Genomic DNA, 57,288 nt, shown 5'->3' with positions numbered 1-57,288 from the left:
ATGATGAGCTGACGCAGTTTTTCGGCCACCACGGCCGGCAGCGTCGGGTGATGGATGGCCAGATCGGGGACGGATTGATCCAGGACTTCAGGGTTAGCCATGAGTTGTACGTGCTCGCTGATTCGATTATTTTTGTATCTGGTATACCAGACACCACCGGAATACCAACCTGACCCCATCATAGAGCAAGCAACACGCGGGCAGGTATCCCCCCACCAAGGAGACCTTCATGAACAAGCATGCTCGCGCCTGGGCCGGCGCACTGGCGCTAGGCGCCGGCCTGGCCGCCGCCGGCCCCGCCCTGGCCCAGGACGCATCCGCCTGGCCGCAACGGCCGCTGCGCCTGATCGTCGGCTTCGTGCCCGGCGGCGGCACGGACGTATCGGCCCGTATTCTTTCCGCCCGCCTGTCCACGGTGCTGGGCCAGCAGGTGGTGGTCGAAAACAAGCCCGGCGCCTCGGGACTGATCGCGGCCGACTACGTGGCCAAGGCCGACGCCGACGGCTACACCCTGCTGCTGGCCAATATGCAGTCCACCGTCGCCGCGCCGTATGTGGTGCAGTCCAACCTGGATCCGATCAAGGACTTCACCGCGGTGCGCTACATCGGCTCGGTGCCCAACGTGCTGGTGGTCAATCCCGCCAAGCACCCTTACACCAGCGTGCAGAACCTGGTCGACGACGCCCGCGCCAAGCCCAAGCAGCTGCTGTACGCCTCCTCCGGCATGGGCAGCCCGCAGCACCTGAGCGCGGCGCGCTTCTCGCAGATCGCCGGCGTCACCATGGAGCACGTGCCCTACAAGGGCAGCGGCCAGGCCATGACCGACCTGCTGGGCGGCAGCGTGGACCTGAACTTCGACACCCTGCCGGGCGCCATCAACCAGATCCAGGCCGGCAAGCTGCGGCCCCTGGCCGTGACCAGCGCCGAGCGCAGCAAGCGGCTGCCCGACGTGCCCACGCTGGCCGAGTCCGGCATCAAGGGCCTGGACGTGGTGCAGTGGTACGCGGTGCTGGCCCCGGCCAGGCTGCCCCAGCCGGTGCTGGACAAGCTCGACCGCGCGCTGGCCCAGACCCTGGCCGATCCCGAGATCCAGTCCAAGCTGGCCGAACAGGGCATGGACCTGGGCGGCGGCCCGCAGACCCCGGCGGCCTTCGCCAGCTATGTGCGCGACGAATGGAGCAAGTACGGCAAGCTCACCGCCAGCCTGGGCCTGAGCAAACAGTAACCCCGCGGGGGCCGCGCCCCCGCCCATGCAAAGGAACGCCATGAGCGCATCCCCCTCTTCCGACGCCTCCCTCATCCTGCGCCAGCGCGACGGCGACATCGTGACGGTGGTGCTGAACCGTCCCGACAAGCTCAATGCCTTCACCATCGACAGCTGGCGGCTGCTGGGCGACGCCTTCCTGGAACTGGACGCCGACGACAGCGTGCGCTGCGTGCTGCTGCGCGGCGCCGGGGAAAAGGCCTTTTCGCCGGGCAACGACATCGGCGAATTCGAAACCGCGCGCAGCAACAAGCGCCAGGCGATCGAGTACGGTGCCGTCATGCGCCGCACCATCGAAGCCATCGGCGGGTGCCGCCATCCGGTGGTCGCGCAGATCCACGGCATCTGCGTGGGCGGCGGGCTGGAGATCGCCAGCCTGGCCGACATCCGCATCTGCGGCGAAAGCTCGCGCTTCGGCGTGCCGATCAAGAACCTGGGCCTGGTGATGTCGTATTCGGAGCTGGCGCCGCTGGTGCGGCTGGTCGGCCCGTCGGCGGCGCTGCAGGTGCTGCTCGAAGGCAGCATCTTCGACGCCCGGGAGGCCTTGCGGCTGGGCGTGGTCACGCGCGTGGAGCCCGACGACCAGGTGGCCGCGCAGGCCCAGGCCACCGCCCGGCGCATCGCCGACGGCGCGCCGCTGGTGGCGCGCTGGCACAAGAAATTCGTCCGCAACCTGGTCGGCGGCAAGGCCCTGACCGACGCCGACCGCGACGAGGCGTTCGACTGTTTCGACACCGAAGACTTCCGCGCGGGCTACCGCGCCTTCCTGGCCAAGGCCAAGCCGCAATTCAACGGCCGCTGAACGCGGCGCTAGGAGTCCACATGCATAACGACGATACCCGGCGTCCGGCCGGCGCGCTGGCCGGCATGCGCGTGATCGAGCTGTCGCAGATCATGGCCGGCCCGACCTGCGGCATGATGCTGGCCGATCTGGGCGCCGACGTCATCAAGGTCGAGAAGCTCGACGGCGGCGACGATTCGCGCCAGTACCGCGACCCGCAGATCAACGGCATCTCGGCGCCCTATCTCATGCTCAACCGCAACAAGCGCGCCATCGCGCTGGACCTCAAGCATCCCGAGGGCAAGAAAATCCTGCTGCGCATGATCCGCGACGCCGACGTGGTGACCGAGAACTTCCGCAAGGGCACGATGGAAAAGCTGGGCCTGGGCTACGACACCCTGCGCCGCGAAAACTCCGGCCTCATCTATTGCGCGGTGTCGGGCTACGGCACCACCGGCCCCTACGCCGACAAGGGCGGCTTCGACCTCGTGGCGCAGGGTTTCTCCGGCCTGATGGCGATCACCGGCGAGCCTGGCGGCCCGCCGCTGCGCACCGGCAACTCCGTGGCCGACATCAACGCCGGCCTGCTGGCGGCCTTCGGAGTGCTGGCGGCCTACCAGCACAAGCAGCGCACCGGCGAAGGCCAGATCGTCGAGACCTCGCTGCTCGAAGCCAGCCTGCAGCAGCTCTACTGGCATGCCGCCATCTACTTCGGCAGCGGCGTCTCGCCCGGCCCCACCGGCTCGGCGCACGTGCTGAGCGCGCCCTACCAGGCATTCCCCACCGCCACCGACTGGATCATCATCGGCGGGGCCAACGAAAAGAACTGGCAGCGCATCGCGCAGGCGCTGGGCCAGCCGCAATGGGCCGAGGACCCGCGCTACGCGCGCAACCGCGACCGCATGCAGAACCGCGAGCAGTTGGTGGAGGAAATGTCGGCGATCCTGAAAACCCGCCCCGCGCAGGCGTGGCTGGACATCTTCGACGCGGCCGGCGTGCCGGCCGGCCCGGTGCACTCGATCGCGCAGGCGCTGTCGCATCCGCAGACGCTGGCGCGCGGCATGGTGGTGGAACAGGACCATCCGGTGGCGGGCAAGGTCCGCACCGTCGGCATGCCCGTCAAGCTGTCGGCCACGCCCGCGCAGTACCATCGCGCCGCGCCCCGCCTGGGCGAGGACACGATCGCGATTCTGGGGGAGTTCGGCTACGGCGAGGACGAGATCGGCGCGCTGATCGAAGCCGGCGTGGTCGCGGCGGTGGGCCGGGAGCCGGCCACCGCCTAGCGTCGCGCCCTACTCCGTCTCGCCCAGATAAGCCGCACGGACCTTGGGATCGTGCAGCATCTGGCCTGCCGGACCGGACAGGATGATCTCGCCCGACTCCATCACGTAGCCGCGATGGCTGTTCTCCAGCGCCAGGCGCGCGTTCTGCTCGATCAGCAGGATGGTGACGCCTTCGCTGGCGATGGTGCGCACCACCTCGAAGACTTTCTCGACCATCAGCGGCGCCAGTCCCATCGAGGGCTCGTCCAGCAGCAGCAGCCTGGGGCGCGCGATCATGGCGCGGCCCATGGCCACCATCTGCTGTTCGCCGCCGGACAGGGTGCCGGCCGCCTGCCTGCGGCGCTCGGCCAGGCGCGGGAACAGGGTGAAGACCCGGTCCGTGTCCTGGCGCACCTGCGCCGCGTCGCGCCGCACGTAGCCGCCCATGGCGAGGTTTTCCTCGATGGTGAGCTGGCCGAAGATGCCGCGTCCCTCGGGCACCATGACCAGGCCGCGGCGCACCAGTTCGTGCGATTTCTGGCCGCCGATGGATTGCCCGGCGTAGACCACTTCGCCGCCGGCCAGCGGCACCAGGCCGCAGATGGCGCGCAGGGTGGTGCTCTTGCCGGCGCCATTGGCGCCGATCAGGCACACCAGCTCGCCTTCGTCGACCCGCAGGTCGATTCCGCGCACCGCGCGGATGCCGCCGTAGGCGACCTGCAGGCCGCGCAATTCGAGCAAGGGTTGGGATGCTGCTGCCGTCATGCCGGGCGCTCCTGGTGAATCAGCGGGTCCTGGGCGGCGCCCGCGCCCAGATACGCTTCGATGACCTTGGGGTCGCGCTGGACCTGGGCGGGCTTGCCCATGGCCAGCACCTTGCCGTATTCCAGCACCAGCACGCGGTCGCACAGCCCCATGACGAGTTTCATGTCGTGTTCGATCAGCAGCACCGTGATGCCGTCGGCGCGGATTTTCTCGATGAGCTTGCGCAGCACCACCGTCTCAGAGGCGTTCATGCCGGCCGCCGGCTCGTCCAGCGCCAGCAGCTTGGGATCGGTGGCCAGCGCGCGCGCGATCTCCAGGCGGCGCTGGTCGCCGTAGGGCAGCGAACGCGCCACGTCGTTGGCGCGATGGCCGATGCCGACGTATTCCAGCAGTTCGTGCGCGCGCGCCTCGGTGGCCGCCTCTTCGGCGCGCGTGGCGCGCGTGCGCAGCACCGCGCCGAACACGCCCGAGCGGGTGCGCATGTGGCGCCCGATCATGACGTTCTCGATGGCGCTGAGGTTGGCGAACAGGCGGATGTTCTGAAAGGTGCGCGCCAGGCCGGCGTAGGCGACCTCGTGCGGCTTCTTGCCCGACAGCGACACGCCGTTGAAGGTGCAGGAGCCCTCCTCCGGGATGTACAGGCCGGTCAGCACGTTGAACAGCGTGGTCTTGCCCGCGCCGTTGGGCCCGATCAAACCGTAGATCTCGCCTTCCTCGATGTCGAAACTCACTTCGGACAAGGCCTGCAGGCCGCCGAAGCGCTTGCCCAGCCCCTGGGCTTGCAGCAGTTTATTGCTCATGCCGCGCCTCCCTGGGTCTTGCTGGCCAGTTCGCGGCGGCGCACCGCCGACGGCCACAGGCCGGCGGGCCGGAACAGCATCACGCACACCATGGCCAGGCCGAACAGCAGCATGCGTATGCCTTCGGGGTCCAGCACCACGGCGCCGAACAGCATGTGCTGCACCGGCTCGACCACCGCGCGCAGGAATTCGGGCAAGGCGGCCAGGATCAGCGCGCCCAGGATCACGCCCGGGATATGGCCCATGCCGCCCAGCACCACCATGCACAGGATCGAGATGGATTCCATCAGCGAGAAGCTCTCGGGACTGACGAAGCCCTGCATCGAGGCGAACAGCGCGCCGGCCACGCCGCCGAAGGACGCGCCCATCGCGAACGCCAGCAGCTTGATGTTGCGGGTGTTGATGCCCATCGCCTTGGCGGCGATCTCGTCTTCGCGGATGGCTTCCCAGGCCCGCCCGATGCGCGAGTTCTGCAGGCGCACGCACACCACCACGATGATGAGCGTCAGCGCCAGCAGCAGGTAGTAGTACTTCTCGGGCCCGGTCACCCGGATGCCGAGCAGGCTCTCGGTGCGGCCGAAGGCGAATTCGCCCACCTTGAACGTGTCGACGCGGTTGATGCCCTGCGGGCCGTTGGTGATGTTGACCGGCGCGTTCAGGTTGTTCAGGAAGATCCGGATGATCTCGCCGAAGCCCAGCGTCACAATGGCCAGGTAGTCGCCGCGCAGCTTGAGCGTGGGCGCGCCCAGCAGTACGCCGAACAGGCAGGCCACGGCCAGCGCGATCGGCAGGATCGCCCAGAACGGCAGGTGCAGGCCGAAGTGCGGCGAGGCCAGCAGCGCCCAGGCGTAGGCGCCCACCGCGTAGAACGCGATATAGCCCAGGTCCAGCAGCCCGGCGAAGCCCACCACGATGTTCAGGCCCAGCGACAGCATCACGTACAGCAGCGCGAAATTGAGGATGCGCACCCAGCTCTGGCCGGCCATGCCCAGCACGAAGGGCAGCACCGCCAGCACGATGCCGATCAGCGCGATGCCGATCAGGTTGCGGGTCGAGAACCCGCTGCGGTTGGCTTGCGCGCTCATGCCCGGTCCCCCACGCGTTCGCCCAGCAGGCCCGACGGACGGAAGATCAGCACCAGCACCAGCACGAAGAACGCGAACACGTCCTGGTAGTGGCTGCCGAGGAATCCGCCGGTCAGGTCGCCGATGTAGCCGGCGCCCAGCGATTCGATGATGCCCAGCAGCAGGCCGCCGGCCATGGCGCCCACCAGGTTGCCGATGCCGCCCAGCACCGCGGCGGTGAACGCCTTCAGGCCGAGCATGAAGCCCATGGTGTATTGCGACACGCCGTAGTAGGTCGCGACCATCATGCCGGCCACCGCGGCCAGCGCCGAGCCGATCAGGAAGGCGGCCGAGATCACGGTATTGATGTTCACGCCCATCAGCCCCGCGACTTCGCGGTTCTGGGCCGTGGCGCGCATGGCCGTGCCCAGGCGGGTCTTGTGCACCACCGCCAGCAGCCCGCCCATGATGAGCGCCGCGATCACCACGATGGCGATCTGCAGCGTGCTCATGCGGGCCCCGCCGATCTCGAAGACCTGCGGCGACAGCACTTGCGGAAAGTTGAGGTAGTTGCGGCCCCAGCTCATCATCGCCACGTTCTGCAGGATGATGGAAACGCCGATGGCGGTGATCAGCGCCGCCAGCCGCGGCGCCCGGCGCAGCGGCCGGTAGGCCACGCGCTCGGCGGTCCAGCCCACCGCCATGCACAACGGCACCGAGACCAGCAGGCCCACGCCCAGCACCACGAAGGCCGAGGTGCCCGGGTCGCCGCCGACCAGCGCGATGGCGGCCGTGGTGGCGGCCATCGCCCCGATCATGACGACGTCGCCATGCGCGAAGTTGATCAGCCCGATGATGCCGTACACCATGGTGTAGCCAAGGGCGACCAGGGCGTACACGCTGCCTAGCGTGACGCCGTTAATCAGTTGTTGAATGAAGATGTCCATAGGGGCCGCGCTTTGAGCCTGGAAGAATCGCGCCGGGCGGGCCGTCGGGCCCGCCGCGTCGCCGCGCAGCGCGCGCCGCGGGGCGCGCGCTTATGAAGAGGCGGTCGCGGCCCGGCCGCGTCCGCCCCGGTCAGCAGCCGTCAGTTGGCCTGGCTGACCATGGTCTCGACCATCTCCCACTTGCCGTTCTTGACTTCGTAGATGGTGACCGAGATTTCCTTGAGGTCGCCGTTGGCGTCGTAGGAAATGTGCTCGCTGGTCGCGCCCTTGCGGTTGAGCTTGGCCAGCGCCGGCAGGTACTTCTCGGGTTTGGCCGAGCCGGCCTGCTCGATGGCGGTGATCATGTTCCATGCGCCGTCGTAGGCGTACGGGGCGTAGACGCCGGGCGCCTTCTTGAAGCGCGCTTCGTAGCGCTGCGCGAAGTCCTTGCCCGCGGCCATCTTGTCCAGCGGCACGCCGGCCAGCGAGGCGTAGGTGCCGTCGGCGGCGTCGCCGGCCAGCTTGATGAAGGTGTCGCTGCGGGTCATTTCGCCCGAGACCAGCGGCGCCTTCAGGCCCAGCGTCGCGAGCTGGCGCTTCATGGGGCCGGACTGCGCGTCCAGGCCGCCGTAGAAGATCGCGTCGGGCGCGGCGCCCTTGATGTTGGTCAGGATGGCGGTGAAGTCGTTGGCCTTGTCGGTGGTGTACTCGCGGCGCACGACCTGGCCGCCGGCGGCCTTGACGGCCTTCTCGACCTCGTCGGCCAGGCCCTGGCCGTAGGCGGTGCGGTCGTCGATGATGGCGATCTTCTTGGCCTTGAGCTTCTCGACCATGAACTTGCCGACCGCGGCGCCCTGCTGGGTGTCGCTGGTCATCATGCGGAAGGTGGTCTCGTAGCCCTGCTTGGTGTATTCGGGCGAGGTGGCCATGGCGATCTGCGGCAGGCCGGCGTCATGATAGACGCGCGAAGCCGGGATCGTCGTGCCGGAGTTGAAGTGCCCCAGGATGCCGACCACGTCCTGGTCGACCAGCTGCTGGGCGACCTGCACGCCGACGCGCGGATCGGCCTGGTCGTCGCGCGACACCAGCACGAAGGTGGCCGGCTTGCCGTCGACCTTGATGCCCTTCTTGTTGGCCTCTTCCAGGGCCAGGTTCAGGCCGTTCTGCATGTCCTCGCCGTAATGCGATTGCGGGCCGGTCAGCGGCGCGGCAAAGCCGAACTTGATGTCGGCGGCCTGCGCGGCGGCGACCATGCCGGCGGCGGCGAGGCTGGCGGCGACGAGCTTCAAAGTGGTGCGGAACTTCATGGGTATCCTCCGGTGTGTCGGACGTTAGACCTTGTTATACCTGAGCTTTTAGCCAGGTTTCTGGTTTTTTACGAGGCAGGTCCCGAGGGTGGCGGGACGCTGCGCCTGCCTGGCTTGTTGCGTCCGGATGCCGGGTTGCGACATCCGGATTTGCGGTGCGACCGGATTTTGCTTCCAGTGCAACCTTGCCCGATATTGGAGATAACCCTTGGATGTCCAAAGGCCCTCTCCCGGCCGTCAACCTATGGTCATGAGGCTGGCGTTGCCGCCGGCCGCGGCCGTGTTGACGCTGACGGAACGCTCGGCCAGGAGGCGTTCCGGCACGTAGGCCGCGCCCGCCGCGATCGCGTCCGGCGTCAGGCCCTGCACCGACAGAATGGCGCCGGGGCGCTGCGCGATGCGCCGGTTCAGCGCCTGCAGCGCGTCGCCGTCGCCTTCGAACAGCACGGCCTGGTAGTCGGCCTGGTCCACGTCTTCGTCGGCCAGGATGCCCGCGCGTTCGCGCTGCTCGGCGTCCAGGCTCTGCAGCAGCGCCTGCGCGGCCGGCGTATCGGCGAACCAGGCATGGTTGCCGGTGAGCCGGGCCACCGACCATTGGGCGCGCGCGCCGGCCTCGGTGGCGGCCACGCAATACACGGCGCCGCGCGGCTCGACCACGTAGGTATTGGTCTCGCCGGTCGGGCCGGGCAGCGCCAGCCGCTGCGGCAGCGGCGCCGAGGCGTCCAGCGCCGGCGGCAGGCCGGACGGACGGGTGGCCAGCAGGCGGTACATATACAGCGGGCCGCCGGCCTTGGGGCCGGTGCCGGACAGGCACTCGCCGCCGAAGGGCTGCACGCCCACCACGGCACCGACGATGTTGCGGTTGACGTAGACGTTGCCCGCCATGACCTGGCCGGTCACGTGCGCGATGGTCTCGTCGATGCGGGTATGCACGCCGAAAGTCAGGCCGTAGCCGGTGCCGTTGATGGCCTCGAGCAAGCCGTCCAGCTCGTCGCGCTTGTAGCGCACCACATGCAGCACCGGGCCGAACACTTCGCGCGTGAGTTCGCCGATGTCGTCGATCTCGATCAGCGTGGGCGGCACGAAGGTGCCGTGGCGGCATTCGCCGTTCAGCTCCACCTGGTCCACGCGGTGGCCGGCGGTGCGCAGGGTTTCGATGTGGCGCTGGATACCGTTGCGGGCCTCGGCGTCGATCACCGGCCCCACGTCCACCGACAGGCGGTCGGGATTGCCCACGCTGAGTTCGCGCATGGCGCCGCGCAGCATGGTCAGCACGTGGTCGGCGCTGTCTTCCTGCACGCACAGCACGCGCAGCGCCGAACAGCGCTGGCCGGCCGAGTCGAAGGCCGAGGTCAGCACGTCGTACACCACCTGTTCGGCCAGCGCGGAGGAATCGACCACCATGGCGTTCTGGCCGCCCGTCTCGGCGATCAGCGGAATGGTGTGGCCGGCGTCGTCCAGGCGCTCGGCCAGCGTGCGCGAGATGATGCGCGCCACGTCGGTGGAGCCGGTGAACATCACGCCGCGCACGCCGGGGCTGGCCACCAGCTGGGCGCCCACGGTTTCGCCGCGGCCGGGCAGCAGCTGCACGGCGCCGGGCGGCACGCCGGCGGCGCGCAGGATGGCCACCGCCTGGGCCGCGATCAGCGGGGTCTGCTCGGCCGGCTTGGCCAGCACCGTGTTGCCGGCGGCCAGCGCGGCCGCGACCTGGCCGGTGAAAATGGCCAGCGGGAAGTTCCACGGGCTGATGCACAGCACGGTGCCCAGCGGGCGGTGCGTGTCGTTGTCGAATTCGCTTTCGGCCTGGTCGGCGTAATAGCGCAGGAAGTCCACGGCCTCGCGCACCTCGGCGATGGCGTTGGGCAGCGACTTGCCGGCTTCGCGCACGATCAGGCCCAGCAGGGTCTGCATCTGCTCTTCCAGCAATTGCGCCGCGCGGCGCAGGCACTGGGCGCGCTCGGCCACCGGCGTGGATTGCCAGATGGGCGCGGCGTTGGCGGCGTCGCGCAGCGCGGTCTCGGCCTCTTCGGGGCTGGCCTCGATGACGTGGCCCACCAGGTCGCGCAGATTGGCGGGGTTGCGGACCTCGACGGCGCGGGCCGCGTCCCAGGTCTCGCCGCCCTCGCCCAGCATGGGCGCGGCGCGCCACGGCATCGAGGCGCTGGCCAGCAGCGCCGCCGACAGCGAGCCCAGGCGGTGCTCGTTGCTGAGGTCCAGGCCGGCGGAGTTGGCGCGCGCGCCGGCCTGAGGATCGCCGTAGAGTTCGCGCGGCAGCGGGATCTTCTCGTGCGGCGCGCCCAGCGGCGCGATGCGCGAGGCGGCCTCGACCGGATCGGCCACCAGCTGCTCCACCGGAATGCTGTCGTCGCCGATCAGGTTCACGAACGAGGTGTTGGCGCCGTTTTCCAGCAGGCGGCGCACCAGGTAGGCCAGCAGGGTTTCATGCGTGCCCACCGGCGCGTAGATGCGGCACGGGCGGTTCAGCTTGCCCTGCGCCAGCGGCCCCACCACTTCGTCGTAGAGCGGCTCGCCCATGCCGTGCAAGCACTGGAACTCGTACTGGCCGGGATAGTAGTTCTGGCCGGCCAGGTGGTAGACGGCCGCCAGCGTGTAGGCGTTGTGCGTGGCGAACTGCGGGTACACCGCCTCGGGCGCGCCCAGCAGCTTGCGGGCGCAGGCCAGGTAGGCCACGTCGGTGTAGACCTTGCGCGTGTACACCGGATAGCCTTCCAGGCCGTCGACCTGGGCGCGCTTGATTTCGGTGTCCCAGTACGCGCCCTTGACCAGCCGCACCATCACGCGGTGGCGGCTGCGGCGGGCCAGGTCGATCACGTAGTCGATCACGAAGGGCGCGCGCTTCTGGTAGGCCTGGATCACGAAGCCGATGCCGTTCCAGCCGTCCAGCTCCGGCTCGAAGCACAGCGCTTCCAGCAGGTCGAGCGAGATTTCCAGGCGGTCCGCTTCCTCGGCGTCGATGTTCAGGCCGATGTCGTAGCTGCGCGCCAGCAGGGTCAGCGCCTTGACGCGCGGCAGCAGCTCGGCCATGACGCGCTCGCGCTGGGCGCGCGAATAGCGCGGATGCAGCGCCGACAGCTTGATCGAGATGCCCGGGCCTTCATAGATGCCCCGGCCGGCGGCGGCCTTGCCGATCGCGTGGATGGCCTGCTCGTACGAGGCGTAGTAGCGCTCGGCGTCCTCGGCCGTGGTGGCGGCCTCGCCCAGCATGTCGTACGAGTAGCGGAAACCGCGCGATTCCATCTTGCGGTTGTTGGCCAGCGCCTCGGAAATCGTCTGGCCCGACACGAACTGCTCGCCCATCATGCGCATGGCCATGTTCACGCCCTTGCGCACCAGCGGCTCGCCGCCCTTGCCGATCAGGCGGGTCAGCGCGCGCGACAGCGACTGCTCGCTGCTGACCGCGACCAGCTTGCCGGTGATCATCAGGCCCCAGGTGGCGGCGTTGACGAACAGCGACTGCGAGCCGCCCATGTGCGACTTCCAGTCGCCGCGCGCCACCTTGTCGCGGATCAGCGCGTCGCGCGTGGCGCGGTCGGGGATGCGCAAAAGCGCCTCGGCCAGGCACATCAGAGCCACGCCCTCCTGGCTGGACAGCGAGAATTCCTGGATCAGCCCCTCCACGCCGCCGCCGCTGCGCTTGCCGCGCAGCTTCCTGACCAGGTCGGCGGCCATCGCGTGGATTTTTTCCAGGTTGGGCATGCGCGCCTGGCCCAGCAGCAGCGGCACGCATTCCGGTTCGGGACGGCGGTAGGCCGCCGTGATGGCCGCGCGCAGCACCGATTGCGGCTGCACGTCCTGGCCGAACTCGTAGAACGGCGGCGTGGGCGCGGCGTGCCCGTCGCCCGACTCGTCCTCGCCGTCGCCGTCGGCGCCCAGGTGCGACATCTCGGCCGGCAGCTGGCCGCGCTCGATGCGGTCCAGGTACGCGAGTATCGCCTGCTTGTGCAGCCAGTGCGGGGTGCAGTTGAGCTTTTGCGCGGCGGCCTTGAGCCGGTCGCGCAGCGCGTCGTCGACTTTGACGCCTAGGGTCGTGCTGGCCATGAGAGATTGCTTCCTGTCACAGGGCAGAGTTCGTTCGGGCCCGACCGGGCCCTGGGAGTGGAACCGGACTGGAGCCGGATTCGAACCGTATGCTAGACAGGTTGCAACCGCGCATATATTGCGGTTAACCCTAGGTTAACCGCTTGAGAACTACCGGGTTTCGGAAAAATCCGGGAGTCAGTCCTTGAGCGCCGAACAGCCGTACATCTGGACCGCGCCCGATCCCGCCGGGGCCTGCCCGCGGATGGCCGTCGCGATGGCCCCGCCCAGGGCGGCCACGGCGCGCTGCTGCGCGGCGATCAGCGCCGGCACGCCGGCGTCGGCCACGGTTTCGGTCACCACGCTGCGGCACAGCAGCCCCGTGCCCTTCATGTTGACCGGCCGCACCCGCCAGGTGACGTCGAGCTGCGCCATGCGGCCCGAGACCAGTTCGAAGCGCTGCACGTCGGTCTGCACCCGCCAGGTGGCGGCGCCCGGCCCGGGCTTGACCATCTGCACGTCCAGCGCGCCCAACTCGCGCTTGAGCGCGTCCGACAGCGCGCCACGCAGCTCGTCGCCCAGCGGCGCGCTCCAGCGCTCGGAATACAGCGCCGACAGGCTGCCGTCGCCGGTGCGCACCATCAGCTGGGGCTGATCGGCCTGGGTCGGCACGTTGACCGGCTGCACGTCGATCAGGTAGGGAGCGGAAGCGCCGGCGCCGGCGCCGCCCGGCGCGGCCGGGCCTTGCAGCGTGTAGTAGTTCACCGGCGCCGAGGCGCCGCAGCCCGCCAGCGCGGCCGACAGGAGCAGCGAGGACAGGGCCGCGCGCGGGCGGGTACAGCGGAATGGGCGTCTATTCATGGGTATCAGTTCCTGACAGGACCGGCGCCTGGAATCGGGTCTGGACCGCGGCCGCGCAGCAGGGCCTCGGGGTTGGCTTGCAGGAAATCGGCCAGCGCGCGCAGCGAACGCGCGGCGCGGCCCAGCTCCTGCATGGCGCGCTCCGTGTTCACCGGCAGCGAGGAGTCGGAGGCCAGCAGCGAGTTGATCTGCGCCATCGAATCCCTAGCCTGTTTCAGCATCTTCTGCGCCTCGGGCGCCACCTGCTTGTCGAGCCGGCCCATCAGCTTGGAGGTGCTGGCCAGCGTGGCGCGCAGGTCTTCGCCGATCTTGTCGAACGGAATCTTCTCGACCTTGGCGATGATGTTGCTGACTTGCTGCTGCAGCTGGTCGAGGTTGCCCGGCACGGTCGGTATCTGCGCCGGCTCGGAATCGACGAACTCGACCGGCTTGGCGTTCGGGAAGAAGTCCATCGCCACGTAAAGCTGGCCGGTCAGCAGGTTGGCGGTGCGCAGCTGGGCGCGCAGGCCGTGCTTGATCATGCTGCCCAGCAGGCGGTTGCCGGCCACGTCGCCGTTCTGGACGGCGCGCTCGCGCACCTCGTCGAACACGCGGCCCAGGCGTTCCGGATACAGCGTGGCGTCCACCAGCGAGTAGAAGCGCTTGGCCTGCGGATCGAAATCGAGGTTGATCTGCGTGACGTTGCCCAGCGTGATGCCGCTGAAATCGATGGGCGCGCCCACCGTCAGGCCGCGGATCGACTGGTCGAAGCGCAGGCGGATCGGGAAGGCCTCGCCGTCCGGGTTGGCCTTGGCCGCGGTCTCGGTGGGATAGAGTTCGAATTCGGTATCGTCGGCGGCCGGCGTGCCGGAATCGCGCGTGTTCAGCACCGGCTCGAACGCCACGCCGCCCATCGCCATCGACACCAGCGACTGGGTGCGCACCTTCAGGCCGTCGGCGTTGACGCTGAAATCCACGCCGCTGGCGTTCCAGAAGCGCGTGGCGTTGGTGACGAACTTGTCGTTGGGCGCGTCCACGAACACCTCGACGTTGACGGCCTTGCCGGTCTGGTCCAGAGCATAGCCGATGACACGGCCGACGTTGATGCGGCGGAAATACACCGGCGAGCCGATGTCCAGCGACCCCAGGTCGGCCGCCTTGAGCTTGAAGCGCTTGCCGGCGCGGTCGTGGGTGACCGCGGGCGGCACTTCCAGCCCTTCGAATTCCAGCTTGGTGGCCTTGTTGCCGTTCTTGCCTTCCTCGGCGTCCACGCCGATGTAGGCGCCCGACAGCAAGGTGCCCAGGCCGGATACGCCGCTGACGTCCAGGCGCGGGCGCACCACCCAGAAATTGGTGCCTTCCCGCGCCAGGTCCGAGACTTCCTTGGCCAGTTCGGCGCGCACCACCACCTTGCTGCGGTCTTCGTTGAAGCCGATGGCGCGCACGGTGCCGATGGTCACGTCCTTGTAGCGCAGCTGGGTCTTGCCGACTTCCAGCCCTTCGGCGGTGTTGAACGAAATGGAGATGTCCGGTCCGGCCTGCATCCAGGTCCGCACGACCAGCGACAGGCCCATCAGCGCGGCCACGATGGGCACCAGCCAGATCCACGAGACCCGGCTTTTCTGCTTGCGCGAGATCGAGGGCGAAGCGAACGGTTCCTCGCCCGATCCGGGTGCTTGCTCGGACATCTATTCTTCCTTTTTAGTGGGGGGAGCCGAGGGTCGGCCCCCGTCCCCGCCCAATTTCCTAGCCCGTTTCCTGGCCCGCGCCAGTCGTCGGGCGGCGCCGGCTTTCGACCGGTGCCGATTCTATTTCACTTTGCGTTTCCAGGTCCCAGCTGCGGCGCAGGTCGAAGCTCATGGCCGACAGCATGGTCAGGATCACCACCACGCCGAAGGCCGCCGCGCCCGCCCCCGCGCTGATTTCCATCAGGCCCTGGAAATCCGCCAGCGCCGCCAGCAATATAACGACAAACACGTCCAGCATGGACCACTGGCCGATGAATTCCACCATCTGGTAGAGCCGGGTGCGCGGACGCAGGTTGGTGGTGCTGCGCCATTGCTCGGTGAGCAGCAGCAGGATGATCGCGAGCAGCTTGGTCAGCGGCACCGCCACGCTGGCGATGAAGACGATGAGCGCGATGTCCCAGGAGCCCATCTCCCACAGTTCGACCACGCCGCCCAGAATGGTGTGGGCGCTGTCGCCCAGCACCGAGCTGACCTTCATGACGGGCAGCACGTTGGCGGGAATGTAGAACACGATGGCCGCCAGCAGCAGCGCCCAGGTGCGCGCCAGGTGGTCGGGCTTGCGGTGGTGCACCAGCGCGTCGCAGCGCACGCAATGATGCAGCGCCTCGGGGTCGGCCTCGCGCGGCAGCGCCTGCACCTGGCCGCAGACGTGGCAGCCGGTCAGCACCCGGTCGGGGCCGGCCTGCGGCACGTGCACCGGCACCACGCCGGTGTCTTCGGCGTAGCGCCACAGCGCATGCGGCGACAACCGCCCCAGCATGGTCAGCAGGATGGTGAGTATGCCGAAAGCGCCCAGCCCGATCCCGGGGGACACGGCCGCCATGCCCGCCAGCTTGACCACCGCCACCAGCACGCCGAGCAGGAACACCGGCACCATGCACCAGGGACGCAAGATACCCAGCAAGCGCATGGCAGGACGGAAAGCCAGCGGCTCGCGGCCCCGCGAGAGCGGGCCCAGCACCCACAGCAGCACTCCCAGCTGCAAGAGCGGCAACGCGAAGCCGGCCAGACCGGTCATGACGGCCACCACCCAGTGCCCCTGGCGCCAGGTGATGGAAATGGCGTCCAGCAGCGAGGCCTGCTGCGTCATGCCCTGCACGGACATGGACGCGACGGGATAGGCGTTGGCCACCCCGAACACGATCAGGGCGGCGATGGCGAGAGCCAGCCAATTGGACAAACTAAGCCCGCTGTAGCGCCACAGGGTGGCGCCGCAGCGGGCGCAATTGGCAGTCTCGTCAGGTTCGAGCTGATGCCGGCGATAGATGCTCGCGCAGTGTTCGCACTCGATCAGCGGCTGGCGGTCCGCGGTCATAGAGGGGGTTGCGTTGCCCTAGTCGACGAGCTCGACTTCCTGCTTGTCCGGCGCGTCCGAGGACGGCGGCTTGCCGTTGTCGTCGAAGCTCAGCGTGACCTTGCCTTCGTCGTCCAGGTCCACCGTGACCGTGCCGCCCTCGACCAGCTTGCCGAACAGCAGCTCGTCGGCCAGCGCGCGGCGGATGGTGTCCTGGATGAGGCGCTGCATGGGACGCGCGCCCATCAGCGGGTCGAAACCCTCCTTGGCCAGATGATCGCGCAGGCGCGTGGTGAACACGGCCTCCACGCGGCGCTCGTGCAGCTGGTCTTCGAGCTGCATCAGGAACTTGTCCACCACGCGCAGGATGATCTCGCGGTCCAGGGCCGCGAACGGGATGATCGCGTCCAGGCGGTTGCGGAACTCGGGCGTGAACATGCGGCGGATCTCGGCCATTTCGTCGCCGACCACGCGCGAGTTGGCGAAGCCGATGGACGGACGGTTCAGCGTCTCGGCGCCCGCGTTCGTGGTCATGATGAGGATCACGTTGCGGAAATCCGCCTTGCGGCCGTTGTTGTCGGTCAGCGTGCCGTGGTCCATGACCTGCAGCAGGATGTTGAACACGTCCGGATGCGCTTTCTCGATTTCATCGAGCAGCAGCACGCAGTGCGGCTGCTTGGTGATGGCCTCGGTCAGCAACCCGCCCTGGTCGAACCCGACATAGCCGGGAGGCGCGCCGATCAGGCGCGACACGGCGTGGCGTTCCATGTATTCCGACATGTCGAAGCGCAGCAGCTCCACGCCCAGCGTGAACGCGAGCTGGCGGGCCACTTCGGTCTTGCCCACGCCGGTGGGGCCGGAGAACAGGAAGGCGCCGATGGGCTTTTCCGGCTTGCCCAGGCCCGAACGCGCCATCTTGATGGCGGCCGACAGGGCCTCGATGGCGTTGTCCTGGCCGAACACCACGGTCTTGAGGTCGCGCTCCAGCGTGGCGAGCTTGCTGCGGTCGTCGTTGGAGACGGACTGCGGCGGGATGCGCGCGATCTTGGAGACGATGTTTTCGATGTCGACCTTGCCGATCACCTTTTTCTGGCGCGAGCGCGGCAGCAGACGCTGCGCGGCGCCGGCCTCGTCGATCACGTCGATGGCCTTGTCGGGCAGGTGGCGGTCGTTGATGAAGCGCGCCGACAGTTCGGCGGCGGCCGACAGCGCCGCGGCCGAATAGCGCACGCTGTGATGTTCCTCGAAGCGGCTCTTCAGGCCGCGCAGGATCTGCACGGTCTGTTCGACGCTGGGCTCGGGCACGTCGATCTTCTGGAAGCGGCGCGACAGCGCGTGGTCTTTCTCGAAGACGCCGCGGTATTCGGTATAGGTGGTCGCGCCGATGCACTTGAGCTGCCCGGACGACAGGGCCGGCTTCAACAGGTTGGACGCGTCCAGCGTGCCGCCCGAGGCCGAACCGGCCCCGATCAGCGTGTGGATTTCGTCGATGAACAGGATGGCGTCGGGATTGCCGCGGATCTGCTTGAGCACGCCCTTCAGGCGCTGTTCGAAATCGCCGCGGTACTTGGTGCCGGCCAGCAGCGCGCCCATGTCCAGCGAATAGACCTGGGCGGCCTGCAGGACCTCGGGCACTTCGCCGCGCGTGATGCGCCAGGCCAGGCCCTCGGCGATGGCGGTCTTGCCCACGCCGGCCTCGCCGACCAACAGCGGATTGTTCTTGCGGCGGCGGCACAGCACCTGGATCACGCGCTCGACTTCGTGCTCGCGCCCGATCAGGGGGTCGATGCGCCCGGCCAGCGCGGCCGCGTTCAGGTCGGTCGCGTACTGGTCCAGCGGCGACTGGCGCGAGTCGCCCTGGTCTTCACCATTGGTCTGCTGCTCTTTCTGCACGGCGGCGGACTCCACCTGGGGCTGTTTGGTAATGCCATGCGAGAGGAAGTTGACGACGTCGAGCCGGGTGACGCCCTGCTGCTGCAGGTAGTACACGGCGTGCGAATCCTTTTCGCCGAAAATGGCCACGAGCACGTTGGCGCCGGTTACCGGCTTCTTGCCGGTGCCGCCGGCCGACACGTGCATGATCGCGCGCTGGATCACGCGCTGAAAACCCAGCGTGGGCTGGGTGTCTACTTCGGCGCCGCTCGGAATCACGGGCGTGTTTTCCGAGACGAACTGGCGCAGGTTGCGGCGCAGCTCGTCCAGGTTCGCGGCGCAGGCGCGCAGAACCTCGACAGCCGAAGCGTTGTCGAGCAGCGACAACAGCAGGTGCTCGACGGTAATAAATTCGTGCCGGGCCGAACGGGCCTCGACAAAAGCCATATGCAGGCTGACTTCAAGCTCTTGGGAAATCACGCTTCCTCCGTGACGCATCGAAGCGGTCAAATACACGATTCATATTCTATGCCGATCAGGGCGTAACGCCAGCGATTTCAAAAACCACGCTGTCGTGGCGGCCGTGCGCATCCATGACAGTAAGCGTATACCGGCCGTCTCTGGCCAGCACTAACTTGAATGGATGACCCGACGCGCCCTCGCTCACCACGCGCCCGTCGAGCATCCACCATACAACGCCCTCGGCTCCTTGCACATCCACATCTACCGCCACCTCGCGCCCGCCGGGCACGGGCCGCAGCACCGAACCGGTCGCCACGCCCTGCAGGCGCACGGGCGCCTGCGAGGTGTCGGCGTAGCCCGCGAACGACGGCGGCGCGGTTTCGTTCAGTATCCACGCCGCCCGCTGTTCCGGACATTCGCCGGACGGCACGCTGCCCAGTCTGTAACCCAGCGGCCAGCAGATCACGGCGGACTGCACCGTCGCCGGCCGGACGCGGGCCTGGGGCGCGCCTTCCGGCAATGCCGCCACGATGTCCTGCAGCAGCGGCGCGGCCACGTTGGCGCCGAAAAACCCCGGGTTGGGCGTGCCGTCGGGACGGCCGACCCAGACGCCCAGCGTCCACCTGTCGGTCACTCCGACGGCCCAGGCGTCCCGGAATCCGAAACTCGTCCCGGTTTTCCAGGCCAGTTGCCGGGCCGGGCTGCCGGCGTTGTAGAACGGCCGGTCGGGGTGGCCGCCGCCTTCCAGAATATCGCGGACGATCCAGGCGGCCCCAGGGCTCATCATACGGGACTCGACCCGCGGCTGCTCCGGCCGCAGGCGGGGACGGCCCGAAATGCCGCCCCGTGCCAGGGCGCGATATGCGCCCACCAGTTCTTCCAATGTGGTGCCGCCCCCGCCCAAAATCAAGCTCAGATTGGGCTCGGCGCCGACCGGCAATCGTAACCGCACCCCGCCCGACAGCATGGACGCGGCGAAACGGGTCGGGCCGACCCGGTCCAGCAGGTCCACCGCCGGCACGTTCAGCGAGCGCTGCAAGGCCTGCGCCACGCTGATCGGCCCGGCGAAGGCCGCCTGGAAATTGCCCGGCGCGTAACCGCCGAAGGACATCGGGGCGTCGATCAGCAGGCTTTCGGAATGGATCAGGCCCTCGTCCAGCGCCTGGGCGTACAAAAAGGGCTTGAGCGTCGAGCCCGGCGAACGCACGCCGCGCACCATGTCCACGTGGGAATAGCGGGTGGCGTCCGAGAAGTCGGCGGAACCGGCGTAGGCCTTGACCTCCAGCGTGTCGTTGTCCATGACGAGCACCGCCAAGGACACCTTGGGCGGCAGGCTGTCGACCCGGTCCAGCAGCATGTGCTCCACCGAGGTCTGCATGTCGGCGTCCAGGGTGGAAGTCACCAGGGGCGGACGCGCGCCGGTCCGGCGGGCGCCGGCGCCCGCCTCCTGCAACAGGCGCTGCGCGGCCAGCGGCGCCAGCCAGCGGGCGCGCAGCGGCGGCGCCACCACGCGCTCGATCTTGGCGTCGGCCACTTCGGCCGGGGTCCAGCGGCCCAGCTCGACCATGCGGTCCAGGACCTTGTCGCGCGCGGCCTGCGCGGCCTCGGGATGGCGGTCGGGGCGCAGCCGCGACGGGGCCTGCGGCAAGGCGGTCAGCATCGCCGCCTCGGCCGGGCTCAGGTCGCGCGCCGGCTTGCCCAGCCACAGGCGCGAGCCCATCTCCACGCCCTCGACGATGCCGCCCATCGGCGCGTGGGTCAGGTACAGCGACAGGATCTCGTCCTTGCTGTAGTGCATTTCCAGCTGCACCGCGCGCCAGGCCTGGCGCAGCTTGGCCGACAGCGAACGCGAGGGCTTGCCGGCCAGCTCGGGGTCGATCAGGCGCGCGACCTGCATGGTCAGCGTCGAGCCGCCCGAGACGATGCGCCGGTTGGTGGCCCACTGCCAGCCGGCGCGCGCCAGCGCCACCGGATTGATGCCGGGGTGCCAGTAGAACCAGCGGTCCTCGTAGGTCAGCAGGGTTTCCAGATAGTGCCCGGACACCTGGTCCGGCCGCACCGGGTAGCGCCAGATGCCGTCGCGGCTGGGATAGTTGCGCAGCGGCGTGCCGTCGGCGGCCACCACCACGGCGGCGCCGCCCGAGTCCACGGCAGGCAGGGGATACAGGCGGTCGAACGCGAATAGCAACGCGGCCAGCGCAAACAACGCGCTGGCCGCGAAGATTCCGCGCCGCCGCCAGCGGCGGGCGCGCTGCGCGCCCGCCGCCGGGGTGGCGGCGGCGTTCAAGGACGCCTGGCGCCGCGGTCGCGGATCTCTACCGTGCTCCATTGCTCGCCTACGCCCCGGATTTCCGGCCGATACATGTCTTCGGCCACCGTCGACGGCACCGCGTAGCGGCCCGGCGTCACCACCCGCACCAGGTAGAACACGTCCACCTTGCCGCGGCCCAGCGCCACCGCGGCCACGTAGCGGTCATCGCGGAACTCGCGGTGCTTGATATTGGGATCGGCCATCGCGTCGGCCACGCGCCGCCCGCCGATGGTCCAGTCCTGCATCTCGGGGCTTTGCGACAGGTTCAGGTTTTCCACCTCGAAGCCGGCCGGCACGCGGTCGACCAGCAGCGCGTCCGGGATGTTCTGGTTGGCGCCGGCCTGCAGCCAGACCACCAGCATGTCGCCGGTCTGCAAGGTGCCGCCGTCCCACGGACGGCCGTCCGGACGGTACCAGCCGCGCTTGAGCTGGATGATGTCGTTGCGCGGCGCCGGCGCCGAGGTCGGGCTGCCCTGGATGTCGTACTCGACGAACAGGGACTGGCTGCCGGTGTTGGTCAGCTGCATGCCGGCCAGGTCGGCCACCGACAGCGCCACGGTCTGGTCGCTCTTGCCGCCGGCCAGCGGCTTGCGCACGCCGTTGAGCGTCAGCGCGGCCTCCCAGGGCGTGGACTTGTCGCCGCCGATGGCGCGCGCGGCCAGCAGCAGCGACATCTGCTCCTGGGTCGACAGGTACGAGCGGTTGCCCAGGCGGCTGGCCAGCTGGCCGACCAGGTTGTCCAGGCCGTCGTGGCGCAACTGGTACTGCTGCGCCAGCGCATAGCCCAGCGCGTAGTCACGCACGCTGCTGCCGTAGTCCCCCAGCCACTCGTCGTAATAGGCGCTGTTGCGGCGCTGGTGGATGCCGTAGTCGCGCGACACGGCCAGGTCGAGCGCGGACTTCATGCGCCCTTCGTCGCCCATCAGCTTGAAGGCGGCCGCCAGCTGGATCAGCGGCAGCGGCGACCGCGCGCGTTCCTGGTAGTTGTCGAACAGCTGGCGCACGGTCGACAGCGGCGCCTTGTTGTCGCGCGCCAGCGCCAGCACCGCGGTGGCCAGGCCGGCAAAGCGGCGGTGGTCTTCGCGCAGGATGTTGGCGTCGCTGGCGTCGAGACGCCCCGATTCGAGGTTGCGCTTGAGGTTGGCCGACCATGTGCCGAACGCGCCGGCGCTCTGCTGCACCTGTTCCAGCAGCCACTGGCGCGAACGCTCCAGCGAAGCCTCCGGCACTTCGAAGCCGTGGTCGCGGGCGTCCTGCAGGAAGCCCACGGCGTAGGCCGTCAGCCACACGTCGCGCGAGGACGAGCTGCTCCACAGGTTGTAGGAGCCGGCCGCGTTGCGCATGCCCGCCAGGCGGCCGATGGCGCCGGCCACCTTGGCCGCGCGTTCGGTCTGGCTGCGCGGCTTGAGGCCGAACTGCTTGGCCCCGTCCTCGTCGATCAGCACCCACGGCAGGGTCGCGCTGATGGTCTGCTCGGTGCATCCGTAGGGATAGTTGAGCAGGCCTTCGACCAGGCGGTTGACGTTGAACGGCGGACGGTTCGACACCGACATGCTGACGGTGGTGGAGTCCGGGTAATAGGAAGCCACCCACGAAGCCTGCGGCGTGTTCGATTCGCCCGGATTCAGGCGCAGGCGCCGCACCTGGCGCTCGGCCGCGTAGGCCGGCTGCACCTGCAGCACCGATTCGCGCACGATGTGCACGGGCTTGCCGCCGCCCTGCCCGTCGACGGTAAGGCGCATCAGGCCCAGGCCGTACGAGCCGGTGGTGCTGGCGGTAAAGCGCAGCGTGGCGCGCTGCTTGTCCTTCAGCGTGACGCTCTTGACGCCGTCGACGATGGCCAGCGGGTCCAGCGCCTCAAGCTTGACCGTCACCTTCTGCTCGGCGCCGCTCATGTTGGTGACGTCCAGCGCAATCGCGGCCTGGTCGCCCGGCGTGATGAAGCGCGGGGTGTTCAGTTCCGCCACAATGGGCGCGGCGACCACCATTTCGGCATCGGCGCTGCCGTAGTTGTCGGGCGTGAAGGCCACCGCCATCAGGCGCAGCGTGCCGTTGAAATCGGGCAGGTCCAGCGGGATGTCGGCCTCGCCCTGTTCGTTCAGCCTGACCGGGCCGGAGAACAGGTCGACCAGCTTGACCTTCTTGGGCAGGCTCTTGCTGTCGCCGCGCATGGCGGCGTCGCCGCCCCACTTCAGCTTGCCCTTGGTGCCGTCCATCTTCTCGATCAGCTTGCCGTACATGTCCAGCAGTTCGGGCGCGTAGCGGTGCTTGCCGAAGAAGTAGTCCAGCGGATCGGGCGTCTTGTACTGGTTGATATTGAGGATGCCCACGTCGACCGCGGACAGCGTGACCGTGGCCTGCTTGCCCTGGGCGCCGTCGACCTTGACGCGCACGGTGGTCTTGGTCTCGGGCACCGTCTTGGCGGCGGCCGTGAGCTTGACGTCGAGCTTGCGGTCGGCGCTGGCGATCGGCAGGAAGGTCAGGCCCAGCGCGCGCGCCGGGGTCACGCGGTCGCCCTCGCTGCCGGGCCGGAACACGGCCGCGGCGATGTACAGGTCATGCCGCTTCCAGGTCTTGTCCACGGGGATCTCGACCTGCGTGCCGGAGGCCTTCACGGCCACCCACGACGACCACAGCATGCGGTCGCCTTCCACCGTGATGAGGGCCTGGCCGTCATGCGGCGGGGTCAGGGTCAGCTTGACCGTGTCGCCCGGCTTGGCCGGCGCGCCTTCCAGTTTCATCTGCACGCGGTCCGGGCGGTTGCCCATGGCGTCGGCGTCCTGCGCGTTCCAGCCGGCGTAGAAGCGGTAACGCATGGTCTCGCCGGTTTCCGGGTCGGCGATTTCCAGGCGGTAGCGGCCCCACTTGACCGGCAGGGTCAGCTGGGCGCGGTCCTTCAGCGCGATCTCGCGCGAATCCACCAGTTCCTCGGTTTCGGTATAGCCGCTGTTCCAGCCGCGCTGGTCGTCGAAGCGCCAGTAGTACTGGCGGTCCTCGCGGAACAGGCGCACCTGGGCCTGCGCCAGCGGGGCGATCTTGCCCTGGGCGTCCACGCGCAGCACCTCGAAGCCGGCCGGCGCGCCCTCGCGCGCCACGTCGCTGTCGAACTGCGGACGCACGGCGATCAGGCGGTCGGCGGGCCAGACGCTGCGCTCGATGGAGCGCACCACCGGGCGGCCGCCCGATTCCAGCAGGCTGGCCGAGACCCGCACCTTCATCGGCGAATGCGTGCCGCCGGTGCGCGGATCGACTTCGAGCTGGCCACGGCCCTTGTCGTCCAGGGCCGCCTCGGGCAGCTCTTCGAAATGACGGCGGGCATCGTCGGCCACGTCGCCGAAGATGAACCCGGGCCACTGCTGCGGCAGCGCGTAGCGGTCGCGCTTGACCTGGAAGCTGGACAGCAGCCGGTTGCCGGCCGCGGGCGCGCCATACAGATAGTCGCCCTGCACATCCACCGTCAGCGACTCTTCCGGACGCAGCACCTCCTGTTTGGAGGTCAGCGTCATCTTCATGCGTTCGGGCAGGAATTCCTCGACCTGGAACTTCCAGGACGCGTCCGGCGCGCGCGAGGCGGGGTCCACACGCAGCTCGAGCAGCCAGGTGCCGGTCTGGGCGTCCTGCGGCAGCTCGACGCTGCGTTCGACGTAGCCCGGCAGGTCCTTGGCCGGATGCCACAGCGTGCTCAGCACGGTGCGGCCGTCGGGCCGCTTGAGCGTGGCGGTCAGCGGCGACGGGCTCAGCATGCGGCCGTCCAGGTCGCGCGGCAGCACCGAAACGTTGAAGGTTTCGCCGGGACGGTACAGATTGCGTCCGGCGTAGACGAACAGGTTGTTGGGACGCGAGGTGTGGCCGCCGGTATCGAACTCGGACAGGTCCAAGGCCGGTTCGCCCAGCGCCAGCACCGTCATTTCCTTGTCGCGCGAGGCGCGGATGACGCGCGCATTGGCGAAGCTGCCATCGAAGCGGACGTGGCCCTGCCCGTCCGCGGCGGCCTTGGCCAGCGTCTTGCCGGCGCCGTCGACCAGTTCGAACACGGCGCCGGAGATCGCGGTGCCGTTCTTGAGCGAAACCGAATAGGCCTCGATGCGGTCCAGATAGCGGCGCGCATGCAGGCCGATGTCGCTGACGTAGAAATACGTCACCTGGTATTCATAGCGGAAGCGGCCGGGCTGGCTCATCACCGCCACATAGATGCCCGGCTCCTGCAATTCCTTGATGCCTTCGACCGGCAGGAAGGTCACATGGCGCCGGTTCGGCTTGTCGTCGGTGAGGAAGCGGCCCTGGTAGACGCTGGTCGTCAGCGTATTCAGGCGGTCCAGATCCCAGTTGCTGACCGAGCCCTTCAGGCTGCGGTTGTCGGAATAGCGCCATTCGTCTTCATAGTCGCTGCCTTCGTCGTCGGACGAGGAAGCGGTGTTGCGGCCGATGCCGAGCACGGTGTCGAACAGCTCCGGCACGCGCTCGGGCGCAACGCGCAGGAACTGCACGTCGACCTCGGACACGTTGACCGTGGCCACCGGCAGACCGCCGTTCTGGCCGGCCGGCAGCACCACGCCGCGGCTGGCGAAATAGAACGACGGCGGCATGGCCTGGGTCTGCACCTCGCAATGCGCCACCTGGGCCAGCTTGCCCGAGGCGCCCGCGCCGGGCAGCCCGGCGCGCAGCGTCACGGCGTAGGAGCGCTGCGGCTGCACGTAAGGGAAATACACGACGCGCGGATTGTCGCCGACCACCCAGTTGCCCTTGACGATCTTGCCCTTGGGCGCCGGGTCTCCTGGGCGCACCGAGGCGGGCTGGTCGCCGGGCTGGGCGGCCGATTCGCTGTCTTCGTCGGCCTGGCCCGAAGCCGCGCCGGTATCGGTCACTTGCAGGAAAGCGTCCAGCTCGGCCTTGGCGTCAACGGGCTGGGTGAAGGTCACCGCCAGCGCCAGCGCGTCGTTGTACTGCCGCGGCTGGCAGGTCAGCGCCGCGAACGGATCGGCCTGGCCGACCTGCGCCGTGGCGGGCAAGGCCGGCTTGGCGTCGCTTACGCCCGGCGCCGGGGCCGGCTGCGATACCGCCGCCGGCGCGGGCGGGGCCGCCTGGCGTTCCTGGCCCATCCACCAGCCCAGGCCGATGGCGCCCGCCAATACCGCGACCCCGGCCGTCGCCAGCCAGGTCTTGCTGATCTTTCCACTCACGGCAAATCTCCCGCTTACTTTTAATATTGCGCAGCTTCTTTACGGCGAAGCTGCCGGCCGACTATCCCGCGCGCCTGGACGGCGCGCGGGCAACGCCGCCGGACACCTTAGTCCGGCAGAACAACGCCGCCATGACAGGCGGCGTGGTCGATTCGGGAGTTCAGACCGGCTCCATTACGCACTGCAGGGGGTGCTGGCGCGCCCGCGCGTACTGCGCGACCTGCGCGATGCGCGTGGCCGCCAGATCGCGCGGATAGACGCCGCACACGCCGCGTCCCTCGTGATGCACCTGCAGCATGATCCGCGTCGCTTCTTCGTGATTTTTATTGAAGAACTTCTGCAGTACTTTCACGACGAACTCCATCGGGGTGTAGTCGTCATTGAGCAGCAAAACCTGGTACATCGGAGGCGGCGCAACGCGCGCCGGCGCCTTCTCGACGGCCAAATCGTGCTGGGTATCCAAGGTAGAACTCATAGGGCCGCTATTCTATTTAAACTGGGGACGGCTAGCATGTAACTTACGGAAAATTACATGCAGAAATGCGTAGTTTCCATACTTGACGCCGCGAAGAAAAGCGGCGCATTATCCACGCATTCTGGGGTTTTCAACGCATCGAAAATCTGCCAGGAAGCCGGAGGGGGGACAGAGGTCTAGACCGCAATGCCCTTCTGTCAACATACGATTCAATGAGGCAGTCCGCATGTCTGATACGACCGCTACCGCCGTCCAAGGGGACAATCCCAAATCGACGGGCACCGTCAAATGGTTCAACGATGCAAAGGGGTTTGGCTTCATTACGCCCGACGACGGCGGTGAAGATCTGTTCGCCCATTTTTCGTCCATCCAGATGAATGGTTTTAAAACCCTGAAAGAAGGCCAGAAAGTGGCCTTCGAGATTATTCAGGGGCCCAAAGGAAAACAGGCGCTGAATATCACTGCCGCCTGATTTACCCTTAAAGCGCAACCACAGGTTGCGCCATTATCGGGCGGGGCTCACGGGCCCCGCCTTGTTATTTTCTTCCTCCGCCTGGCCCATGTTCAAGAACGCTGCTTTGTTTTCCCTAGGTCGTACGCTGTCCGCATCACCGTTCTTCAGGGCCGCCGCGCTCATGCTGGCCACCGCCGCCGCGCTGCCCGCGGCCGCCCAGACCGGCCCGCAGCCTCCGCTGCCCACTGTCCAGATCTCCGCCGGCATCCATATTATCCGCGCGGAAGTGGCCGATTCGGACCAAACCCGCCGCGACGGCCTGATGTTCCGCCGCGAACTGCCGGGCAACGACGGCATGCTGTTCGTCTTCGAGCAACCGGACGTGCAGTGCTTCTGGATGCGCAACACGCTCTTGCCGCTCTCGATTGCCTTTATCGCCGACGACGGCACGATCGTCAACATCGAGGACATGGCGCCCCAGACCGAAGACCCCCATTGCGCCAAGAAGCCGGTGCGCTACGCCCTCGAAATGGCGCAGGGCTGGTTCAAGGACCACGGCATCGCAGCCGGCAAGAAGCTCGACGGCCTGCCCTGACGCGCGCGCCGCGCCCGCCCATGAAAAAGGGAGCTCCGCGAGCTCCCTTTTTTGTTGGACCCGGCGAGGCGCGCGGGTCCGGTCCGCGCTGGCTTAGACGCGCTCGATGATCATCGCGATGCCCTGGCCCACGCCGATGCACATGGTGCACAGCGCGTAGCGTCCGCCGGTGCGGTGCAGCTGGTTGATCGCGGTGGTGGCCAGGCGCGCGCCGCTGGCGCCCAGCGGATGGCCCAGGGCGATGGCGCCGCCGTTGGGGTTCACGCGCGGATCGTTGTCGGCGATGCCCAGCTGGCGCAGCACGGCCAGGCCCTGGGCGGCGAACGCCTCGTTCAGCTCGATCACGTCCATCTGTTCCAGCTTCAGGCCGGTCTGGGCCAGCACCTTGAGCGTGGCCGGCGCCGGGCCGATGCCCATGATGCGCGGGGCCACGCCGGCCGTGGCCATGCCGATCACGCGGGCGCGCGGGGTCAGGCCGTGGCGCGCGGCCGCCTTTTCGTCGGCCAGCAGCAGCGCGGCCGCGCCGTCGTTCACGCCCGAGGCGTTGCCGGCGGTGACGCTGCCGCCTTCGCGGACCACGCCCTTGAGCTTGGCCAGCGCTTCCAGGCTGGTTTCACGCGGGTGCTCGTCCTTGCTGACGACCACCGGGTCGCCCTTTTTCTGGGCGATGGATACCGGCACGATCTCGGCGTCGAAGAAACCTTCCTTCTGGGCGCGCGCGGTCTTCTGCTGGCTGGCCAGCGCGAACAGGTCCTGGTCTTCGCGGCTGATCTTGAAATCGTCGGCCACGTTCTCGGCCGTCTCGGGCATGGAGTCCACGCCGTACTGGGCTTTCATCAGCTTGTTGATGAAGCGCCAGCCGATGGTGGTGTCGTAGATGGCGGCGCTGCGCGAGAACGCGCTGTCGGCCTTGCCCATCACGAACGGCGCGCGGCTCATGCTTTCCACGCCGCCGGCCAGCATCAGGCCGGCTTCGCCGGCGCGGATGGCGCGGGCCGCGGTGCCGATGGCGTCCAGGCCCGAACCGCACAGGCGGTTGACGGTGGCGCCGGGCACTTCGATCGGCAGGCCGGCCAGCAGGGTCGCCATGCGGGCGACGTTGCGGTTGTCTTCGCCGGCCTGGTTGGCGCAACCCATGATGGCGTCGTCCAGTTCTTCCCAGCGCACGCCGGGATTGCGCGCGACCAGCGCCTTGATGGCTACGGCAGCAAGATCGTCGGGGCGCACCGGCGCCAGCGCGCCGCCATAGCGGCCGAAGGGGGTGCGGATCGCATCACAGATATAAGCATGCACGGTCATGGGAAGCTCGAAGTAAGTGAGGAAAAACCGGATCGGACGATCTTAACGCAGGGGCCGCGCACCAAGTTGGCGCGCCCGCTGGATGTCCGCGGCACGGACAGTGTCCAGCGGATGTTCACCTTCCTACTTCGCCGGCTGGCGGGCCGCGCGCGCGGCGTCCACGATGGCCTGCCGGCGGAACCGCCCGGCGGACAGGTGATAGAACGGCAGCGGGCAGAACTGGCGCGACACCACCGAAGCCAGCAGCGAGGCCACCAGCAGCCAGAACAGCATGGGCTGGCTGCCGGTCATTTCCATCACCACCACGCTGGCCGTCAGCGGCGCCTGGGTGGCGGCGGCCAGGAAGGCGGCCATCGACAGCAGCACCAGCACGCGATGGTCCACGCCGTCGCCGGCCAATTGCCAGATGTGATGGCCGATGCCCGCGCCGGTGGTCAGGGCCGGCGTGAAGATGCCGCCCGGAATGCCCGCCCAGTACGACACCACCGTGGCCGCCAGCTTGGCCAGCCCGAAGCTGGCAGGCGCGGTGTCCTCGCCCGACAGCAGCCCGGCCGCCACGCCATAGCCGGTGCCGTACACCGTGCCGGCCGTGGCCAGCCCGATCGCGGCCAGCAGCAGGCCCATGGCGAAGGCCACCCAGATCGGATGCGCGCGCATCCAGGCGCGCCAGGATTGCGGCGAGCAGCCGGCCGCGCCCTTGCCCAGCAGGCGCCCGAACAGGCCGCCGGCCGCGCCGTTCAGCGCCGCGCAGATGAGCACCCAGGTGACCATGCCGTGGGCCAGCGGCGCGCCGCCGAAGACGCCGAAATACGGGTTGTTGCCCACCACCGCCACGACCAGGAAACCGGCGGCCAGCACGCCGATCAGCACCAGGCGCTGCCAGCGCAGCACGGTGCCGCGGCCCAGTTCCTCGATGGCGAAGATCACGCCTGCCAGTGGCGCGTTGAAGGCGGCGGCCAGGCCGCCGGCCGCGCCGGCGGCGATCAGCTCGTTGGCATGGAACCCGCGCAGCTGCACGCCGCGCCGTTTCCAGAAGTCGCCCCAGGCCAGCATCAGCGCGGCGCCGACCTGCACCGAAGGCCCTTCGCGGCCGATCGACGCGCCGGCCAGCATGCCGAAGAACGCCAGCGGGATTTTCCATAGCGTCTGCGCCAGCGACACCAGGCTGTTCTGGCCCGGACCGGGCGGCAGCGACAAGGCCCCGATCACCTGGGGAATGCCGCTGCCCGAGGCATTCGGCGCGTAGCGCAGCGTCAGCCAGCGCAAGGCCGCCATCGCCAGCGGCAGCACCACCAGCGCCAGCCAGCCGTTATGCGAGACCCAGGCGCGGTTCCATTCCAGCGCCAGATCGGCCAGCGACGCGAAGCCCAGCGACATCAGCGCCACCAGCCCGGCCCCGCCCAGCAGCAGCCCCAGCTGCACGCTCTTGCGCGACAGACGGTTGATCTGGCGCACCTTGCGGTGCATCCAGCGGCGCGGGGCGGCCAGTATCCGGCGCAGGAAATCGGAGTGGGTCATGGCATGGCTGGCGGGTTTGCAACGCCGCCAACCTTAACATTGCCGCAGCTTCGCCGGGTCAGAAAGCCGACCAGTCCTCGCCGGCGCCTTGCAGGGCCGGCCGCGCCACGGGCAGCGCCGGCTTGCGCGCGGCCGGCACCGCGTGCGCCAGCCGCGCCTGCGCCGCGCTGGCCGTGCCGCCGGCCTCGACCTTGAAGCGGCGCACTTCCTGCGCCAGGCGGCCGGCCTGTTCCTGCATGCTGGCCGCGGCCGCGGCGGCCTCTTCCACCAGCGCCGCGTTCTGCTGCGTCACGGTGTCCATCTGCGCCACGGCCTGGTTGACCTGGCCGATGCCGGCCGACTGCTCTTCCGAGGCGCTGGCGATTTCGCGCACCAGCGTGGCGACCTGGCGCACGCTGTCGACCACTTCGCGCATGGTGCGGCCGGCCTCGTCGACCTGGCGCGTGCCGCCTTCGACGCGCGCGGCCGATTCGTCGATCAGCGCCTTGATTTCCTTGGCCGCCACCGCCGAGCGCTGCGCCAGCGTGCGCACCTCGCCGGCCACCACCGCGAAGCCGCGGCCCTGCTCGCCCGCGCGCGCCGCCTCGACGGCGGCGTTGAGCGCCAGGATGTTGGTCTGGAACGCGATACCGTCGATCACGCCCGTGATATCTGCAATGCGGCGCGAACTGTCGGAGATCGCGCTCATGGTCTGGACCACGCCGTCGACCACTTCGCCGCCGCGCACCGCCACGCTGGAGGCCAGGTTGACCAGCCGGTCCGCCTCGCCGGCGTTGTTGGCGTTCTGCTGCACCGTGCTGGTCAGCTGCTCCATCGAGGCCGCGGTCTCCTCCAGCGAGGAGGCCTGCTCTTCGGTGCGCTGCGACAGGTCGGCGTTGCCCTGGGCGATCTGCGACGAAGCCGAGGCGATGCTTTCACAGCCGTCGCGCACGTCCTTGACGATGCGGGCCAGGCTTTCGTTCATGCTCTTCAAGGCGCTCATCAGTTCGCCGGTCTCGTCGCGCGAAACCACCTGGATGTCGGTGGTGAGGTCGCCCGCCGCCACCTGGCGCGCCGCCTTCACGGCCTGGTCCAGCGGACGCACGATGCCGCGCGTGACCAGCCAGCCCAGCAGCACGCCGAGCGCCACGCCGGCGACCGCCAGCGCGATCATGATGGCGCGCATCGTGCCGTACAGCTCCGTGCCCTGGCGCACCGTCTGCGCGGCGACGCCTTCCTTGCCCTGCGCCAGCGTGGTCATCAGGTCGTCGAGCTTCTGCGAGGCGGCGATCACGCGCGCCTTGATCTCGGCCGCGCCGGCCCCGCCCTGGACCGCGGCGAAGTAGGCGCTGGTCTCGCGCTTCCAGACCTGCTCGGTCTCGGCGAACTGCGCCAGCACGCGCCTGCCCTCTTCCGCATGGAAATTGGCGCTGGCCTTCTGCAGCAGCGCGTCCATGTTGGCGAGCGCGGTGTCGAACTGCTTGCGCTGCGCCTGGCGTTCCTGCTCGGTCGCGGCGGCCGGATAGCCGTTGAGCGCGCGGCCCGCGTAGATCAGGTTGATATTGGCTTCCTTGAGGTCCGAAAGCCCGCGCAGCTCGGTGTTGTAAAGCTGATCGTTCATGGCGTTGATGCGCGCCAGCCCCCAGACCCCGAAGGCCCCGATCGCGCCGCCTATGGCCGCGACCAGCAGAAACGCCCCCGACAGACGCGCGCCGATGCGCATGCCCGAAAATAACCGCAACATGTTTCCCTTCCCTGTAGTTCCCCCGGCTCATGGCGGGCATGCCGCAGTCCTGGACCCCGTGGTTCGGCCGCAGACCGGGCGCAACGATAGCGGCTCGCTCACTTGGGGATAACCCTGAGGAAGGGCATGTTTATTCTCGATATCCGGGCAATGAACCGGACGCGGAATAAAAAAACCCTTCGCCGGCAAGCGAAGGGTTTTTGCGGGGCGCGGCGCCAGCCGGCCCGTCAGCCTGAAGCCAGGGCTCAGGCGAAGTTCTTGGCCGCGAATTCCCAGTTCGCCAGGGCCCAGAAGTTCTCCAGGTACTTGGGACGGGCGTTGCGGTAGTCGATGTAGTAGGCGTGTTCCCACACATCACAGGTCAGCAGCGGCTTGTCGGCCGTGGTCAGCGGGGTGGCGGCGTTGCTGGTGTTGACGATGTCGACCGTGCCGTCGGCCTTCTTGACCAGCCAGGTCCAGCCCGAACCGAAGTTGCCGGCGGCCGACTTGTTGAACGCTTCCTTGAACGCGTCGAAGCTGCCCCACTTGGCGTTGATGGCATCGGCCAGCTTGCCGGTGGGCGCGCCGCCGGCCTTGGGAGCCAGGCTGTTCCAGTAGAACGTGTGGTTCCAGACCTGGGCCGCGTTGTTGAAGATGCCGCCCGAGGACTTCTTGACGATGTCTTCCAGCGACAGCGATTCGAATTCGGTGCCGGGGATCAGGTTGTTCAGGTTCGTGACGTAGGTCTGATGATGCTTGCCATAGTGGAACTCCAGCGTTTCCTTGGAGATGTGCGGAGCCAGCGCGTCCAGTTCGTAAGGCAGGGGGGGAAGAGTATGTGCCATGTGAAAGTTCCTTCTGTTGAATGCACGATCAAGCCGTTCAATTGTATCGGCAACTCCTGAGGATACCGCGTTAACCCCGTGCAGGCGCGGGGTTAACAAACGTGTCCGTCGCGCGGACTCAGGAAGCCTCGCGCGTGGCGCGCGTCTGCTTGACTTCGACGTTTGCGCCGCCCTGCGCGAAGCTGAGGTCCAGCGCCTGCCCCGCGGCCAGCGACGCCGCGTCGCGCACGATGCGGCCGTGCGCGTCGCGCGCGATGGCGTAGCCGCGCGCCAGCGTGTTGCCGGGATCGAGCGCGCGCAGTTGCGCCGTGGCCGCGGCCAGCCGGTCGCGGCGCTGCGCCAGCAGCCGCGCCTGCGCCTGGCCCAGCCTGCGCAGCGCGCCGCCCAGTCGGTCGGCGGCGCGGCCCGTGTCCGGCGCGCGATGCACCAGCCGCTGCTTCAGCAGGTCGACCCGCGCCGCGCGCCGCCCCTGCGGCCCGGCCCAGGCCGTGGCCAGCCTGAAGCGCAGGCTGTTGAGCCGTTCGCGCTGGTGCTCCAGCCGCTGGGCCGGCGACACCAGTTGCGCGGCCGCGCGGTCCAGCCGCTGGGCGGCGCGTTCGAGCCGGCGCTGCTGGCCCCGCGCCAGCGCCTGCGCCGCGTGCATGACGCGGCCCATGAGTTCGGAACGCGGCACGCAGGCCAGCTCGGCGGCCGCCGTCGGCGTGGGCGCGCGCACGTCGGCCACGAAGTCCGCGATGGTGAAATCGGTTTCGTGCCCGACCCCGCAGATCACCGGGATTTCGCTGGCGGCCACCAGCCGGGCCAGGGCTTCGTCGTTGAAGCTCCAGAGATCCTCGATGCTGCCGCCGCCGCGCACCAGCAGCAGCGTGTCCACTTCGGCGCGCTGGTTGGCCAGCCGCAGCTGGGCCGTCAGCCGGCCCGCGGCGTCGGCGCCCTGCACCGGCGCCGGATAAATGATCACGGGCACCTGCGGCGCGCGCCGCGCCAGCGCCGACAGCACGTCGCGCAGGGCCGCCGCGTGCAGCGAAGTGATCACGCCGATGGCGCGCGGCAGCCGGACGGGCTCGCGCTTGCGAGCGGGGTCGAACAGGCCCTCGCCGGCCAGTTGCTCTTTCAGGCGCAGAAAGGCTTCGTACAGATTGCCGACGCCGGCGCGGCGCATGGCGTCGGCCTGCAGCTGGTAGTCGCCGCGGGGCTCGTACAGCGAGACGCGAGCGCGGATCTCGACCTGGTCCCCGGCGCGCGGCACGAAACCCACCGCGCTGGCGCGGCTGCGGAACATCACGGCGCGCACCGCGGCCCGGTTGTCCTTCAAGGTGAAGTACCAGTGCCCGGAAGCCGCGGCCGTGAAGTTGGAAATCTCCCCGCGCACCCACAACGCCGGGATGCTGCGCTCCAACAACTGCCCCACGGCTTGGTTCAACTGGCCAACCGTCAGGATATCCCGCGTAAATACGTTGTTTGTGACTGCAAATTCAATTGTCATGGGGCTTTCCGATGCATAACCTGTCCACAGGGCACGCGTAGCGGGGCGCCATCATACCTTGTCCCCGCTTGTTTGCCGCAATCGGCCTGACAGCCAGCAAAATCGTAGCAACTAACTGATTTGTATATGCTTTTTTTGAAAAAACAGCTGCTCGCAATTGAAGCAAACAAGTGCAAACCCTGCGTGCGCAAGCCTTCCGGCGAAGTTTTACACAGAATTATCCACAAGATCTGTGGATAGCTTCGGGGTCGTTCCGACTTGCCACGCCCGGGCCGCCCCGTTACAGTTTCGGCTTGATCAGTTGCCGGCGCGCGGCCTGCGCGCGCATCCGGCGCTCCCCGGGAGTTGAACGCTTTGCTTTCCATCTTGCGCGAGGCCGGCTGGCCCATCTGGCCCCTGCTGGCGACATCGGTCCTGGGCTTGGCGCTGATCTTCGAGCGCTTCCTCTCGCTGCGCCGCGGGCTGGTCATGCCGCGCGGCCTGACCGAACAGGTCGCGGAAATGCTGCGCAACCGCCAGGACACCCCCGAATCCATCAACCGCCTGGAACGCAATTCCCCGCTGGGCCGCGTGCTGGCCGAAGTCATGCGCCACCGCCACCTGCCCCGCGAAGAGCTGCGCAACGTGGTCGAGGACGCCGGCCGCGCCGTCGCCCATGACCTCAGCCGCTACATCTCCGCCATCGGCACCATCGCCGTCATCGCGCCGCTGATGGGCCTGTTCGGCACCGTGGTCGGCATGATCGAGATCTTCGGCTCCTACACCCCCGGCGGCGGCGACCCCGCCCAGCTGGCGCGCGGCATCTCGATCGCGCTGTACAACACCGGCTTCGGCATCCTCATCGCCATTCCCGCCATGATCGCGCACCGCTACCTGCGCGGCCGCGTGGACGGCTACCTGCACGCCATGGAGCAGGCCGCCTCGCGCCTGGTGCGCGCCGTCTCGCACCACGCCCCCGCCCGCGAGGGCCGTCCATGAATTTCCGCGGCTCCCGGGGCGAGCGCGACGAGCTGGACATCAACCTGATCCCGCTCATCGACGTCCTGCTGGTCATCCTGATCTTCCTCGCCGCGACCACCTCGTTCGCGCGCTTCACCCAGCTCAAGGTGACGCTGCCGCAGGCCTCGATGGAACAGGACACGCCGCCGGCCCTGGAGGTCGCCATCAGCCAGGACGGGCGCTACGCGCTCAACGGCACGCTCATCGACGTCTCCACGCCGCCCGAGATCGCCGACGCCCTGCGCCAGGCCGCGGCCGGCAAGACCGAGCCGCTGGTCGTCATCAACGCCGACGCCCAGGCCACCCACCAGTCCGTGATCAACGTCATGGAAGCCGCCCGCCTGGCCGGCATCGGCCGCGTCAACTTCGCCGCGCAGACCGCCCGGTGACCGCCAAGCGCGCCTCCACGCTGCTGGCTCGCCAATGGCAGCACGGCGGCTGGCTCTCCACGCTGCTGCGCCCGCTGTCCGCCCTGACCGGCTGGGCGGTGGCGCGCAAGCGCAGCCGCTACCGGCAGGGCCGGCTTCCCGCCTACCGCGCCCCCGTTCCGGTGGTGGTGATCGGCAACGTCTACGTCGGCGGCACCGGCAAGACGCCGATGGTCATCGCCACCGTGGAAGGCCTGCGGGCGCGCGGCTACACGCCGGGCGTCGTCAGCCGCGGCTATGGCGTCAAGGTCGGCCCGCAGCCGCGGGTCGGGACCGGCGCGCTGGAGGCCGACCGCTATGGCGACGAGCCGGCGCTGATCGCGCGCGCCACCGGCGCGCCGGTATCGGTCCATCCCAAACGCGCGCTGGCCGCCCAGGCCCTGCTGCAGGCCCATCCCGAAGTGGACGTGATCGTGTCCGACGACGGCCTGCAGCATCTGGCGCTGGCCCGCGACATCGAAATCGTGGTGCAGGACGAGCGCGGCGTGGGCAATGGCCGGCTGCTGCCGGCCGGCCCCCTGCGCGAACCCGCCAGCCGCCTGCGGGAAGTCGACGCCGTGGTGACCAACGTCGGCGTTGCAAAAGCCGCTTCCGGCGCGCCGGGCGGCCGCCCGCGCCAGGTCAGCATGTGGCTGGAGCCGGGCGCGGCGCGCCAGATCGAAGGCGGCGCCACGCGCCCGCTGGCGTCTTTCGCCGGCCAGCCGCGCATCGCGGCCGCCGCCGGCATCGGCAACCCGGAACGCTTTTTCGCCACGCTGCGCGCCGCCGGCGTCGCGCCGCAGGCCACCCTGGCCCTGCCCGACCATCACGACTACGCCGAATCGCCGTTTCGCGCGCTGGCGGCCGACGCCATCCTGGTCACGTCCAAGGACGCGATCAAATGCGCCGCCCTGGGCGATCCGCGCCTGTGGGAAGTGCCGGTGCAGGCCGGCTTTTCCGACCCGCAGCTCTTCGACTGGCTGGCGCAGGCCCTGCGGGCCGGCCACCCTTCGGGAGCGGGTCCGGCCGGCGGCAAACTGCTTTAGAATTCCGGTCATGGAATCCCGCCTTCTCGACATCCTCGTCTGCCCCTTGTGCAAGGGCCGCCTCGAACACGACCGGCAGCAGGCCGAACTGGTCTGCCGCGCCGATCGCCTGGCCTTCCCCGTGCGCGACGGCATCCCCGTCATGCTGGAATCGGAAGCCCGCGCGCTCGACGACGCCCCGGCAGCATGAGCTTCATCGCCCTCATCCCGGCGCGCACCGCCTCCACCCGCCTGCCCGACAAGCCGCTGGCCGACATCGCCGGCAAGCCCATGGTGGTGCGCACGGCCGAACGCGCCGCCCGGTCCGGCGCCGAGCGCGTCTACGTCGCCACCGATGACGCCCGCGTCATGCAGGCCGCGCAGGCCCACGGGCTGCAGGCGCTGATGACCCGCGCCGACCACCCCACCGGCACCGACCGCCTGGCCGAGGCGGTGGAGCAGCTCGGCCTGGCCGACGACGCCATCGTGGTCAACGTCCAGGGCGACGAGCCGCTGATCGAACCCACGCTCATCGACGCCGTGGCCGCCAAGCTGCAGGCCAGCCCGCAGGCCGACATCGCCACCTGCGCCTGCCCCCTGGCCGACGCCGAAGCGCTGTTCAACCCCAACGTGGTGAAACTGGTCTGCGGCGCGGACGACCGCGCCCTGTATTTCTCGCGCGCGCCCATTCCGTGGGCCCGCGACGCCCTGGCCGGCGGCGAGCGCGTGCTGGCCCAGGGCCTGCCTGCCTGGCATCACATCGGCCTTTATGCCTACCGCGTTTCTTTCCTGCGCCGCTATCCGGCGCTGCCGCAGGGCGCGCTGGAGCGTTTCGAAGCGCTGGAACAGCTGCGCGCCATGGAGCACGGCCACGTCATCGTCGTCCATCGGGCGTCCCACCCTCCTGCGGCCGGCGTAGACACCCCGGCCGACCTGGAGCGCGTGCGCCAGGTTTACGCCAGCCAAACCTAGGGTTATTTCCTATGGCGCGGCCCCGCAGCGGCTGCTGCATTGCGGCATAATTCCCCGGATCACAAAAAATAAACCCCATTCAGGAGCACTCATGCGTCTCATCTTGCTCGGACCTCCCGGCGCCGGGAAAGGCACCCAGGCCGCGTTTCTCACCCAGCACTTCGGCATTCCCCAGATCTCCACCGGCGACATGCTGCGCGCGGCGGTGAAGGCGGGCACGCCGCTGGGGATCGAAGCCAAGAAGGTCATGGACGCCGGCGGCCTGGTCTCCGACGAGATCATCATCGGCCTGGTGCAGGACCGCCTCAAGCAGCCCGACTGCGCCAACGGCTATCTGTTCGACGGCTTTCCCCGCACCATCCCGCAGGCCGACGCGCTGAAGAGCGCCGGCGTCAAGCTGGACTACGTGGTGGAAATCGAAGTCCCCGAAGAGGACATCATCGAACGCATGAGCGGACGCCGCGTGCACCAGCCCAGCGGCCGCAGCTACCACGTGCGCTTCAACCCGCCCAAGGTCGAAGGCCGCGACGACGTCACCGGCGAGGAGCTGATCCAGCGCGACGACGACCGCGAGGAAACCGTGCGCAACCGCCTGTCCGTGTACCGCGAGCAGACCCGCCCGCTGGTCGACTACTACTCGTCCTGGGCCCAGAAGGACCCGGCCGGCGCGCCCAAGTACCGCAAGATCTCGGGCGTCGGCGCGGTCGACGAAATCAAGTCGCGCCTGTTCGAGGCCGTCAAGAGCTGATACGGCGTTTCGATGGCTAGACGGCCCTCGGCGCCGGCCGGACGCGACGCGTTCCGGTCCCGGCCCGGGGGCCTTTCAGTTTTTATGTTCGGCGCGAGCCGCGCCGCTTTTATCCCTTGAATTGATCTGGTGGTAGAGACATGGAAATCGCGAACAAGGTATTCATTGTTACGGGTGGCGCTTCCGGACTGGGCGCGGGCACCGTGCGCATGCTGGCGGAAAACGGCGCCAAGGTCGTCATCGCCGACGTCCAGGACCAGCCGGGCGAGGCCCTGGCCAAGGAACTGGGCCAGCGCTACGTGCACTGCGACGTCACCCAGGAAGCCGACGGCAAGAAGGCCGTGGCCGCGGCCCAGGAACTGGGCGCCCTCTTCGGCCTGGTGAACTGCGCCGGCGTGGCGCCCGCCGCCAAGATCGTGGGCAAGAACGGCGCGCATCCGCTGGATCTGTTCCAGAAAGTCATCTCGATCAACCTGATCGGCGGCTTCAACATGATGCGCCTGGCCGCCGAGGCCATGAGCGCCAACCAGCCCGAGCCCACCGGCGAGCGCGGCGTGCTCATCAACACGGCCTCGGTCGCCGCCTTCGACGGCCAGATCGGCCAGGCGGCCTACGCCGCCTCCAAGGCCGGCGTGGCCGGCATGACCCTGCCGATCGCGCGCGACCTGGCCCGCACCGGCATCCGCTGCATGACCATCGCCCCGGGCATCTTCGGCACGCCCATGGTTTTCGGCATGCCGCAGGAAGTGCAGGATTCGCTGGCCGCCAGCATCCCCTTCCCTTCGCGCCTCGGCCGCCCGGAAGACTACGCCAAGCTGGTCCACAGCATCATCACCAACGAGATGCTCAACGGCGAAACCATCCGTTTGGACGGCGCCATCCGCATGCCTCCCAAATAAAGAGACTTTCTTTCACGGGGAAAGGCGCGTTTTCTTGCGAAGACGGCGGCTTTCCCCCAGTATCCATGTTTTGCGGGGCCAGTCGGCCCCTTTTTCATTACCCAGCTTCCCATGAGCCTGTTCCGTTCGGCGGCCACGGTCAGCAGCTTCACGCTGCTGTCGCGCATTTCCGGCCTGATCCGCGACATCCTGGTGGCGCGCGCCTTCGGCGCCGGCCCGCTTACCGACGCATTCTGGGTCGCTTTCCGCATTCCCAACCTGCTGCGCCGGCTGTTCGCCGAGGGCGCTTTCGCGCAGGCCTTCGTGCCCATCCTGGGCGCGGCGCGCAACAACCGCAGCCCCGAAGAAGTCCGCGCCCTGCTCGACCGCGTCGCGCTGCTGCTGACCGCGGCGCTGATGCTGATCACGCTGGCCGGCATCATCGCCGCGCCCTGGGTGGTGTCGGCCATGGCCAGCGGCCTGCGCGGCGCCGACCGCGACACCGAGTTCGGCGCCGCGGTCTGGATGACGCGGATGATGTTCCCGTACATCTTCTGCATGTCGCTGGTGGCCTTCGCCTCGGGCGTGCTCAACACCTGGCGCCGCTTCGCCGTGCCGGCCTTCACGCCGGTGCTGCTGAACCTGTCCATGATCGCCGCCTGCCTGTGGCTGGCGCCGCGCGCGGACGTGCCCATCTACGCGCTGGCCGTCGGCGTGATGATAGGCGGCGTGGCGCAGCTGGCGGTGCAATGGGTGGCGCTGGCGCGGCTGGGCCTGACCCCGCGTTTTTCGCTGCGGCTGCGCCAGGCCTGGGCCGATCCCACCGTGCAGCGCATCCTCAAGCAGATGGCGCCGGCCACGCTGGGCGTATCGGTGGCCCAGCTCTCGCTGCTCATCAACACCAATATCGCCACCTGGCTGCGGCCCGGCAGCGTGACCTGGCTGTCGTTCGCCGACCGCCTGATGGAGTTCCCCACCGCCCTGCTCGGCGTGGCGCTGGGCACCGTGCTGCTGCCCAGCCTGTCGGCCGCCCACGCGCGCGACGACCGCGACGGCTACAGCGGCCTGCTGGACTGGGGCCTGCGCCTGGTGCTGCTGCTGGGCCTGCCGGCCGCCGTCGGCCTGGCGCTGCTGTCCGACGGCCTGGTCGCCACCCTGTTCCACTACGGCGCCTTCGCGGCCGAGGACGTAGCCCAGACCCGGCTGGCGGTGGTGTCGTACTCGGCGGGCCTGATCGGCCTGCTGGCCGTCAAGATCCTCGCTCCCGGCTTCTACGCCAAGCAGGACATCCGCACCCCGGTCAAGATCGCCATCGGCGTGCTGGTGGTGACGCAGCTGCTCAACGTGGCGCTGGTGCCGCTGATGGCGCACGCCGGCCTGGCGCTGGCCATCGGTCTGGGCGCCTGCCTCAATGCGCTGGCCCTGCTGATCGGCCTGCGCCGCCGCGGCGTCTACCAGCCCGGCCCGGGCTGGACCTCGTTCGCCCTGCGGCTGCTGCCGGCGCTGGCCGCGCTGGCGGCGCTGCTGTGGTTCGCCGACGGGCGCATCGACTGGATCGCGCTGCAGGCCCATTCCTGGCTGCGCGTGGCCTGGCTGGCCGGCGTGCTGGCCGCCAGCGGCGTGGTCTATTTCGGCGTCTTGTTACTGTTTGGCTTCCGCCCGCGGGACTTCGGGCGGCGCCGCGCGAGCTGAAACCGGCGGTATCGACCGGCATCTCCACAAAAAGCCGGTCGAGCGCCGGCTTTTTTTGCATTAGTCCCGTCAAGAATTGACAAGCTACCGGTAATCTTTGGTAAAAAACCTTTATTATTTACAAATTGCCATCGAACGGAACCCCAGGGACCTCATGCGGGACATGAAGTGAAGTACGCCCAAGGACAACCCATGGCGGACCAGGTCATCAACTGGCTGCTGCTGTTGCGCTCAGGCCAGGCGACGGCGCAGGACTACAGCGATTTCCTGGCCTGGCGCGCGGCCGATCCGGCCCACGAGACTGCCTGGCAGCAACTGACGGGCACGCTCGAAGGGTCGTCGTTCGGCCGGCTCGGCGACGCCTATCCGGCCGGCTACGCCAGCGCCGGCCAGGCCGCCGCGCCGGCCCTGCTTGTGCCGCCCCCCGCTCCCATCGCGCCGCCGCGCCGCCGTTTCCTGGCCGGCGCGCTTGCGCTTGCCGGCACCGGCGCCTGTGCGGCCTACGTGGGCAACGCCTTCTATCCGCTGGGCAATGTCGCGGCCGACGCCGCGACCGCCACCGGCGAACGGCGCCGCTACGTGCTGTCCGACGGCAGCCAGCTGCTGCTGGACGCGCGCAGCCGGGTCAATCTCGATTTCACGCCCGCCTACCGCCAGGTGCACCTGCTGGACGGCGCCGTCACGGTGTCGGTGGCGCCCGACGCGCGCCGCCCCTTCCTCGTGCACACGGCGCAGGGCACGGTGCGCGCCCTGGGCACGCGCTACATGGTGCGGCAGCAGGCCCAGCGCACGCTGGTGGTGGTGCACGAGCACGAGGTCGAGGTCGAAACCATGTCGGGGGCCCACGGCACCGTGCGCGCCGGCACCGGCGCCCGTTTCGACGCCTCCCGCATGGACACCCCGCGCGCCGAGCTCATGGCCGAGGCGGCCTGGGAAGCCGGCTGGGTCGAGGCCCGCGGCCGCCCGCTGGCCGAAGTGATCGCGGCGCTGCGCCCGTATCGCAGCGGCACGCTGCGCGTGTCCATGGCCGCCGGCGGCCTGCCCGTCTCGGGCCACTTCCCGCTGGACGACACCGACGCCGCGCTCGACACGCTCAGGGACATGATGCCCATCAACGTGCGCCGTTTCACGCCCTGGTTCGTGTCCATCAACGTCGCAGCCTGACAACGCCCCGTTCCCGCCGCGCCGCTGCCGGGCGCTTCGTTGTATACTCATCACAGTGTTTTTATCCAGTAGGCGCCGCGGTTCCTCCCCGGGACTTCGCTCGCAGCGCCCCCCGCCCGGTTGACGGGCGCTCCATCGGCAGACTTGACATTAAAAGCTTGCATTCCCTCCGGGACTTGCTACAATGTTCGACTTTGCCGAATTCAACTTATATAGCAACATGGCCAATACCGCCCAAGCCCGCAAGCGCGCTCGCCAATCCGTTGAGCGCAACAAGCACAACTCCAGCCTGCGCTCGATGCTGCGCACCGCGATTAAGCGCGTTCGCCAATCCATTGCCGCTGGCGACAAGGCTGCGGCAGGCGAAGTGTTCCGTAAGGCCTCGAGCGTGATCGATCGCGTGGCCGACAAGAACATCATCCACAAGAACAAGGCCGCTCGCCACAAGAGCCGCCTGGCTGCCGCCATCAAGGCGCTGGCCTAAGCCATTCTGCCGCCCCGGCCTACGGGGCGTCACGAATACGGCAAATGAAAAAGGATGCCCGCGGGCATCCTTTTTTGCGTCCGGCGCCCGCCCCTATCGCAGGCTGGCCTCCAGGCTGAACCCCAGGCGCGCCTCGATCGCCGCGGCCGCCTCGCGCAGCGAGGCCATGAACGCGCCGACCAGCGGATTACCCGGCCGGTGCTCCGGGAACACCACGTTGACCCGGAACGGAAACGAATGCGCCAGCGGCCGGATGTGCAGGCCGCGCCCGGCGAAATCCAGCGCGGTCAGCGGATTGACGATGGCCGCGCCCAGCCCCTGGCGCACGAAGGTGCAGACCGAGACCGCCGTGGGCGTCTCGACGATGGAGCGCCGCAGCACGCCGGCCGCGGCGAAGGCCTCGTCGATCTGGATGCGGTAGGGATCGGTCGAGGACAGGCTGACGAAGGCCTGGCCCTCGAAGTCGGCCAGCGCGATGCGCGGCCGCGCCAGCAGCGGATGCCCGTCGGGCAGCGCGCAGACCTCGTCGACCTGCAGCAGCAGTTCCACCCGCGTGCCGGCCGGCGCCGCGTCGTGCTCGGTCAGGCCCAGGTCGTAGCGCTGGGCGCTCAGCCATTCCTCCAGCAGCGGCGACTCCTGCGTCTCCACCGTCAGGCTCACGCCGTCGTGGCGCTCGTGAAAGCGCCGGAACGCATCGGGCAGAATGGAATGCGAGAACGCCGGCAAGGCGATGAGCGACAGCTGCCCGCCCTTGAACGCGCGCAGGCGCGCCGCGGCCGAGGCCACCCGCTCCAGGCCGGCATAGGACTGGCGCACCTCGTCATACAGCGCCAGGCCCGGCATGGTGGGCCGCAGGCGCCCCGCCACCCGCTGGAACAGCGCAAAGCCTACGGCGCGCTCCAGGCGCGCCAGTTCGCGGCTCACGGTGGGCTGGGACGAACCCAGCAGCTCGGCCGCCTTGGTCACGCCGCCGGCGATCATCACCGCGCGGAAGACTTCGATATGCCGATGCGTCAGCATGCCTTGCTCATATCCAGAATGAATCGATCCACGAAATCAAAGCATTTTACTGGATGACCGAAGCCGGGCATCATGCCGCCTGGTTTCACATTCCGCTTGAGGTTTACGCCCGCCATGGCTTTCGATCCGCGCCAACTCACCCGACTCGCCGCCGAACACGGCACGCCGCTATGGGTCTACGACGCCGCCGTCATCCGCGAGCGCATCGCGCAGCTGCGCCGCTTCGACACCATCCGCTATGCGCAGAAAGCCTGCTCGAACCTGCACATCCTGCGCCTGATGCGGGCCGAAGGCGCGGTGGTGGACGCGGTCTCGCTGGGCGAGATCGAACGCAGCCTCGCGGCCGGCTTCCAGCCCCGTGGCGAGCCCGAAGGCATCGTCTTCACCGCCGACCTGATCGACCACGCCACGCTGGCCGCCGTGCTCAAGCACGGCATCACGGTCAACGCCGGTTCGCTGGACATGCTGGACCGCGTCGGCCAGGCCGCGCCGGGCCATCGCGTGTGGCTGCGCATCAACCCCGGCTTCGGCCACGGCCACAGCAACAAGACCAACACCGGCGGCCCGCAAAGCAAGCACGGCATCTGGATCGGCGACCTGGCGCAGGCCATGGCCATCGTGCGCCGCCACGGCCTGAAGCTGGTCGGCATCCACATGCACATCGGCTCGGGCGTGGACTACGCTCACCTGTCCAGCGTGTGCAACGCCATGGTCGACGTGGTGGCCGCGCTGGACCATGACATCGAAGCCATTTCCGCCGGCGGCGGCCTGTCGATTCCGTACCGCGACGGCGAGCCGCGCATCGACTGCGACCACTATTTCCAGCAATGGGACGCGGCGCGCCGGCGCATCGCCGAACGCCTGGGCCATCCGGTGCGTCTGGAGATCGAACCCGGCCGCTTCCTGGTGGCCGAGGCCGGCGCGCTGGTGGCCGAGGTGCATTCGATCAACCGCCGCCCCGAGCGCGATTTCGCGCTGGTGGACGCGGGCTTCAACGACTTGATGCGCCCGGCCATGTACGGCAGCTATCACCGCATTTCGGTGCACGCGCCGGACGGCCAGACCCCGGAATCGCCGGCCGTCCGCATCGCGGTGGCCGGCCCGCTGTGCGAATCGGGCGACGTGTTCACGCAGGATGCCGGCGGCGTGGTCTCCGACCAGCTGCTGCCGCGCCCGCGCATCGGCGATTTCCTGGTGTTCCATAGCGCCGGCGCCTACGGTTCGTCGATGTCGTCGAACTACAACAGCCGGCCGCTGGCGCCCGAGGTGCTGCTCGACGGCGGCCAGGCGCGGCTCATCCGCCGCCGCCAGACCGTCGCCGAGCTGCTGGCGCTGGAAGAAACGCCTACTTGAGAAAGGCCTCGCGCAGGGCGAAGGTGGCCTGCTTGAACACGCCCAGGTCGGTGCCCACGGCCACGAAGTGCATGCCCATGTCCAGGTAGCGCCTGGCGTCGGCCTGGACCGGCGCCAGGATGCCCACCGCCTTGCCCCGGGCGCTGACGCGCTGGTACAGGTGGCGGATGACTTCCTGGACCTCCGGGTGGCCGGGATTGCCCAGGTGGCCCAGCGCGGCGGCCAGGTCGGACGGGCCGATGAACACGCCGTCCACGCCCTCGACCGCCGCGATCTCGTCGACCGCCTCGATGCCGGGGCGGCTTTCGATCTGCAGCAGCACGCAGATGTTGTCGTTGACCGTTTGCAGGTAGTCCGGCACCGTGCCATACCGGTTGCTGCGCTGCATGCCCGCCACGCCGCGCATGCCCTGCGGCGGATAGCGCGTGGCGGCCACCGCCCGGCGCGCGTCCTCGGCGGACTCGATGAACGGAATCAGCAGGTTGTAGAAGCCGATGTCGAGCAGCCGCTTGATCTCGACCGGATCGTTCCAGGACGGCCGGCCCACCGCGGCGCTGGCGCTGCCCTGCAGGGCCTGCAGCTGCTGCAGGAACATCGGCACCTCGTTGGGGGAGTGCTCGCCGTCCAGCAGCAGCCAGTCGAAGTCCGCCAGCCCCGCGAGTTCCGCGGTGATGTGGCTGGACATGCTCATCCAGAAGCCGATGAGCCGCTCGCGGGCCAGGATGCGCTGGCGGAAGCGGTTGGGTAAGGGTGAATTCATTGCTGCCTTTTCGTCAGAAAAAATGAATGTCCGCTCAATCGAGCTTGGCGCCGGAGGCCTTGGCCGCCTTGCCCCATTTGGCGATCTCGGCCTCGACGAAGGCCGAGAACGACTTGGGATCGTCGGCCACCACCACGAAGCCCACGCTCTCCAGCTTCTGCCGGATCTCGGCCGAGGACAAGGCCTTGACGGTCGCCTGGTTCAGCTTCTGGATCACGGCCGGCGGCGTGTTGGCCGGCGCGGACAGGCCGAACCAGGACTCGGCCGAAAAGCCCGGATAGCCCGATTCGGCCACCGTGGGCGTGTCGGGATAGGCGGGATTGCGCTTGGCGCTGGCCACGGCCAGCGCGCGCAGCTTGCCCGACCGGACCTGCGGCAGCAGCGTGTCCTGGTTGAGGAACATTACCGACACGCGCCCGCCGATCATGTCGGTGATGGCCGCCGCGCCGCCCTTGTAGGGCACGTGCACCAGGTCGATCTTGGCGGCCTGCTCCAGCATTTCCATCGCCAGGTGGCCGGACGAGCCGCTGCCGGAACTGGCGTGCGTGTACTTGCCGGGATTCTCGCGCGTGAGCTTGATGAATTCGGCGAAGGTCTTGCCCGGGAACTCGTTGTTGGCCACCAGCACATTGGGGCCGGTGGCCAGCAGCGAAATATGCGCGAAGTCGCTGTTGCGGTACGGCATGTTCTTGTAGACCGAATAGCTGATGGCGTTGGAGCCCACGCCGGACAGGAGCAGCGTGTAGCCGTCGGCCGGCGCCTTGGCCACCATGTCGGAGCCGATGTTGCCGTTGGCCCCGCCCTTGTTCTCGACCACCACGGTCTGCCCCAGCTCCTTGGACAGCTCCGCGGCCAGCAGCCGGCCCACCGAATCGGTGCTGCCGCCGGCCGGGAAAGGCACCACCAGCTTCAATTGCCTGGCGGGCCAGGCCTCGCCCTGCGCGGTCGCCGCCACCGGCAGCAAAGCCAGCGCGCCGGCCGCCGCCGCGGCCAGGGTGATCAGGCGTCTGCGCGCCCGGTGATTGTTATGTCCCATGCTTGTCTCCTCGGTGCCCGGTGTCCGGGTCAGTGAATTTCAGGCTCGCCCGCGGCCGCAGCGCGCGTTTCGGTCTGAAGAAAATCGAAATCGCAGCCGGTGTCGGCCTGGCCGATGTGCTTCAGGTAGAGCACGCCATAGCCGCGCTCGAAGCGCGGCGGCGGCGCCTGCCAGGCGGCGCGGCGCGCGGCCAGCTCGGCCTCGGGCACCAGCAGTTCCAGGCGCCGCGCGGGCACGTCCAGCGAAATGCGGTCGCCGTCGCGCACCAGCGCCAGCGGGCCGCCGACATAGGCCTCGGGCGCCACGTGCAGCACGCAGGCGCCGTAGCTGGTGCCGCTCATGCGCGCGTCGGAAATCCGCACCATGTCGCGCACGCCCTGCTTCAACAGCTTTTGCGGAATCGGCAGCTGGCCCCATTCCGGCATGCCGGGCGCGCCCTGCGGGCCGGCGTTCTGCAGCACGATCACGCTGTCGGCGTCCACGTCCAGTTCGGGATCGTCGATGCGCGCGGCCATGTCGTTGTAATCCTTGAACACCACCGCGCGGCCGGTGTGCACCTGCAGCCGCTCCTCCATGGCCGGCGGCTTGATCACCGCGCCGTCCGGCGCCAGGTTGCCGCGCAGCACCGCCAGCCCGTCGCGCTCGATCAGCGCCTGCTCGCGCGTGCGGATCACGTCCTCGTTGAAGATGCGCGCGCCGGCGATGTTCTCGCCCAGCGTGCGGCCGTCGACCGTGCGCTGGGCGGTGTCGAGCAGGTCGCCCAGCTGCACCAGCATCGCGCGCAGGCCGCCCGCGTAGTAGAAATCTTCCATCAGGTACTTGCCGGCAGGACGCAGATTGGCCAGCACCGGCGTGGTGCGGGCCAGGTGGTCGAAGCGGTCCAGATCGAGGTCGAAGCCGCTGCGCCGCGCCATCGCGATCAGGTGCACCACGGAGTTGGTCGAGCCGGACAGGGCCAGCACCGTGCGCACCGCGTTGTCGTAGGACGCGGCGGTCAGCAGGTCGGAAGGCTTCAGGTCCTCCCACACCATTTCCACGATGCGCTTGCCGGTCAGGCTGGCCATCTGCGCGTGGCGCGAATCCGGCGCCGGGATCGAGGACGCGCCCGACAGGCACAGGCCCAGCGCCTCGACCGCGCCCGTCATGGTGGAAGCGGTGCCCATGGTCATGCAATGGCCCGGCGAACGCGCGATGCCGTCCTCCACACCCTGCCAGTCTTCCTCGGTGATGTTGCCGGCGCGCAGCTCGGCCCAGTATTTCCAGGTGTCGGAGCCCGAGCCCAGGGTGTTGCCGTTCCAATTGCCGCGCAGCATGGGGCCGGCCGGCATGAAGATGGTGGGCAGGTTCATGGAGATCGCGCCCATGATGAGCGCGGGCGTGGTCTTGTCGCAGCCGCCCATCAGCACACAGCCGTCGGCCGGATAGGAGCGCAGCAGCTCTTCCGTTTCCATCGCCAGCAGGTTGCGGTAGAGCATGGTGGTGGGCTTCTGGAACGGCTCGGACAGGCTCATGGCCGGCATTTCCACCGGGAAGCCGCCGGCCTGCCAGATGCCGCGCTTGACCTCTTCCACACGCTGCTTGAAGTGGCTGTGGCAGGGGTTGATGTCGCTCCAGGTATTGATGATGGCGATGACCGGCTTGCCCGCATAGTCGGAGCGGTGGTAGCCCATCTGCGCGGTGCGCGAACGGTGGCCGAAGGACCGCAGGTCCCGCACGCCGTACCAGCGGTGGCTGCGCAGCTCCTCGGGCTTCTTGCGCTTGTCTGAATTGCTCATGTCTCGGTTCCTCTGCGCTTTGGCTAGGCTAGGGTTATAGGAATAAAAGAAGTCAGGCGCCGTCCAGCAGATAGGGCACGTCCGCGCGTACGCATATGCCGCGCAGGCGTTCGGCCAGCGCGGCGGGAATCGGAATGCCCTGGCGCAGCCGGCGCGCGCGCTCGGCGGCCTCGGGCTCGCCGGCGACCAGCACGGGCTCGTCGGGCCGGGCAGCTGGCGTATCGTGCATGGTATCGATCAGTTCGTCCATGTCGGACTCGAACGAACCGGTCGCGCGGAACGCGTCCGGATTCAGCGCCAGGAAGAAATGCCCCACGTCGTCCGGCTCGCCGGGACGGCGCGTGGGCGCGCGGCGCACCGCCAGCGCGCTGCCGCTGAGCGTGCCGCCCAGGATCTGCGCCATCATCGCCAGGCCGTAGCCCTTGTGGCTGCTCATGGCGGCCGTGCCGCCCAGCGGCGTCAGCCCGCCGTCGGGGCGGTCGAAGATGAACTGCATGGCGGCGCCGGCGTCGGTCACGGGCTCGCCCTGGCCGTCCACGGCCCAGCCCGGCGGCAACGGCTTGTCCAGGAAGTCGTAGACCTTGACCTTGTTGGCCGCGACCGTGGTGGTGGCCATGTCCAGCACGAAGGGCTCGTGATAGGCGGCTGGCGCGCCGAAGGCGATGGGATTAGTGCCCAGCATGGGCATGGCCCCGCGCGTGGGCACCATGATGATGCCGTTGGCGCTGCTGGCCACCAGCCCGACCGCGCCGCGCTCGACCGCGATGCGCGCATAGATGCCGGCGGCGCCGAAGTGATGCGAGTTGCAGACCGACACCGCGCCCACGCCGTGTTCCAGGGCCTTGTCCACCGCCAGGTTCATGGCCAGCGCGGCGGCCGGATAGCCCAGCCCGCCCATGCCGTCGATCAGCGCGCTGGCCCCGCCGTCGCGCACGATGCGCGCCCGTGCATCCAGGCGCAGCGTGCCGGCGCGCCATTTGTCTTCATACGCGGGCAGCATCGAAATGCCGTGCGAATCGACCCCGAGCAGGTCGGTGCCGGCCATCAGCTCGGCGGTGGTGGCCGCCAGGTCCGGCGCCATGCCCCATGCCTGCAGCACCTGCAGGATCTGCGCCCGGACCTGCTCCACCGGCACGTCCGTCACTGTCGCTTCCTTGCCTCGCACTCTCTTGGTCTCCTGTCGTCGTTATGGTCAGGGCGGGCCGGACGGCGGGTTCAGTCCCGGTCCCGGTCCACCAGCCGGTGGCGCGCCTGGCCCAGGTGGAACTGCATCGCGACGCGGGCGCGCTCGCTGTCCTGTTCGCGCACGGCGTCGAGGATGGCGGCGTGCTCGTCCACCACGCGCTGCGCGCGCTGGCGCGAGCCGGTGCGGGTCAGGTTCAGGGTCAGGCGCATGAAGCCGCTGATGGATTCGTGGATGCTCTCCAGCACGCCCAGGTAGAAATCGTTGCCGCTGGCCTCGGCGATGCTGGCATGGAACGCCAGGTCGGCCTCGGCCGAAACCTGCCCGCGCGACAGCGCGTCGGCGAAGGCCGCGTGCGCGTCCTCGATCTTCCTGAGCTGTTCGTCCGTGCGGCGCAGCGCGGCCAGGCGCGCGGCGTCGCCTTCCAGCGCGACCCGCACCTCCTGGGCGCGCAGATAGGCGCTGACGTTCTGCACGTCGTTGAAGGTCTTCAGGCGCGGCGCGGGCTGATGGCTGACGAAGGTGCCCAGCCCCTGGTGCGCGGTGATCAGGCCGTCGGCGCGCAGGCGCAGCAGCGCCTCGCGCACCACCGGGCGCGACACCCCGAAGCGTTCGGATATCTCGTTTTCCGACGGCAGCTTGTCGCCGACGTTCAGCCCGCCGGACACGATCTGTTCGAAGATCTGCCCGTACAGCTGGTCGGCCAGCCGCACCCGGTGGCCGCGCTCCAGCACCAGCGCGCCGTGCGCGTCCGGCTCGGCGGGCGCCTGCGGCGCGGGCTGGGATGATGCTTTGGGTCGGGCCACGGATTTACCTCGATGCTGGGGGCGAAACAGCGCACATCGTACCGCCTGTGCGCGCAGCCGCGTCCGGCCGCGCGCACAGGGTCAGGCCGCGGCGGCCTGCCGGTCCCAGGCGGCCAGCTCGCGCGCCGCCGGGGCCACGCGCTCGCGCTCGGCTTCGGACAGGCCGGTCAGCAGCGGCAGCATCGGCCCCATGTCGGCCACGCCGGACAGCGTCACCGCATCGTGCAGCACCCGGATCGGGCTGATGCCGTCGCGGCAGTCTTCCAGCGGCAGGTACTTCGCGCGCACCGCCTCGGCCTCGTCGTAGCGGCCGTCGCGCAGCAGGTGCAGCAGGCGCATCGAGCCGCGCGGCGCCACGCAGACCGCCCCCGAGGTGAAGCTCTTCAGGCCGAAGTCGCGGTAATGCACGATGGCCGGACGTTCGCCGATGCCGCTGACGACCCAGCGCGTGTCCACGGCCTGCAGCAGCGCCGACAGATAGGCGTCGCGCGACGGCTCTTCGCGCACCACGGCGTACTTGAACGCCACGATGCGGCCTTCTTCGATCAGGCGCGCGGCGGTGGCCGGCGCCAGGTAGTCGGCCGACTTGAGATAGATGACCGCGGGCTTACCCAGCGCGTCGGTGAAGCGGCGCACGCCGTCGGCCAGCCCCGCGTCGGTGTAGGGAAAGGCCATGGGCAGCAGCATGGCGGTGGGAAACGCGCGCGAGCGCAGGATCGCCGCCTGGTCCATCATCTTGCCGTAGTCGGGGCCGACCGAAGGCAGTATCCAGGTGTCGGGGCCGGCCATGCCGGCCAGCATGTCGACGATGCGCGCGTACTCGCCCACGCCCACGTTGTAGAAATTGGCGTTGCCGCCGTACATCACGTTGCGCACCCCGCCGGCTTCCAGGTGGCCGAGCAGGGCCTGGTTGGCCTCCACGTTCAGGGACAGGTCGTCGTGGCGCGCCAGCGGCGGCACGGCGATGACCGAACGCTGCAAGTCCTGCGCGGTGACCGGGGAAGTTTTCATGGACGGGCTCCTGGCTGGGTCGGATTAAGGTGAAAAAAGTATACTTGGTTGACAACCATAAGCTCAATACATATATTTGTTTTACAAGTAGACCGGCAGCATCAACGCGGGCGTCCCGCGGCTTGTAGCCTCGGGCCATGCCAGGGGCGGAATACCCCATCAACGATGCGCGGCCACGCGCACACCGAGGAGATGAATTCCATGCATGCAGCCCTTGCGCGAGGCCGGTCCGTCACGGCCGCCCTGTTTGCCGCGGTCCTGGCCGCCGCCGTGCCGGCAGCGCCTGCCCTGGCCGACTACCCCGAACGCGAAGTCAGGATCGTGGTGCCCTTCCCCGCGGGCGGCACCACCGACATCGCCGCGCGCGTGGTCGCCGCCGAACTCGGCAAGACCTGGAACAAGCCCGTGGTGGTGGACAACAAGGCCGGCGCCGGCGGCAACGTGGGCACGGCCGAGGCCGCGCGCGCCGCGCCCGACGGCTACACGCTGCTGATGGGCACGGTCAGCACGCACGCGATCAACCAGTCCGTCTACGCCAAGCTGCCCTACGATCCGGTCAAGGACTTCGTGCCGGTGACGCTGGTCATCCCGGTGCCCAACATTCTCGAACTGAATCCCGCCTTCGCCGACCGCCACGGCATCCGCAACGTCGCCGACCTCATCAAGTACCTCAAGGCCAATCCCGGCAGCGTCAACATGGCCTCCACCGGCAACGGCACCTCCACCCACCTGTCGGGCGAACTGTTCCAGAGCATGACCGGCACGCGCATGACGCACGTGCCCTACAAGGGCAGCAGCCCCGCGCTGACCGACGTGATGGCCGGCTCGGCCGACCTGATCTTCGACAACCTGCCTTCGTCCATGGGCTTTCTGAAGAGCGGCAAGCTGCGCCCGCTGGCCGTGACCAGCGCCCAGCGCTCGCCCGCCCTGCCCGACGTGCCCACCATGGCCGAAGCCGGCGTGGCCGGCTACGACGCCTCCAGCTGGTTCGGCCTGCTGGCGCCGGCCGGCACGCCGGCCGCGGTGGTCGACAAGATCCAGCGCGACGTGGCCGCCGCGCTGCAGCAGCCGAACGTGCGCGCCCAGCTGCAGGCGCAGGGCGCCACGCCGTCGGGCAACACCCCCGCCCAGTTCAAGCAGTTCATGGCGCAGGAGACCGCCAAATGGGCTGAAGTCGTGAAGAAATCCGGCGCCAAGGTCGATTGACCCGGCGCCGATCCGGGCCCGCATGCAACGCGTGGGCGGCGGGCCCATCACATCATCGCGCGAACCTGGAGACACCATGAACAGACGACTGAGCGCCCTTGCAGTGGCGGCCGCGGCGGGCGCCGCCCTGCTTGGCGCGCCGGCCGCGCAGGCGGCCGGCTATCCCGACAAGCCCGTCACGATGATCGTACCCTTCGTGCCCGGCGGTTCATCCGACATCACCGCCCGGTCGGTCACGCCCGGCCTGACCAAGCTGCTCGGCCAGACCTTCGTGGTCGAGAACAAGCCCGGCGCCAACAGCGCCATCGGCGCCCAGGCGCTGGCCCGTTCCACGCCCGACGGCTACACCATGATGGTGGGCTCCATCGGCACCTTCGCCATCAACGAAGCCTTGTACAAGAACCTGTCGTACAACCCCAGCAAGGACTTCGAATACCTGACGCAGGCCGTGCGCAATCCCAACGTGCTGGTGGCCGCGCCCAACTTCCCCGCCGCCACCGTGGCCGAACTGGTGGACTACGCCAAGAAGAACCCGGGCAAGGTGTCGTACGCCTCGTCCGGCACGGGCTCGTCCGACCACCTGTCGGCGGTGCTGTTTCGCCAGCGCACGCAGAGCACCGGCGTGGACGTGCCGTACCGCGGCGGCGGCGCGGCGATCGCCGACCTGATCGGCGGCCAGGTCAACGTGTCGTTCCAGAACCTGGGCGCGGTCCAGACCCACATCAAGGCGGGCAAGCTCAAGGCGCTGGCCATCACCGGCGACGCGCGCGCCGCCGACCTGCCCGACGTCCCCACGCTGGCCGAAGCCGGCATCAAGGACATGGTGGTGTATTCGTGGCAGGGCTTCGCCGTGCCCAAGGGCACGCCGGCGCCCATTGTGCAGCAACTGTCCAAGGCCCTGCAGACCGCGCTGCGCGATCCCAAGACCGAACAGACGCTGCAAGGCCTGGGCTTCGAGGTCGTGGCCAACACGCCCCAGCAGTTCACCGCGTTCCAGCAGGCCGAGGTCAAGCGCTGGAAGGACGTCATCAAGAAAGCCAACATCCAGCTGGAGTGATCGCGCCGTGCGGGCCGGGGCGCGGCCCCGGCCCGTTCCCCCGCCGGATCAAGTAGCATCGAGATTTAGCCACCCACACCTGTACGACAACATGACCACCAAGCATCGCATCATCCAGGTCGGCTCGCTGGCCGGTTCCCCCACCGCCAACCAGAACCTCGCCGAACGCTACGACGTCGTCGAACTGTGGAAGTACCCGGACCGCAAGGCCGCGCTGGCCGAGCACGGCAAGGGCATCACCGCGGTCGTCACCTCCGCCAACCACGGCGCCGACGCCGAACTCATCAACGCCCTGCCCGACCTGAAAGCCATCTGCAGCTGGGGGGTAGGCTATGAAACCATCGACATCCAGGCCGCCAAGCAGCGCGGCGTGCAGGTCAGCAACACCCCCGACGTGCTGACCGACTGCGTGGCCGACCTGGCCTGGGGCCTGCTGATCGCCGGCGCCCGCCGCATGGGCCAGGGCGAACGCTTCGTGCGCGCCGGGCTGTGGGGGTCGGGCCAGGTGCACGGCAGCATCCCGCTGGGCCTGCGCGTCAGCGGCAAGAAGCTGGGCATCGTCGGCCTGGGCCGCATCGGCGAAGCCATCGCGCGCCGCGGCGCCGGCTTCGACATGGACATCCGCTACCACAACCGCCGCAAGCGCGACGACGTGCCGTACGGCTACGAGGCCTCGCTGACCGGCCTGGCCGAATGGGCTGACTTCCTGGTCGTGGCCACCGTGGGCGGCGCGGGCACGCGCCATCTGGTGAACCGCGACGTGCTGGAAGCGCTGGGTCCCGACGGCATCGTCGTCAACATCGCGCGCGGCCCCGTCATCGACGAAGCCGCCCTGGTCGCCGCGCTGCAGGCCGGCAAGCTGGGCTGCGCCGCGCTGGACGTGTTCGAGCACGAACCCAAGGTGCCCGAAGCCCTGATGACCAGCGACAAGGCCGTGGTGCTGCCGCACATCGGCAGCGCCACGCTGGAGACGCGTTTGAGCATGGAAAACCTGGTGCTGGAGAACCTGCAGGCGTTCTTCGAGACGGGCAAAGTCGTTACTCCTGCCGAGTAAGCGGACTCTTTCCAAAAAAAAGCCTCTCGGCGCCCATACCGAGAGGCTTTCGACTTTCCGGCCCTGACGGGCGGCTAAAGCCGGTTACGCAAAGGAACCGGGCCTTGCGGCCCGTCGCGGTCACTTGGCCGGCGTGGCGCCGGACTTGTCCATCTTGGCGGCCCCGCCCGCCTTCCCCGCCTGGTGCTTGGCGGACGTCTTGTCGGACTTGTGATGCTTTTGCTGCGCGTGGGTCTTGCTTTCGCCCGTCTTGGCCGAGGCGTCGGCGCCGGCCGCGAACGCGCTGGGCGCGGCGGCAAGACCGAGGCACAAGGCCGAGGTGGACAGGAACGCAGCGATACGGGAGTGAGTCGTCATGTGGTGACCTCCTGAATGATTGGGACCGGGCCGGGGCCCGGTCCCTACTCCGACACGGGGCGGCGACATCGCCGCTGAACCCGTGTCGGTTGGAGGCTGCGCCCTGCCGAAGGTTCAACGCCGAACCACAAATTTTCGGCCGCTAACGCTTCGAAAAGGATTCGTAATCCGTTTGCAAGCTTCAGCTTTCGAAAGCCAGCAGCGCGACGGTGGCGAACAGCATGAGCGCGAAGCAGGCTCTCAGTTTGCGTTCAGGCAATCTGTACGCAAGCTTCACGCCCACCGGCACGAACAGCAGGCTGCCGATGGCCAGCGGCGCGCCCACCAGCCAGTCGGCCTGGCCGGCCCAGGTGTAGGTGATGAGCGCGATGGTGGAGCCGGGAATCACCATGCTCAGGGCCAGCGCCTGTGCGGTGGTCTGGGGCAGGCGGAAGACGGTGGTGATGATGGGCACGGCCAGCACCGCGCCGCCCACGCCGAAGAAACCGCCCAGCGTGCCGCAAAGCATGCCCAGCACGCTGGCGCGGCGCGGCGTGAACACGGGAACCGGGCCGCGCGCCGCGGGCGCGGGTTTGGCGGCCGGGCGCGAGGCGCGCCAGGTCTGCCATACGTAGAACAGCGCGATGAAGAACAGGAACACCGCGAAACTGCGCCGCAGCAGGCTGGAGTCTATGCCCAGCGCCAGCCGCGCCCCGACCCAGGTGAACACCACCGCGCCCGCCGCCCCCGCCAGCGCCACGCGCTTGTCGATGCGCACCTGCTGGTTGTACTTGCGCACCGCCATCATGATGGTGGGCAGGACCATGATGAGCGCCGTGCCCTGCGCCAGCTGCTGCGACATGCCCATGAGCAGCACCAGCGCGGGAATCGCGATCAGGCCGCCGCCTATGCCCAGCACGCCTCCCAGGAAACCGATCATGCCGCCGGCTGCCAGGCAGGCGGCAATAATTAACAGACTCAAGTCTTGCTCCAGCAGGCCCGGCCGAGCGCGGGCGGGCCGTCAGTATACGGATGTGGCGCGGCCGGCGGCCTCAACGCAGTTTGTCCAGCGCGGCGTCCAGGCGGTCCACCGCCCAGATTTCCAGGCCTTCTATCGGCTGGCGCGGCGCGTTGGCCTTGGGGATCAGGGCGATCGAAAAGCCCAGCTTGGCCGCTTCGCGCAGGCGCTCCTGGCCTCGCGGCGCGGGCCGGATCTCGCCGGCCAGGCCGACTTCGCCGAACGCGATCAGGCCGCGCGGCAGCGGCTTGTCGCGCAGCGACGACATGATGGCCAGCAGCACCGGCAGGTCGGCCGCCGGCTCGGTGATGCGCACCCCGCCCACCGCGTTGACGAACACGTCCTGGTCGAAGGTGGACACGCCCGCGTGCCGGTGCAGCACGGCCAGCAGCATCGCCAGGCGGTTGCCTTCCAGCCCGACCGTCAGCCGGCGCGGATTGGGCGCATGCGAGGAATCCACCAGCGCCTGGATCTCCACCAGCAGCGGACGGGTGCCCTCTTGCGTGGCCATCACGCAGGAGCCGGCCACCTGCTGCTCGTGTTGCGACAGGAACAGCGCCGACGGATTGGCCACGCCGCGCAACCCGCGGTCGGTCATGGCGAAGACGCCGAGTTCGTTGACCGCGCCGAAGCGGTTCTTGAACGCGCGCACCAGCCGGAACGACGAATGCGTGTCGCCCTCGAAGTACAGCACGGTGTCGACGATGTGCTCGAGCACGCGCGGCCCGGCCAGCGCGCCGTCCTTGGTGACGTGGCCGATCATGACGATGGCGATGCCGGTCTGCTTGGCCAGCCGCGTGAGCTGCGCCGCGCATTCGCGCACCTGCGACACGGACCCCGGCGCCGCGCTCAGTTCGCCGCTGTAGAGCGTCTGGATCGAATCGATGACCGCCACCGTGGGCTTCTGCTCGGACACCGCGGCCTGGATCGCTTCGAGGCGGATTTCGGCCAGCAGGTTGACGTTGCCGGTCTGCAGGCCCAGGCGCCGCGCGCGCAGCGCCACCTGCTCCGCCGAT

General features: G+C 68.9%; 48 protein-coding genes (2 of these 48 running past the window's edge). 19 read left to right on the top strand and 29 right to left on the bottom strand.

Annotated elements, in window-relative coordinates; all coding sequences use genetic code 11:
- On the bottom strand, positions 1–101 hold the start of the coding sequence (locus AC1IQ6_RS10825; RefSeq protein WP_102772155.1) for a GntR family transcriptional regulator. The gene continues 601 nt to the left of window position 1, outside the view; the window shows 101 of its 702 coding nt (coding positions 1–101); it begins with the start codon at positions 99–101; the stop codon falls past the left edge of the window.
- 128 nt (positions 102–229) lie between these two features.
- Between AC1IQ6_RS10825 and AC1IQ6_RS10820 the strand changes: the two genes are divergently transcribed.
- The 3 genes from AC1IQ6_RS10820 to AC1IQ6_RS10810 are packed head-to-tail and all read left to right on the top strand — an operon-like array spanning position 230 to position 3,328.
- Positions 230–1,225, top strand: coding sequence for a Bug family tripartite tricarboxylate transporter substrate binding protein (locus AC1IQ6_RS10820; protein WP_209165323.1), 996 nt, complete (start codon positions 230–232; stop codon positions 1,223–1,225).
- Between the two features lie 40 nt (positions 1,226–1,265).
- The gene (locus tag AC1IQ6_RS10815) at positions 1,266–2,066 is read left to right on the top strand and encodes an enoyl-CoA hydratase/isomerase family protein (RefSeq protein ID WP_102772157.1); all 801 of its coding nucleotides are present in this window, start codon (positions 1,266–1,268) and stop codon (positions 2,064–2,066) included.
- A gap of 20 nt (positions 2,067–2,086) precedes the next feature.
- Positions 2,087–3,328 carry a CaiB/BaiF CoA transferase family protein gene (locus AC1IQ6_RS10810; protein ID WP_485866303.1) on the top strand — a complete coding sequence of 414 codons (1,242 nt, stop codon included), beginning with the start codon at positions 2,087–2,089 and terminating at the stop codon, positions 3,326–3,328.
- Positions 3,329–3,337: 9 nt separating this feature from the next.
- Here AC1IQ6_RS10810 and AC1IQ6_RS10805 read toward each other — a convergent pair whose 3' ends face one another.
- The 13 genes from AC1IQ6_RS10805 to clpS all read right to left on the bottom strand — a co-directional run bounded on the left by AC1IQ6_RS10805 (position 3,338) and on the right by clpS (position 26,389).
- Positions 3,338–4,072 carry an ABC transporter ATP-binding protein gene (locus tag AC1IQ6_RS10805; protein WP_102772159.1) on the bottom strand — a complete coding sequence of 245 codons (735 nt, stop codon included), beginning with the start codon at positions 4,070–4,072 and terminating at the stop codon, positions 3,338–3,340.
- Positions 4,069–4,872: an ABC transporter ATP-binding protein gene (locus AC1IQ6_RS10800; protein WP_102772160.1), complete on the bottom strand. Its 804-nt coding sequence runs from the start codon at positions 4,870–4,872 to the stop codon at positions 4,069–4,071. The genes AC1IQ6_RS10805 and AC1IQ6_RS10800 overlap by 4 nt, the downstream gene beginning before the upstream one ends.
- Positions 4,869–5,957, bottom strand: coding sequence for an ABC transporter permease subunit (locus tag AC1IQ6_RS10795; RefSeq protein ID WP_209165321.1), 1,089 nt, complete (start codon positions 5,955–5,957; stop codon positions 4,869–4,871). The genes AC1IQ6_RS10800 and AC1IQ6_RS10795 overlap by 4 nt, the downstream gene beginning before the upstream one ends.
- Positions 5,954–6,805 (bottom strand): branched-chain amino acid ABC transporter permease, encoded by an 852-nt coding sequence (locus AC1IQ6_RS10790; RefSeq protein WP_485866565.1) that lies wholly within the window; start codon positions 6,803–6,805, stop codon positions 5,954–5,956. The genes AC1IQ6_RS10795 and AC1IQ6_RS10790 overlap by 4 nt, the downstream gene beginning before the upstream one ends.
- Before the next feature lie 218 nt (positions 6,806–7,023).
- Entirely contained in the window at positions 7,024–8,169 is a 1,146-nt protein-coding gene (locus tag AC1IQ6_RS10785) for a branched-chain amino acid ABC transporter substrate-binding protein (protein WP_102772163.1), read from the bottom strand.
- Between the two features lie 237 nt (positions 8,170–8,406).
- Positions 8,407–12,228, bottom strand: coding sequence for a trifunctional transcriptional regulator/proline dehydrogenase/L-glutamate gamma-semialdehyde dehydrogenase (gene putA / locus AC1IQ6_RS10780; RefSeq protein WP_485866302.1), 3,822 nt, complete (start codon positions 12,226–12,228; stop codon positions 8,407–8,409).
- Between the two features lie 177 nt (positions 12,229–12,405).
- Entirely contained in the window at positions 12,406–13,068 is a 663-nt protein-coding gene (locus AC1IQ6_RS10775) for a PqiC family protein (protein WP_485866301.1), read from the bottom strand.
- Positions 13,069–13,073: 5 nt separating this feature from the next.
- On the bottom strand, positions 13,074–14,735 hold the full coding sequence (locus AC1IQ6_RS10770) for a PqiB family protein (RefSeq protein ID WP_102772166.1): 1,662 nt from the start codon (positions 14,733–14,735) through the stop codon (positions 13,074–13,076).
- Between the two features lie 58 nt (positions 14,736–14,793).
- The gene (locus tag AC1IQ6_RS10765) at positions 14,794–16,110 is read right to left on the bottom strand and encodes a PqiA/YebS family transporter subunit (RefSeq protein ID WP_209165318.1); all 1,317 of its coding nucleotides are present in this window, start codon (positions 16,108–16,110) and stop codon (positions 14,794–14,796) included.
- 18 nt (positions 16,111–16,128) lie between these two features.
- Positions 16,129–18,441, bottom strand: coding sequence for an ATP-dependent Clp protease ATP-binding subunit ClpA (gene clpA, locus AC1IQ6_RS10760; RefSeq protein ID WP_168202101.1), 2,313 nt, complete (start codon positions 18,439–18,441; stop codon positions 16,129–16,131).
- A 55-nt stretch (positions 18,442–18,496) separates the two neighbouring features.
- Positions 18,497–20,710 (bottom strand): penicillin-binding protein 1C, encoded by a 2,214-nt coding sequence (gene pbpC, locus AC1IQ6_RS10755; protein WP_485866300.1) that lies wholly within the window; start codon positions 20,708–20,710, stop codon positions 18,497–18,499.
- Positions 20,707–25,914, bottom strand: a complete 5,208-nt coding sequence (locus AC1IQ6_RS10750) for an alpha-2-macroglobulin family protein (RefSeq protein ID WP_485866299.1) — start codon at positions 25,912–25,914, stop codon at positions 20,707–20,709. The genes pbpC and AC1IQ6_RS10750 overlap by 4 nt, the downstream gene beginning before the upstream one ends.
- 160 nt (positions 25,915–26,074) lie before the next feature.
- Entirely contained in the window at positions 26,075–26,389 is a 315-nt protein-coding gene (clpS, locus tag AC1IQ6_RS10745) for an ATP-dependent Clp protease adapter ClpS (RefSeq protein ID WP_025135841.1), read from the bottom strand.
- 226 nt (positions 26,390–26,615) lie between these two features.
- Between clpS and AC1IQ6_RS10740 the strand changes: the two genes are divergently transcribed.
- Together AC1IQ6_RS10740 and AC1IQ6_RS10735 are read left to right on the top strand one after the other, a co-directional pair.
- Complete coding sequence (locus tag AC1IQ6_RS10740; protein WP_006220277.1) at positions 26,616–26,861, top strand: cold-shock protein; 246 nt, start codon at positions 26,616–26,618, stop codon at positions 26,859–26,861.
- 88 nt (positions 26,862–26,949) lie between these two features.
- On the top strand, positions 26,950–27,438 hold the full coding sequence (locus AC1IQ6_RS10735; RefSeq protein ID WP_168202100.1) for a DUF192 domain-containing protein: 489 nt from the start codon (positions 26,950–26,952) through the stop codon (positions 27,436–27,438).
- A 93-nt stretch (positions 27,439–27,531) separates the two neighbouring features.
- Here the strand turns inward: AC1IQ6_RS10735 and pcaF are convergent, their stop codons facing one another.
- From pcaF to xseA, 5 genes are all read right to left on the bottom strand, one after another.
- Positions 27,532–28,737: a 3-oxoadipyl-CoA thiolase gene (pcaF, locus tag AC1IQ6_RS10730; RefSeq protein ID WP_479731520.1), complete on the bottom strand. Its 1,206-nt coding sequence runs from the start codon at positions 28,735–28,737 to the stop codon at positions 27,532–27,534.
- Positions 28,738–28,860: 123 nt separating this feature from the next.
- A complete protein-coding gene (locus AC1IQ6_RS10725) occupies positions 28,861–30,255 on the bottom strand; it encodes a chloride channel protein (protein WP_247747668.1) in 1,395 nt (464 codons plus the stop codon).
- 58 nt (positions 30,256–30,313) lie between these two features.
- Positions 30,314–31,978, bottom strand: a complete 1,665-nt coding sequence (locus AC1IQ6_RS10720) for a methyl-accepting chemotaxis protein (RefSeq protein WP_102772173.1) — start codon at positions 31,976–31,978, stop codon at positions 30,314–30,316.
- 245 nt (positions 31,979–32,223) lie between these two features.
- The gene (gene sodB, locus AC1IQ6_RS10715; RefSeq protein ID WP_102772174.1) at positions 32,224–32,802 is read right to left on the bottom strand and encodes a superoxide dismutase [Fe]; all 579 of its coding nucleotides are present in this window, start codon (positions 32,800–32,802) and stop codon (positions 32,224–32,226) included.
- Positions 32,803–32,920: 118 nt separating this feature from the next.
- Positions 32,921–34,288 carry an exodeoxyribonuclease VII large subunit gene (gene xseA / locus AC1IQ6_RS10710; protein ID WP_485866298.1) on the bottom strand — a complete coding sequence of 456 codons (1,368 nt, stop codon included), beginning with the start codon at positions 34,286–34,288 and terminating at the stop codon, positions 32,921–32,923.
- Positions 34,289–34,642: 354 nt separating this feature from the next.
- On the opposite strand from xseA, the gene AC1IQ6_RS10705 reads away from it, so the two are divergent.
- From AC1IQ6_RS10705 to rpsT, 10 genes are all read left to right on the top strand, one after another.
- Positions 34,643–35,266: a MotA/TolQ/ExbB proton channel family protein gene (locus tag AC1IQ6_RS10705; protein WP_102772176.1), complete on the top strand. Its 624-nt coding sequence runs from the start codon at positions 34,643–34,645 to the stop codon at positions 35,264–35,266.
- Positions 35,263–35,676, top strand: a complete 414-nt coding sequence (locus AC1IQ6_RS10700) for an ExbD/TolR family protein (protein ID WP_111824782.1) — start codon at positions 35,263–35,265, stop codon at positions 35,674–35,676. Before AC1IQ6_RS10705 ends, AC1IQ6_RS10700 begins: the two co-directional genes overlap by 4 nt.
- A complete protein-coding gene (lpxK, locus tag AC1IQ6_RS10695; RefSeq protein ID WP_485866297.1) occupies positions 35,673–36,740 on the top strand; it encodes a tetraacyldisaccharide 4'-kinase in 1,068 nt (355 codons plus the stop codon). Before AC1IQ6_RS10700 ends, lpxK begins: the two co-directional genes overlap by 4 nt.
- Positions 36,741–36,750: 10 nt before the next feature.
- The gene (locus tag AC1IQ6_RS10690) at positions 36,751–36,930 is read left to right on the top strand and encodes a Trm112 family protein (protein WP_102772179.1); all 180 of its coding nucleotides are present in this window, start codon (positions 36,751–36,753) and stop codon (positions 36,928–36,930) included.
- Positions 36,927–37,691 (top strand): 3-deoxy-manno-octulosonate cytidylyltransferase, encoded by a 765-nt coding sequence (gene kdsB / locus AC1IQ6_RS10685; RefSeq protein WP_102772180.1) that lies wholly within the window; start codon positions 36,927–36,929, stop codon positions 37,689–37,691. Before AC1IQ6_RS10690 ends, kdsB begins: the two co-directional genes overlap by 4 nt.
- Before the next feature lie 91 nt (positions 37,692–37,782).
- Complete coding sequence (gene adk / locus AC1IQ6_RS10680) at positions 37,783–38,439, top strand: adenylate kinase (RefSeq protein WP_479731513.1); 657 nt, start codon at positions 37,783–37,785, stop codon at positions 38,437–38,439.
- 140 nt (positions 38,440–38,579) lie between these two features.
- The gene (locus tag AC1IQ6_RS10675; protein ID WP_209165311.1) at positions 38,580–39,338 is read left to right on the top strand and encodes a 3-hydroxyacyl-CoA dehydrogenase; all 759 of its coding nucleotides are present in this window, start codon (positions 38,580–38,582) and stop codon (positions 39,336–39,338) included.
- Between the two features lie 111 nt (positions 39,339–39,449).
- Positions 39,450–41,009 carry a murein biosynthesis integral membrane protein MurJ gene (gene murJ, locus AC1IQ6_RS10670; RefSeq protein ID WP_479731512.1) on the top strand — a complete coding sequence of 520 codons (1,560 nt, stop codon included), beginning with the start codon at positions 39,450–39,452 and terminating at the stop codon, positions 41,007–41,009.
- A gap of 192 nt (positions 41,010–41,201) precedes the next feature.
- Complete coding sequence (locus AC1IQ6_RS10665; protein WP_485866296.1) at positions 41,202–42,173, top strand: FecR domain-containing protein; 972 nt, start codon at positions 41,202–41,204, stop codon at positions 42,171–42,173.
- A gap of 220 nt (positions 42,174–42,393) precedes the next feature.
- Entirely contained in the window at positions 42,394–42,657 is a 264-nt protein-coding gene (gene rpsT / locus AC1IQ6_RS10660; protein ID WP_102772827.1) for a 30S ribosomal protein S20, read from the top strand.
- Positions 42,658–42,750: 93 nt separating this feature from the next.
- On the opposite strand, the gene AC1IQ6_RS10655 is transcribed toward rpsT, so the two are convergent.
- Positions 42,751–43,677 (bottom strand): LysR family transcriptional regulator, encoded by a 927-nt coding sequence (locus tag AC1IQ6_RS10655; RefSeq protein WP_485866295.1) that lies wholly within the window; start codon positions 43,675–43,677, stop codon positions 42,751–42,753.
- Between the two features lie 114 nt (positions 43,678–43,791).
- Here AC1IQ6_RS10655 and lysA point away from each other — a divergent pair, with 114 nt between their 5' ends.
- Positions 43,792–45,030 (top strand): diaminopimelate decarboxylase, encoded by a 1,239-nt coding sequence (gene lysA, locus AC1IQ6_RS10650; RefSeq protein WP_485866294.1) that lies wholly within the window; start codon positions 43,792–43,794, stop codon positions 45,028–45,030.
- Here the strand turns inward: lysA and garL are convergent.
- From garL to AC1IQ6_RS10620, 6 genes are all read right to left on the bottom strand, one after another.
- Complete coding sequence (garL, locus tag AC1IQ6_RS10645; protein WP_102772187.1) at positions 45,023–45,790, bottom strand: 2-dehydro-3-deoxyglucarate aldolase; 768 nt, start codon at positions 45,788–45,790, stop codon at positions 45,023–45,025. The two genes, lysA and garL, sit on opposite strands and share 8 nt — an antisense overlap.
- 34 nt (positions 45,791–45,824) lie before the next feature.
- Positions 45,825–46,826 (bottom strand): Bug family tripartite tricarboxylate transporter substrate binding protein, encoded by a 1,002-nt coding sequence (locus AC1IQ6_RS10640; RefSeq protein WP_102772188.1) that lies wholly within the window; start codon positions 46,824–46,826, stop codon positions 45,825–45,827.
- 29 nt (positions 46,827–46,855) lie between these two features.
- Complete coding sequence (gene araD / locus AC1IQ6_RS10635) at positions 46,856–48,601, bottom strand: L-arabinonate dehydratase (RefSeq protein ID WP_102772189.1); 1,746 nt, start codon at positions 48,599–48,601, stop codon at positions 46,856–46,858.
- Positions 48,602–48,653: 52 nt separating this feature from the next.
- Positions 48,654–49,682 carry an Ldh family oxidoreductase gene (locus tag AC1IQ6_RS10630; protein WP_485866564.1) on the bottom strand — a complete coding sequence of 343 codons (1,029 nt, stop codon included), beginning with the start codon at positions 49,680–49,682 and terminating at the stop codon, positions 48,654–48,656.
- Between the two features lie 134 nt (positions 49,683–49,816).
- Positions 49,817–50,521 (bottom strand): FadR/GntR family transcriptional regulator, encoded by a 705-nt coding sequence (locus tag AC1IQ6_RS10625; protein WP_485866563.1) that lies wholly within the window; start codon positions 50,519–50,521, stop codon positions 49,817–49,819.
- 150 nt (positions 50,522–50,671) lie between these two features.
- The gene (locus AC1IQ6_RS10620) at positions 50,672–51,601 is read right to left on the bottom strand and encodes a dihydrodipicolinate synthase family protein (protein WP_485866293.1); all 930 of its coding nucleotides are present in this window, start codon (positions 51,599–51,601) and stop codon (positions 50,672–50,674) included.
- A 201-nt stretch (positions 51,602–51,802) separates the two neighbouring features.
- On the opposite strand from AC1IQ6_RS10620, the gene AC1IQ6_RS10615 reads away from it, so the two are divergent.
- The 3 genes from AC1IQ6_RS10615 (at position 51,803) to AC1IQ6_RS10605 (ending at position 54,918) form a co-directional block, all read left to right on the top strand.
- Positions 51,803–52,807 carry a tripartite tricarboxylate transporter substrate binding protein gene (locus AC1IQ6_RS10615; protein WP_102772828.1) on the top strand — a complete coding sequence of 335 codons (1,005 nt, stop codon included), beginning with the start codon at positions 51,803–51,805 and terminating at the stop codon, positions 52,805–52,807.
- Positions 52,808–52,883: 76 nt separating this feature from the next.
- Positions 52,884–53,864, top strand: coding sequence for a Bug family tripartite tricarboxylate transporter substrate binding protein (locus AC1IQ6_RS10610; protein ID WP_102772193.1), 981 nt, complete (start codon positions 52,884–52,886; stop codon positions 53,862–53,864).
- A gap of 91 nt (positions 53,865–53,955) precedes the next feature.
- Positions 53,956–54,918, top strand: a complete 963-nt coding sequence (locus tag AC1IQ6_RS10605; protein WP_111824772.1) for a 2-hydroxyacid dehydrogenase — start codon at positions 53,956–53,958, stop codon at positions 54,916–54,918.
- Positions 54,919–55,038: 120 nt separating this feature from the next.
- Here the strand turns inward: AC1IQ6_RS10605 and AC1IQ6_RS10600 are convergent, their stop codons facing one another.
- The 3 genes from AC1IQ6_RS10600 to radA all read right to left on the bottom strand — a co-directional run.
- On the bottom strand, positions 55,039–55,275 hold the full coding sequence (locus AC1IQ6_RS10600; protein WP_102772195.1) for a hypothetical protein: 237 nt from the start codon (positions 55,273–55,275) through the stop codon (positions 55,039–55,041).
- 181 nt (positions 55,276–55,456) lie between these two features.
- Positions 55,457–56,236: a sulfite exporter TauE/SafE family protein gene (locus tag AC1IQ6_RS10595; protein ID WP_102772196.1), complete on the bottom strand. Its 780-nt coding sequence runs from the start codon at positions 56,234–56,236 to the stop codon at positions 55,457–55,459.
- A 70-nt stretch (positions 56,237–56,306) separates the two neighbouring features.
- A protein-coding gene (radA, locus tag AC1IQ6_RS10590; RefSeq protein ID WP_102772197.1) for a DNA repair protein RadA crosses the window boundary here: on the bottom strand, positions 56,307–57,288 show its 3' portion. Its footprint extends 380 nt past the window's final position; only the last 982 of its 1,362 coding nucleotides appear in the window; the start codon falls outside the window, past its right edge; its stop codon occupies positions 56,307–56,309.

Source organism: Achromobacter sp. MUI-25009338 (genome assembly GCF_057359325.1).
Note: the sequence above shows the minus strand (reverse complement) of the source record. Positions and strands in the feature narration are given on the sequence as shown.

Excerpts from the sequence above, each read along its gene's own strand:
- AC1IQ6_RS10820 (WP_209165323.1), top strand. The coding sequence starts at position 230 with ATGAACAAGCATGCTCGCGCCTGGGCCGGCGCACTGGCGCTAGGCGCC.
- AC1IQ6_RS10815 (WP_102772157.1), top strand. The coding sequence starts at position 1,266 with ATGAGCGCATCCCCCTCTTCCGACGCCTCCCTCATCCTGCGCCAGCGC.
- AC1IQ6_RS10810 (WP_485866303.1), top strand. The coding sequence starts at position 2,087 with ATGCATAACGACGATACCCGGCGTCCGGCCGGCGCGCTGGCCGGCATG.
- AC1IQ6_RS10805 (WP_102772159.1), bottom strand. The coding sequence starts at position 4,072 with ATGACGGCAGCAGCATCCCAACCCTTGCTCGAATTGCGCGGCCTGCAG.
- AC1IQ6_RS10800 (WP_102772160.1), bottom strand. The coding sequence starts at position 4,872 with ATGAGCAATAAACTGCTGCAAGCCCAGGGGCTGGGCAAGCGCTTCGGC.
- AC1IQ6_RS10795 (WP_209165321.1), bottom strand. The coding sequence starts at position 5,957 with ATGAGCGCGCAAGCCAACCGCAGCGGGTTCTCGACCCGCAACCTGATC.
- AC1IQ6_RS10790 (WP_485866565.1), bottom strand. The coding sequence starts at position 6,805 with ATGGTGTACGGCATCATCGGGCTGATCAACTTCGCGCATGGCGACGTC.
- AC1IQ6_RS10785 (WP_102772163.1), bottom strand. The coding sequence starts at position 8,169 with ATGAAGTTCCGCACCACTTTGAAGCTCGTCGCCGCCAGCCTCGCCGCC.
- putA (WP_485866302.1), bottom strand. The coding sequence starts at position 12,228 with ATGGCCAGCACGACCCTAGGCGTCAAAGTCGACGACGCGCTGCGCGAC.
- AC1IQ6_RS10775 (WP_485866301.1), bottom strand. The coding sequence starts at position 13,068 with ATGAATAGACGCCCATTCCGCTGTACCCGCCCGCGCGCGGCCCTGTCC.
- AC1IQ6_RS10770 (WP_102772166.1), bottom strand. The coding sequence starts at position 14,735 with ATGTCCGAGCAAGCACCCGGATCGGGCGAGGAACCGTTCGCTTCGCCC.
- AC1IQ6_RS10765 (WP_209165318.1), bottom strand. The coding sequence starts at position 16,110 with ATGACCGCGGACCGCCAGCCGCTGATCGAGTGCGAACACTGCGCGAGC.
- clpS (WP_025135841.1), bottom strand. The coding sequence starts at position 26,389 with ATGAGTTCTACCTTGGATACCCAGCACGATTTGGCCGTCGAGAAGGCG.
- AC1IQ6_RS10740 (WP_006220277.1), top strand. The coding sequence starts at position 26,616 with ATGTCTGATACGACCGCTACCGCCGTCCAAGGGGACAATCCCAAATCG.
- AC1IQ6_RS10735 (WP_168202100.1), top strand. The coding sequence starts at position 26,950 with ATGTTCAAGAACGCTGCTTTGTTTTCCCTAGGTCGTACGCTGTCCGCA.
- pcaF (WP_479731520.1), bottom strand. The coding sequence starts at position 28,737 with ATGACCGTGCATGCTTATATCTGTGATGCGATCCGCACCCCCTTCGGC.
- AC1IQ6_RS10725 (WP_247747668.1), bottom strand. The coding sequence starts at position 30,255 with ATGACCCACTCCGATTTCCTGCGCCGGATACTGGCCGCCCCGCGCCGC.
- AC1IQ6_RS10720 (WP_102772173.1), bottom strand. The coding sequence starts at position 31,978 with ATGTTGCGGTTATTTTCGGGCATGCGCATCGGCGCGCGTCTGTCGGGG.
- sodB (WP_102772174.1), bottom strand. The coding sequence starts at position 32,802 with ATGGCACATACTCTTCCCCCCCTGCCTTACGAACTGGACGCGCTGGCT.
- xseA (WP_485866298.1), bottom strand. The coding sequence starts at position 34,288 with ATGACAATTGAATTTGCAGTCACAAACAACGTATTTACGCGGGATATC.
- AC1IQ6_RS10700 (WP_111824782.1), top strand. The coding sequence starts at position 35,263 with ATGAATTTCCGCGGCTCCCGGGGCGAGCGCGACGAGCTGGACATCAAC.
- AC1IQ6_RS10690 (WP_102772179.1), top strand. The coding sequence starts at position 36,751 with ATGGAATCCCGCCTTCTCGACATCCTCGTCTGCCCCTTGTGCAAGGGC.
- kdsB (WP_102772180.1), top strand. The coding sequence starts at position 36,927 with ATGAGCTTCATCGCCCTCATCCCGGCGCGCACCGCCTCCACCCGCCTG.
- adk (WP_479731513.1), top strand. The coding sequence starts at position 37,783 with ATGCGTCTCATCTTGCTCGGACCTCCCGGCGCCGGGAAAGGCACCCAG.
- AC1IQ6_RS10675 (WP_209165311.1), top strand. The coding sequence starts at position 38,580 with ATGGAAATCGCGAACAAGGTATTCATTGTTACGGGTGGCGCTTCCGGA.
- murJ (WP_479731512.1), top strand. The coding sequence starts at position 39,450 with ATGAGCCTGTTCCGTTCGGCGGCCACGGTCAGCAGCTTCACGCTGCTG.
- AC1IQ6_RS10665 (WP_485866296.1), top strand. The coding sequence starts at position 41,202 with ATGGCGGACCAGGTCATCAACTGGCTGCTGCTGTTGCGCTCAGGCCAG.
- rpsT (WP_102772827.1), top strand. The coding sequence starts at position 42,394 with ATGGCCAATACCGCCCAAGCCCGCAAGCGCGCTCGCCAATCCGTTGAG.
- AC1IQ6_RS10655 (WP_485866295.1), bottom strand. The coding sequence starts at position 43,677 with ATGCTGACGCATCGGCATATCGAAGTCTTCCGCGCGGTGATGATCGCC.
- lysA (WP_485866294.1), top strand. The coding sequence starts at position 43,792 with ATGGCTTTCGATCCGCGCCAACTCACCCGACTCGCCGCCGAACACGGC.
- garL (WP_102772187.1), bottom strand. The coding sequence starts at position 45,790 with ATGAATTCACCCTTACCCAACCGCTTCCGCCAGCGCATCCTGGCCCGC.
- AC1IQ6_RS10640 (WP_102772188.1), bottom strand. The coding sequence starts at position 46,826 with ATGGGACATAACAATCACCGGGCGCGCAGACGCCTGATCACCCTGGCC.
- araD (WP_102772189.1), bottom strand. The coding sequence starts at position 48,601 with ATGAGCAATTCAGACAAGCGCAAGAAGCCCGAGGAGCTGCGCAGCCAC.
- AC1IQ6_RS10630 (WP_485866564.1), bottom strand. The coding sequence starts at position 49,682 with ATGGCGCCGGACCTGGCGGCCACCACCGCCGAGCTGATGGCCGGCACC.
- AC1IQ6_RS10620 (WP_485866293.1), bottom strand. The coding sequence starts at position 51,601 with ATGAAAACTTCCCCGGTCACCGCGCAGGACTTGCAGCGTTCGGTCATC.
- AC1IQ6_RS10615 (WP_102772828.1), top strand. The coding sequence starts at position 51,803 with ATGCATGCAGCCCTTGCGCGAGGCCGGTCCGTCACGGCCGCCCTGTTT.
- AC1IQ6_RS10610 (WP_102772193.1), top strand. The coding sequence starts at position 52,884 with ATGAACAGACGACTGAGCGCCCTTGCAGTGGCGGCCGCGGCGGGCGCC.
- AC1IQ6_RS10605 (WP_111824772.1), top strand. The coding sequence starts at position 53,956 with ATGACCACCAAGCATCGCATCATCCAGGTCGGCTCGCTGGCCGGTTCC.
- AC1IQ6_RS10600 (WP_102772195.1), bottom strand. The coding sequence starts at position 55,275 with ATGACGACTCACTCCCGTATCGCTGCGTTCCTGTCCACCTCGGCCTTG.